This window comes from Colwellia sp. 6_MG-2023, from assembly GCF_030547765.1.
In the GTDB taxonomy this organism is placed as follows: Bacteria; Pseudomonadota; Gammaproteobacteria; order Enterobacterales; family Alteromonadaceae; genus Colwellia.
The window spans coordinates 1-57671 of the sequence record NZ_JAUOPP010000008.1 but is presented as its reverse complement, the minus strand read 5'-3'; the positions used below and the strand labels follow the sequence as shown (position 1 = coordinate 57671).

Annotated in this window: 51 protein-coding genes and 1 tRNA gene (1 of these 52 running past the window's edge); 31 read left to right on the top strand and 21 right to left on the bottom strand. The window is 37.0% G+C overall.

Annotated features, from left to right (window positions below; all coding sequences use genetic code 11):
* The 3 genes from Q4503_RS07080 to Q4503_RS07070 all read left to right on the top strand — a co-directional run.
* Window positions 1-175, top strand: the 3' end of a protein-coding gene (locus tag Q4503_RS07080; RefSeq protein WP_303601819.1) for an ABC transporter ATP-binding protein. 539 nt of this gene lie to the left of the window's left edge; only the last 175 of its 714 coding nucleotides appear in the window; the start codon falls outside the window, past its left edge; its stop codon occupies window positions 173-175.
* Window positions 165-2672: an ABC transporter permease gene (locus Q4503_RS07075; protein WP_303601818.1), complete on the top strand. Its 2508-nt coding sequence runs from the start codon at window positions 165-167 to the stop codon at window positions 2670-2672. Before Q4503_RS07080 ends, Q4503_RS07075 begins: the two co-directional genes overlap by 11 nt.
* A 90-nt stretch (window positions 2673-2762) precedes the next feature.
* Window positions 2763-3833 (top strand): AI-2E family transporter, encoded by a 1071-nt coding sequence (locus Q4503_RS07070; protein ID WP_215974533.1) that lies wholly within the window; start codon window positions 2763-2765, stop codon window positions 3831-3833.
* Window positions 3834-3945: 112 nt separating this feature from the next.
* Here the strand turns inward: Q4503_RS07070 and Q4503_RS07065 are convergent, their stop codons facing one another.
* From Q4503_RS07065 to ubiG, 7 genes are all read right to left on the bottom strand, one after another.
* On the bottom strand, window positions 3946-4350 hold the full coding sequence (locus tag Q4503_RS07065) for a lysozyme inhibitor LprI family protein (RefSeq protein ID WP_215974532.1): 405 nt from the start codon (window positions 4348-4350) through the stop codon (window positions 3946-3948).
* A 21-nt stretch (window positions 4351-4371) separates the two neighbouring features.
* Window positions 4372-4674 (bottom strand): YciI family protein, encoded by a 303-nt coding sequence (locus Q4503_RS07060; RefSeq protein WP_215974531.1) that lies wholly within the window; start codon window positions 4672-4674, stop codon window positions 4372-4374.
* Window positions 4675-4682: 8 nt separating this feature from the next.
* Complete coding sequence (locus tag Q4503_RS07055) at window positions 4683-5306, bottom strand: septation protein A (RefSeq protein ID WP_303601817.1); 624 nt, start codon at window positions 5304-5306, stop codon at window positions 4683-4685.
* A gap of 233 nt (window positions 5307-5539) precedes the next feature.
* The gene (yfaE, locus tag Q4503_RS07050; RefSeq protein WP_303601816.1) at window positions 5540-5830 is read right to left on the bottom strand and encodes a class I ribonucleotide reductase maintenance protein YfaE; all 291 of its coding nucleotides are present in this window, start codon (window positions 5828-5830) and stop codon (window positions 5540-5542) included.
* A gap of 20 nt (window positions 5831-5850) precedes the next feature.
* A complete protein-coding gene (gene nrdB, locus Q4503_RS07045) occupies window positions 5851-6981 on the bottom strand; it encodes a class Ia ribonucleoside-diphosphate reductase subunit beta (protein WP_215974528.1) in 1131 nt (376 codons plus the stop codon).
* Between the two features lie 151 nt (window positions 6982-7132).
* Window positions 7133-9403, bottom strand: a complete 2271-nt coding sequence (gene nrdA, locus Q4503_RS07040) for a class 1a ribonucleoside-diphosphate reductase subunit alpha (RefSeq protein WP_215974527.1) — start codon at window positions 9401-9403, stop codon at window positions 7133-7135.
* A gap of 465 nt (window positions 9404-9868) precedes the next feature.
* Window positions 9869-10597, bottom strand: a complete 729-nt coding sequence (gene ubiG, locus Q4503_RS07035; RefSeq protein ID WP_215974526.1) for a bifunctional 2-polyprenyl-6-hydroxyphenol methylase/3-demethylubiquinol 3-O-methyltransferase UbiG — start codon at window positions 10595-10597, stop codon at window positions 9869-9871.
* A 305-nt stretch (window positions 10598-10902) separates the two neighbouring features.
* On the opposite strand from ubiG, the gene gyrA reads away from it, so the two are divergent.
* From gyrA to pyrF, 9 genes are all read left to right on the top strand, one after another.
* Window positions 10903-13620, top strand: coding sequence for a DNA topoisomerase (ATP-hydrolyzing) subunit A (gene gyrA, locus Q4503_RS07030; RefSeq protein ID WP_215974525.1), 2718 nt, complete (start codon window positions 10903-10905; stop codon window positions 13618-13620).
* Between the two features lie 323 nt (window positions 13621-13943).
* Complete coding sequence (serC, locus tag Q4503_RS07025) at window positions 13944-15032, top strand: 3-phosphoserine/phosphohydroxythreonine transaminase (protein ID WP_215974524.1); 1089 nt, start codon at window positions 13944-13946, stop codon at window positions 15030-15032.
* Between the two features lies 1 nt (window position 15033).
* A complete protein-coding gene (gene aroA, locus Q4503_RS07020; RefSeq protein WP_215974523.1) occupies window positions 15034-16314 on the top strand; it encodes a 3-phosphoshikimate 1-carboxyvinyltransferase in 1281 nt (426 codons plus the stop codon).
* An 85-nt stretch (window positions 16315-16399) separates the two neighbouring features.
* Window positions 16400-17080: a (d)CMP kinase gene (cmk, locus tag Q4503_RS07015; RefSeq protein WP_303601815.1), complete on the top strand. Its 681-nt coding sequence runs from the start codon at window positions 16400-16402 to the stop codon at window positions 17078-17080.
* A gap of 144 nt (window positions 17081-17224) precedes the next feature.
* Complete coding sequence (gene rpsA / locus Q4503_RS07010; protein ID WP_215974521.1) at window positions 17225-18886, top strand: 30S ribosomal protein S1; 1662 nt, start codon at window positions 17225-17227, stop codon at window positions 18884-18886.
* A gap of 145 nt (window positions 18887-19031) precedes the next feature.
* Window positions 19032-19319 (top strand): integration host factor subunit beta, encoded by a 288-nt coding sequence (ihfB, locus tag Q4503_RS07005; RefSeq protein WP_215974520.1) that lies wholly within the window; start codon window positions 19032-19034, stop codon window positions 19317-19319.
* A gap of 153 nt (window positions 19320-19472) precedes the next feature.
* Window positions 19473-19718, top strand: a complete 246-nt coding sequence (locus Q4503_RS07000) for a lipopolysaccharide assembly protein LapA domain-containing protein (protein WP_215974519.1) — start codon at window positions 19473-19475, stop codon at window positions 19716-19718.
* Between the two features lie 14 nt (window positions 19719-19732).
* Entirely contained in the window at window positions 19733-20902 is a 1170-nt protein-coding gene (gene lapB, locus Q4503_RS06995) for a lipopolysaccharide assembly protein LapB (protein ID WP_215974518.1), read from the top strand.
* A 301-nt stretch (window positions 20903-21203) separates the two neighbouring features.
* Window positions 21204-21896: an orotidine-5'-phosphate decarboxylase gene (gene pyrF / locus Q4503_RS06990; RefSeq protein WP_215974517.1), complete on the top strand. Its 693-nt coding sequence runs from the start codon at window positions 21204-21206 to the stop codon at window positions 21894-21896.
* 253 nt (window positions 21897-22149) lie between these two features.
* Here the strand turns inward: pyrF and gap are convergent, their stop codons facing one another.
* On the bottom strand, window positions 22150-23154 hold the full coding sequence (gap, locus tag Q4503_RS06985) for a type I glyceraldehyde-3-phosphate dehydrogenase (protein ID WP_215974516.1): 1005 nt from the start codon (window positions 23152-23154) through the stop codon (window positions 22150-22152).
* A gap of 353 nt (window positions 23155-23507) precedes the next feature.
* Here gap and gndA point away from each other — a divergent pair, with 353 nt between their 5' ends.
* The 3 genes from gndA (at window position 23508) to Q4503_RS06970 (ending at window position 27455) form a co-directional block, all read left to right on the top strand.
* Window positions 23508-25037: an NADP-dependent phosphogluconate dehydrogenase gene (gene gndA, locus Q4503_RS06980; RefSeq protein ID WP_215974515.1), complete on the top strand. Its 1530-nt coding sequence runs from the start codon at window positions 23508-23510 to the stop codon at window positions 25035-25037.
* A 55-nt stretch (window positions 25038-25092) separates the two neighbouring features.
* On the top strand, window positions 25093-25464 hold the full coding sequence (msrB, locus tag Q4503_RS06975; protein WP_303601814.1) for a peptide-methionine (R)-S-oxide reductase MsrB: 372 nt from the start codon (window positions 25093-25095) through the stop codon (window positions 25462-25464).
* A 539-nt stretch (window positions 25465-26003) separates the two neighbouring features.
* Window positions 26004-27455 carry a glyceraldehyde-3-phosphate dehydrogenase gene (locus Q4503_RS06970; RefSeq protein WP_215974513.1) on the top strand — a complete coding sequence of 484 codons (1452 nt, stop codon included), beginning with the start codon at window positions 26004-26006 and terminating at the stop codon, window positions 27453-27455.
* A 146-nt stretch (window positions 27456-27601) separates the two neighbouring features.
* On the opposite strand, the gene Q4503_RS06965 is transcribed toward Q4503_RS06970, so the two are convergent.
* From Q4503_RS06965 to Q4503_RS06940, 6 genes are all read right to left on the bottom strand, one after another.
* On the bottom strand, window positions 27602-27934 hold the full coding sequence (locus Q4503_RS06965; RefSeq protein WP_303601813.1) for a TusE/DsrC/DsvC family sulfur relay protein: 333 nt from the start codon (window positions 27932-27934) through the stop codon (window positions 27602-27604).
* The gene (gene tusB / locus Q4503_RS06960; protein WP_303601812.1) at window positions 27925-28254 is read right to left on the bottom strand and encodes a sulfurtransferase complex subunit TusB; all 330 of its coding nucleotides are present in this window, start codon (window positions 28252-28254) and stop codon (window positions 27925-27927) included. Before tusB ends, Q4503_RS06965 begins: the two co-directional genes overlap by 10 nt.
* A 56-nt stretch (window positions 28255-28310) precedes the next feature.
* Window positions 28311-28682, bottom strand: coding sequence for a sulfurtransferase complex subunit TusC (tusC, locus tag Q4503_RS06955; protein ID WP_303601811.1), 372 nt, complete (start codon window positions 28680-28682; stop codon window positions 28311-28313).
* Window positions 28682-29080 (bottom strand): sulfurtransferase complex subunit TusD, encoded by a 399-nt coding sequence (tusD, locus tag Q4503_RS06950; RefSeq protein ID WP_252727695.1) that lies wholly within the window; start codon window positions 29078-29080, stop codon window positions 28682-28684. Before tusD ends, tusC begins: the two co-directional genes overlap by 1 nt.
* Before the next feature lie 124 nt (window positions 29081-29204).
* Window positions 29205-29873 carry a Bax inhibitor-1/YccA family protein gene (locus Q4503_RS06945; RefSeq protein ID WP_215974509.1) on the bottom strand — a complete coding sequence of 223 codons (669 nt, stop codon included), beginning with the start codon at window positions 29871-29873 and terminating at the stop codon, window positions 29205-29207.
* Window positions 29874-30025: 152 nt separating this feature from the next.
* Window positions 30026-30634 (bottom strand): DNA-3-methyladenine glycosylase I, encoded by a 609-nt coding sequence (locus Q4503_RS06940; protein ID WP_303601810.1) that lies wholly within the window; start codon window positions 30632-30634, stop codon window positions 30026-30028.
* A 544-nt stretch (window positions 30635-31178) separates the two neighbouring features.
* On the opposite strand from Q4503_RS06940, the gene Q4503_RS06935 reads away from it, so the two are divergent.
* The 12 genes from Q4503_RS06935 (at window position 31179) to Q4503_RS06880 (ending at window position 46706) form a co-directional block, all read left to right on the top strand.
* Window positions 31179-33644, top strand: coding sequence for a TonB-dependent receptor (locus tag Q4503_RS06935; protein WP_303601809.1), 2466 nt, complete (start codon window positions 31179-31181; stop codon window positions 33642-33644).
* Window positions 33645-34108: 464 nt separating this feature from the next.
* A complete protein-coding gene (locus Q4503_RS06930) occupies window positions 34109-34840 on the top strand; it encodes a histidine phosphatase family protein (protein WP_303601808.1) in 732 nt (243 codons plus the stop codon).
* A gap of 36 nt (window positions 34841-34876) precedes the next feature.
* Window positions 34877-35644, top strand: coding sequence for an SDR family oxidoreductase (locus Q4503_RS06925; protein ID WP_303601807.1), 768 nt, complete (start codon window positions 34877-34879; stop codon window positions 35642-35644).
* Window positions 35645-35790: 146 nt separating this feature from the next.
* On the top strand, window positions 35791-36906 hold the full coding sequence (locus Q4503_RS06920; protein ID WP_303601806.1) for an NADH:flavin oxidoreductase: 1116 nt from the start codon (window positions 35791-35793) through the stop codon (window positions 36904-36906).
* Window positions 36907-36970: 64 nt separating this feature from the next.
* Window positions 36971-38179, top strand: coding sequence for an acyl-CoA dehydrogenase family protein (locus tag Q4503_RS06915; protein WP_215974503.1), 1209 nt, complete (start codon window positions 36971-36973; stop codon window positions 38177-38179).
* A gap of 85 nt (window positions 38180-38264) precedes the next feature.
* Window positions 38265-39296: a phosphotransferase family protein gene (locus Q4503_RS06910; RefSeq protein ID WP_215974502.1), complete on the top strand. Its 1032-nt coding sequence runs from the start codon at window positions 38265-38267 to the stop codon at window positions 39294-39296.
* Between the two features lie 151 nt (window positions 39297-39447).
* Window positions 39448-40209, top strand: coding sequence for an SDR family NAD(P)-dependent oxidoreductase (locus Q4503_RS06905; RefSeq protein ID WP_303601805.1), 762 nt, complete (start codon window positions 39448-39450; stop codon window positions 40207-40209).
* Between the two features lie 101 nt (window positions 40210-40310).
* Window positions 40311-42116, top strand: coding sequence for an acyl-CoA dehydrogenase (locus Q4503_RS06900; RefSeq protein WP_303601804.1), 1806 nt, complete (start codon window positions 40311-40313; stop codon window positions 42114-42116).
* Between the two features lie 99 nt (window positions 42117-42215).
* Window positions 42216-42677 carry a MaoC family dehydratase gene (locus Q4503_RS06895; protein WP_303601803.1) on the top strand — a complete coding sequence of 154 codons (462 nt, stop codon included), beginning with the start codon at window positions 42216-42218 and terminating at the stop codon, window positions 42675-42677.
* A 37-nt stretch (window positions 42678-42714) separates the two neighbouring features.
* Entirely contained in the window at window positions 42715-43635 is a 921-nt protein-coding gene (locus tag Q4503_RS06890; protein WP_303601802.1) for an SDR family NAD(P)-dependent oxidoreductase, read from the top strand.
* Window positions 43636-43746: 111 nt separating this feature from the next.
* Window positions 43747-44928 (top strand): acetyl-CoA C-acyltransferase, encoded by a 1182-nt coding sequence (locus Q4503_RS06885; protein WP_303601801.1) that lies wholly within the window; start codon window positions 43747-43749, stop codon window positions 44926-44928.
* Window positions 44929-45047: 119 nt separating this feature from the next.
* Window positions 45048-46706 carry an AMP-binding protein gene (locus Q4503_RS06880; RefSeq protein WP_215974625.1) on the top strand — a complete coding sequence of 553 codons (1659 nt, stop codon included), beginning with the start codon at window positions 45048-45050 and terminating at the stop codon, window positions 46704-46706.
* On the opposite strand, the gene Q4503_RS06875 is transcribed toward Q4503_RS06880, so the two are convergent.
* On the bottom strand, window positions 46695-46880 hold the full coding sequence (locus Q4503_RS06875; protein ID WP_215974496.1) for a hypothetical protein: 186 nt from the start codon (window positions 46878-46880) through the stop codon (window positions 46695-46697). The genes Q4503_RS06880 and Q4503_RS06875 overlap by 12 nt on opposite strands.
* On the opposite strand from Q4503_RS06875, the gene Q4503_RS06870 reads away from it, so the two are divergent.
* Window positions 46879-47877: an NADP-dependent oxidoreductase gene (locus Q4503_RS06870; protein ID WP_303601800.1), complete on the top strand. Its 999-nt coding sequence runs from the start codon at window positions 46879-46881 to the stop codon at window positions 47875-47877. The genes Q4503_RS06875 and Q4503_RS06870 overlap by 2 nt on opposite strands.
* A 118-nt stretch (window positions 47878-47995) precedes the next feature.
* A complete protein-coding gene (locus Q4503_RS06865) occupies window positions 47996-48904 on the top strand; it encodes a haloalkane dehalogenase (RefSeq protein WP_303601799.1) in 909 nt (302 codons plus the stop codon).
* 98 nt (window positions 48905-49002) lie between these two features.
* Here the strand turns inward: Q4503_RS06865 and Q4503_RS06860 are convergent, their stop codons facing one another.
* From Q4503_RS06860 to Q4503_RS06835, 6 genes are all read right to left on the bottom strand, one after another.
* Window positions 49003-49695, bottom strand: a complete 693-nt coding sequence (locus tag Q4503_RS06860) for a crotonase/enoyl-CoA hydratase family protein (RefSeq protein WP_303601798.1) — start codon at window positions 49693-49695, stop codon at window positions 49003-49005.
* A gap of 29 nt (window positions 49696-49724) precedes the next feature.
* Window positions 49725-50333, bottom strand: a complete 609-nt coding sequence (locus Q4503_RS06855) for a glutathione S-transferase family protein (RefSeq protein WP_215974492.1) — start codon at window positions 50331-50333, stop codon at window positions 49725-49727.
* 126 nt (window positions 50334-50459) lie between these two features.
* Window positions 50460-51398, bottom strand: a complete 939-nt coding sequence (locus Q4503_RS06850) for a bile acid:sodium symporter family protein (RefSeq protein ID WP_303601797.1) — start codon at window positions 51396-51398, stop codon at window positions 50460-50462.
* Between the two features lie 50 nt (window positions 51399-51448).
* A complete protein-coding gene (locus Q4503_RS06845; protein WP_303601796.1) occupies window positions 51449-52576 on the bottom strand; it encodes a DUF2855 family protein in 1128 nt (375 codons plus the stop codon).
* A 106-nt stretch (window positions 52577-52682) separates the two neighbouring features.
* Complete coding sequence (locus Q4503_RS06840; RefSeq protein WP_303601795.1) at window positions 52683-53618, bottom strand: alpha/beta fold hydrolase; 936 nt, start codon at window positions 53616-53618, stop codon at window positions 52683-52685.
* 5 nt (window positions 53619-53623) lie between these two features.
* Window positions 53624-54286, bottom strand: a complete 663-nt coding sequence (locus Q4503_RS06835) for a nitroreductase (protein WP_303601794.1) — start codon at window positions 54284-54286, stop codon at window positions 53624-53626.
* Window positions 54287-54828: 542 nt separating this feature from the next.
* Here Q4503_RS06835 and Q4503_RS06830 point away from each other — a divergent pair.
* Together Q4503_RS06830 and Q4503_RS06825 are read left to right on the top strand one after the other, a co-directional pair.
* Entirely contained in the window at window positions 54829-56625 is a 1797-nt protein-coding gene (locus Q4503_RS06830) for an acyl-CoA dehydrogenase C-terminal domain-containing protein (protein WP_303601793.1), read from the top strand.
* Window positions 56626-57080: 455 nt separating this feature from the next.
* Window positions 57081-57171: transfer RNA gene (locus tag Q4503_RS06825), tRNA-Ser, on the top strand.
* Window positions 57172-57671 lie beyond the last annotated feature (500 nt).

The window sequence follows — 57671 nt, the reverse complement described above, 5'->3', positions numbered from 1 at the left end:
TAAAAATGGACATTTAATTGAAGATTTATTATTTGATCTGAACAAACAAAATGGCACTACCTTGGTATTGGTTACTCATGATGAACAATTAGCTAAACAATGTCAGCGAATTATTCATATTGAAGGCGGACAGCTTGAAAAAATTAGCGAAGGGGTGATTGCTAATGTGGGTTAAGTTAGCTGTTAAATTATTTACGCGTGAATTTCGTCGTGGTGAACTAACGATTATATTCGCCGCTATTGCATTGGCGGTGTTAACTGTTTTTAGTTTGTCGTCAATAACCGAACGTATTGGCTTAAACATAGAACAAAAAAGTAGTGACTTTATTGCAGCTGATAGGCGCCTTTCAAGTAATCATGCTTTTGATCCTGACATACTACACAAAGCCAAAGCGCAGGGACTTGAAACGGCACAACTCTTATTTTTTGACTCTATGTTGTTTGCTAATGATGAATTAGTGTTAGGGTCGGTTAAGGCTACCTCGCAATCTTATCCGCTAAAAGGAAAAATCACGATCAAGGATACGCTAGTTGGAGAGTCTTATGAGGTTGATACTGGCCCTAAAGTTGGTACTGTTTGGCTGAGTGAAGGTTTATTCTATCCGCTTAATGTGAACGTGGGTGATAAAGTTGAGTTAGGGGCAGGTATTTTTGTTATTACAAAAGTTTTGGTGAATGAGCCTGATGCTCCATTTTTTTCTTTATCCGGAAATAAAAGAGTATTACTGAATTATGAAGATATTCCCGCTACCAAAGCCGTACAAGCAGGAAGTCGAGTTTTTCATCGTTTATTGTTTGCGGGTGAAGAACAAGAGTTATCAGATTATTACGCTTGGTTAAAACCACAGCTTCAAAATAACCAAAGTTGGGAAGGGATCAAAGACCGACAAACGCCATTGGGTAATAATTTAGAGCGCGCTGAAAGTTTCTTATTGCTAGCTGGATTGTTCGGTATTATGTTGGCTGCGGTTGCTATGGCGGTTTCTGCTAAACGGTATTGTGAGCGACAATATGATCCTGTCGCTATGATGAAAACATTAGGAGGTAGCCGCACAACAATTCGTAATATATTTTTACTCCACCTAAGTTTAGTCACTATTTGTTCTATTATGGCGGGTTTAGCCATAGGTTTTATTTTGCAAAATATTGGGGCAAGTTATTTGGCTAATTTTATGGGGACAGAATTACCGCCATCAGGTTTTAGACCTTGGATTTTATCAACATTCATTGGTGTGGTATGTGCGTTAATGTTTTCACTTAAACCTTTATTAGACTTATTTGATATTCCACCTTTACGGGTGTTGCGTCGTAATTTAGGGGATACGTTAGCGTTAAGCCGTATTCATATTGCGCTGTCACTTATTACTATTTTTGCTTTAATGTGGTTGTTCAGTGGTGCACTTGTGACTACCTTAGTTTTATTTGCTTCAACCTTATTAATCATCGTTATTTTATTTGCCATATCGCGCTTGTTTTTTGCTGCAGGACGCAGTTTAGGTTTAAGACCTGGCTCTAGTTGGTCATTAGCTATTGCTACATTACAAAAACGAGCAAATGCTAATGCTATTCAATTAATTAGCTTTGCTTTGGCTATTCAATTAATGCTGTTTTTAGTTGTGCTAAAAAATGACATGATTGCGGATTGGCAAATGCAAGTGCCTGAAGATGCGCCAAATATGTTTATCATCAATATTGCAGAAAAAGAAATTGACCCTATAAAACAGTTCTTTAATGATAAAGGCATTACACATGAAGCTTTTTATCCTGTCTTTAAGGGGCGCGTTGATGCCGTTAATGGCGAAGAATTTGCGCGACGTGTTTCACAGCAAGAGGGTGAAGAGAAAGATGAAAATGCTAGAAATGGCTCAAGACGTGAGCCTAATTTAACTTGGTTAGATGAATTACCTGAAGGTAATGAGATAACCGAAGGTGAATGGTTTAGTACGGAAAATGGTGATGCGTTAGAAGTTTCAGTTTTTGAAGGTTGGAAAGATGATCTTGATATAGCGCTTGGTGACACCTTAACAATTTTAGTGAATGAACAAAAATTTGAGGTAAAAGTTACTAGTTTTAGAAGTGTTAATTGGGGAAATATAAAACCTAACTTCTTTATGATTTTAAGTCCTAATATGGTTGGAAAAGTACCCGTTACTTATTTTAGTGCAGCAAAACTAGAAGAGGGGCACACTAAAGATATCAGCCTTTTACTACAACGACACCCTACTATTAACATGATCGATGTTAAAACTCGCATGGAGCAAGCACAAGCAATTATTTCGCAAGTTACACTTGCCATAGGCTTTGTATTATCAATTGTGTTAATTAGCGGTGCATTAGTACTGATATCACAAGTACAAGCGAGCTTGTCTGAGCGTTTACAGGAAGTGGTTATATTACGGACTTTAGGTGCCAAAGGGCGCTTGATTAAATTGGCAACACTTTATGAGTTTTTATTACTTGGTGCTATTTCTGGTTTAGTTGCTGCTATGGTAAGTGATATTACCTTACTTGTAATTCAGCAACAATTGTTTGATCTTGAAGGACGACTTCACCCTTATGTATGGGTACTTGGGCCGGCAAGTGGTGCTTTGTTTGTTGGTAGCATCGGTTACATTATGGTTGCTCAAACAATGCGTCAAAATACCCAAGGTTTATTAAGAAAACTGAGTTAATCTAATATCAAAAGCAAGCAATTCATAAGCTAGTGCCAGAGACTAATTTCAGGTATATTAACTCTTATTAAAAAATAAGAGTTAATTTTCATGGTATTATCGACTAAAAACAGCTCAATGGTTAAAGGGTTTGTCACTGTTGCTGCTATCTTTATCATCTTTGCAGGAGTAAAAACAGCAGCAAATATATTAGTCCCCTTTTTATTATCTTTATTTATTGCCATCATTTGTAACCCTCTTGTTGTTAAGGCGAGTCAATTTAAGATACCTAAAGCCGTTTCGGTGATTATTGTTATTGCTATCTTTGTCACTATTGCTTTATCGTTAGCAGGCTTAGTGGGCAAGTCACTGAATGAATTGTCAGAACTTATTCCTCAATATCGACTACAATTCCAAGAGCAATTTACTTGGTTAACTGCTTTCTTATCTCGTTATAATATTCAAATATCGTCTTCTATTTTATTAGAATACTTTGATCCTGCCGCGGCTATGGGCATGGCGGCAAATATGCTGAGTGGTTTTGGCTCGGTAATGGCTAATTTACTGTTAATTGTGCTTACTGTTGTGTTTATGCTTTTTGAAGCATCTTCATTTCCTGTGAAATTGCATTTTGCACTTGACGATCCTGAGATGCGTATTAAGCAAATTGAACGTTTCTTAGCCTCGGTAAATCATTATATTGCTATTAAAACAATGGTTAGTATTGCTACCGGTATGGTTGTCTCGCTGATGCTTTGGGCCTTTGGGTTAGATTTCTATCTTTTATGGGGGGTATTTGCCTTCTTATTAAATTACATCCCAAATATTGGTTCAATTATTGCTGCTGTGCCTGCTGTAACCTTAGCAAGTTTACAGTTAGGTATTGGTGAAGCTGGTTTTATAGGATTGGGTTATGTTGCTATTAATATGGTGATGGGCAATATGATCGAGCCTAGATATTTAGGCAAGGGTTTAGGTTTATCAACATTAGTGGTTTTCTTGTCGTTAATCTTTTGGGGCTGGTTATTAGGAACTGTTGGTATGTTATTGAGTGTCCCATTAACCATGATTTTAAAAATAGGGTTAGAGAGTACGCCTGAAGGACGCTGGTTAGCTGTTTTACTCAGTGATGAAGATAGCGTTTTATTAGAAATAGAACAGATTCAAAAGAGTAAAGATTAATCGTTTAAATTGTTTGGAATAACTTGATGAATTTAATAAAAGTCAGCGATGTAAATAGCTGACTTTTTTATGGATATTATTAATACTAATATGTCGCTACTTTTAATATTGTTTACAGTGTCTTACTCAATTGATCTATACGATTTTGAGTAATTAATATGTAGCATCGTTTATATGTTAATGTTGCACTTTTTTCTGGTGGTGTCGCAAAATATTGCCACCGACATTCATGCTCTCGAAAAGCAACAAAGTCACTTTCTGAACGTCTGAAAAGTTTTAGTGCTGCAGGGCGCCAAGTAGCTGTTATTTTCTCTTCCAAGTTTAAAATATGGGTGTTTATCCATGTTTGCAATTCGCGTTCAACCACTTCTTTTAAATTATCAAGGCAGAGTGATTGGCTTTTAGCCGTTTGCTCTACCTCTAAGCATGCGTCTAACGGATCATGAGCGTAGACAGGAGCAGAAAGTAATTGATACGTAAATATTAATACGCTTGAGATAGTTCTCTTGTTAATCATATTTTAAATAGAAGAAAATTATTAATTAGGTAATACTTTTTTATAAGGCTTTACGGTGACTTTTTCATAAACACCGGCTGCAATATAGGGATCAGCATCAGCCCATTGTTGTGCTGCTGTTAGGTCATCAAACTCTGCAATAATTAATGAGCCCGTAAAGCCAGCTGCACCCGGATCATTACTATCTATAGCGGGGCATGGGCCTGCAACTAATAAGCGTCCTTCACTTTGTAGAGTACTTAAGCGAGCTAAGTGAAGCTCTCTTACTGATAAGCGTTTTTCTAAACTGTTGCTGACGTCTTCACTGTATATTAAATATAACATTTGTTTTCCTATATTTTGTCATTATCTTTGTTGTGTTGAGGTTTACTTATTACATTTGAATTTATTTCAATACTATCTTCAATTGCGTTAGTTATGTCTTCGCTGTCATCACGCATATATTTGTGTAAAGATAATATTGTGATAATTGAGAAGGCAAACATAAGCCCAGTTAAGCCAAATACTTTAAAATTTACCCAAGTTTCTAAGTCAAAGTTAAAAGCAACATACCAATTTAGTACACCACATAAGGCAAAGAAAAGTGCCCAAGCTAGGTTTAGTTTAGTCCAAATAGGATCGGGAAGGTTTATTGATTCAGATAAAAATTGTTTAATAATATTCTTTTTAAATAGGTAATAACTAACGAGTAGCGCAATAGCAAAAAATTCATTGATGATCGTTACTTTCCATTTAATAAAAGCTTCATCGTGTAAAAAGATAGTTAAGCCACCAAAAACCGCGATTAAACCAAAAAATATCCAATTACGTGTAGGGACTTTTTCTTTTTTAATAATGTAATAAAGAATTTGTAAGGCTGAACTAGCAATTAATGAAGCGGTAGCCCAATAAATATCGACAAATTTATTTACTACAAAAAAGATAACTAATGGAATGTATTCAAAAAGTGCATGCATATTATAATTATTACAAGGAAGATACTGATGAATTGAGTTTAACGAAACTTCCTATACTTTAAAAGTTAAAGCTCAGTATCTTGTAAAATAAACCTACTTTCTTTGTAAGTATTGTTTAAATAGCAACTATTGAGCTTAGTATTTGATTTTTTAAGTGTATTTAATATTTCTATATGTAAAATAATTAAAGGGTGGTGACAAAGACATCTCAAAAAATAGTTAAAATGTCTTTATTATTCATCAATTTTTAAACTAATATCAGTAACGGGAACACAGCAGCAAGGTAGGATCTCATTTTCGCCGATAAAGGCTAACGGCTCCCCTTCAGGGTAGCTTATCTCTCCTGAGGCTAGCGTGACTCGACAAGCTCCGCAAAATCCATCTCGACAGTGATAATGAACTTCGACACCTGCCTGCTCTAAACATTCCAATAAGCTTTGCTTTGATTGCTTATACGCTATGACCTTACCGTTGACACTAATTTGTGGCACTGGTTTTATCGAAGGTTTACTTGATGCAGGCATAGAAAGATATTTAAACGGTTTTACAAATCAAAATCATCAAAATCATCAGCATCAATAGTTGAATCTACTTGGCCAACTAAGTAACTTGATATCTCTGTTTCTTGAGGAGCTACTTGTACATTGTCACTAACTAAATAAGCATTCATCCAAGGGAGTGGGTTGCTTTTTATATCGAATGGCGCACCAAAACCAATGGCAGAAAGGCGTTGGTTGGAAATATATTCGATGTATTGATTCAATATTTCGGCATTCAATCCGATCATTGAACCATCTTTAAATAAGTATTGTGCCCATTCTTTTTCTTGTTCAACAACATCTAAGAATATTTGTAAACCAGCATCACGTAATTCAATGCTTATTTCTTGCATTTCAGGATCGTCTTTACCTGTCATCCAATTGTTTAAAATATGCTGAGTTCCCGTTAAATGAAGTGCTTCATCGCGAGCAATTAATTTAATAATTTTTGCATTGCCTTCAAGTAATTCACGTTCCGCAAAAGCAAATGAACAAGCAAAGCTAACGTAAAATCTGATTGCTTCTAAGGCGTTAACAGAGCATATAGCTAAATATAAACGTTCTTTAAGCTTACGTTTACTTACCTCGATAGTTTTCCCTTCAATGTCGTACGCGCCTTCACCAAGTGATTGTAACAATTGTGTGGTTAGAATAACGTCATCAAAATATTTTGAAATGCTACTTGCACGTTTTAAAATTGCCGGGTTGACAATAATGTCATCAAAAACTTCACCTGGATCGGTAAATAAATTACGTAAAATATGCGTGTAAGAGCGTGAGTGAATGGTTTCACTAAATGCCCAGGTTTCTACCCAAGTTTCAACTTCGGGTAATGATACTAGAGGTAATAAAACTGCATTAACTGAACGTGCAGCCATTGAATCAAGTAAAGTTTGATATTTTAAATTTGAAATGAAAATATGTTTTTCAGAGTCAGTTAAACCTTGCCAATCAGATCTATCTTTTGAAACATCAACTTCTTCTGGTCGCCAAAAAAATGAAAGCTGTTTTTCAATTAATTTTTCAAAAGCGACATATCGTTGCTGGTCATAACGAGAAACATTAACACTATTACCTAAGAACATTGGTTCAAGTAAAGCATTATTAGGCGTCTGATTAAACGTGGTGTACGTCATTATTTATTTATCCCTTAATATATTGCCATTGTTTTAAACGACAATAATGAATCGAGTAAAATTACCCGATTCATTTGATTTCATTTGTTGAATTGTGTTCGTTATATTATTTGATGATTGTTATATACCTGATTACGTAATCACTTAGGTATTATATTTTGCAAGCACCACCAGCGCAGCTATCATCTTCTACTTCCATATCATCATTCGCACCATCACGAGTGTTATGGTAATACATGGTTTTAACACCAAGCTTATAAGCAGTTAATATGTCTTTTAAAATTTGTTTAATTGGCACTTTGCCACCGTCAAACTTAGCCGGATCATAATTGGTATTTGCAGAAATAGTTTGGTCAACAAATTTTTGCATAATACCAACAAGCTCTAAATAACCTTCATTGCTTGGGATATTCCAAAGTAATTCGTAATTGTCTTTAAGTTTCTGATACTCAGGTACAACTTGTTTTAGTATGCCATCTTTACTGGCTTTAACACTGATCAAACCACGAGGTGGTTCAATGCCATTTGTTGCATTTGATATTTGAGATGAAGTTTCAGATGGCATCAAAGCCGATACAGTTGAATTACGTACACCATATTTTTGAATACTTGCGCGCAATGATTCCCAATCTAAATGTAACGGTTCACCGGTAATATCATCAATAGATTTTTTATAAGTATCAATTGGTAAAATACCTTGAGCAAGACGAGTTTCATCAAACTTAGGACAAGCACCTTTTTCTTTTGCTAAACCGTTAGTCGCTTTCAGTAAATAATACTGGATGGCTTCAAAGGTTTTATGGGTTAAATTATTGGCACTACCGTTTGAATAATATAAGCCATTTTTAGCTAAATAATAAGCATAATTGATTACACCTATGCCTAACGTACGGCGTGCTAAACTCGCACTACGGGCCGCAGGAATAGGGTAGTCTTGATAATCTAATAAGTTATCTAGCGCACGTACGGCTAAATCGGCCAACTCTTCTAGTTCATCAAGAGACTCAATTGCACCTAAGTTAAAAGCAGATAAGGTACAGAGTGCTATTTCACCATTTTCATCGTTGATATCAGTCATTGGCTTAGTTGGTAAGGCAATTTCTAAACACAAGTTACTTTGACGAATAGGGGCTTTGCTTGGGTCAAACGGACTATGAGTATTACAATGGTCAACGTTTTGTAAATATATACGGCCAGTACTCGCACGCTCTTGTGCGAATAACGTAAATAACTCTATTGCTTTAATGCGTTTTTTACGAATTGAATCATCGTTTTCATATTGTACATAAAGCGCTTCAAACTTGTCTTGATCTTCAAAGAATGCATCATAAAGTCCTGGAACATCACTAGGGCTAAACAGGGTAATATGGCCACCTTTAATCAGACGTTGATACATGACTTTGTTAAATTGAACGCCGTAATCTAAATGTCTAACACGGTTTTCTTCAACACCACGATTGTTTTTAAGTACCAGTAAGCTTTCAACTTCTAAATGCCAAAGTGGATAGAACAAGGTAGCGGCACCGCCACGAACACCACCTTGAGAACAACTTTTAACAGCTGTTTGGAAGTGTTTATAGAACGGAATACATCCGGTATGAAAGGCTTCACCATTACGAATAGTACTACCTAATGCACGAATACGTCCTGCATTAACGCCAATTCCAGCACGTTGAGAAACATATTTTACTATTGCGCTTGATGTTGCGTTAATCGAATCTAAAGAATCATCACATTCTATTAATACACATGATGAAAATTGACGAGTTGGTGTTCTAACACCCGCCATTATTGGGGTTGGTAACGATATCTTAAAGGTTGATATAGCGTTATAGAACCCCTTAATATAACTTAACCTAGTTTCTTTCGGATATTTAGCGAATAAACAGGCAGCAACTAAAATATATAAAAACTGTGCGCTTTCATAAATTTCACCATTAACACGGTTCTGTACTAAGTATTTACCTTCGAGTTGCTTAACTGCAGCATAGCTGAAGTTTAAATCACGACTATGATCTAAAAATAGCGACATATGTTCGAAATCGCTTTCATCGTAATCAACTAATAAATGTTGATCATATTTACCTGAGTCAACCAGCTTCACTATATGGTCATATAGTTTTGGTGGCTCAAATTGGCCATAAGCTTTCTTACGTAAATGAAAAACCGCTAGTCTGGCAGCTAAATATTGATAATCAGGTGTCTCTTCTGATATTAAATCTGCGGCTGCTTTAATAATCGTTTCATGAATATCAGCCGTTTTAATACCATCATAAAATTGAATATGAGATTTTAATTCAACTTGAGAAACAGAAACGTCATCAAGATCTTCAGCTGCCCAAGCAATAACGCGGTGAATTTTCTCTAAATCGATGGGTTCTTTTTCGCCATTACGCTTAGTAACAAAAAGTTTATTAGTCATGAAAGGCCTGTGGTGTAAATTGTTATTGTTTTCTTTAGTTTTAAAACGTTATTTATCACTAAAGAGTCCTGTGTTGTACCTGCTTTTCAAATAGCCTAATAAATAGACTGGTTAAAAAGTGCATGCACAACATCTAGGGTTTGTTTGTAAATATAGACACAAGATAATGAGGTTTGGTTATTATTGCAAGTGATAAAAAAGTGCTAATTTCACTTGATTTTTCGATTGATTGCATTAGGTTAGTAATGACTAACCTACTACCATTAAAAGCTTTAGTAATTTGCTAAAATCAATCTTTATTTTTAAATAAATAATTCGCTAAAAATATTTTAATTAATTTTAATATATTTTCACAACGATTAAATATGGAATTTGAGAGAAATAAAAATAATCCTTTAAATCAATTGCTTAGCTGTTTTGTTTGTAGTTTGAACAACTTGATTGAAAAAAAAACAAATGCGTAAATTATATTTTCTTACAGCACAAAATGTAGTTCACATCTAAGTTATTTGTTAATTTATGATTCTCAGAAATTGGATTGTAATGAATACCGCTAGCATCAATACAATTTAACCCACATTGTTCAGCCCAACTTATTAATTGCGAAGGCTTGATAAACTTATCATGCTCATGTGTACCATCAGGTACTAACTTAAATATTTTCTCTGCGGCTAAAATAGCAAGTAAATAAGATTTGACTGTTTTATTGAGTGTTGAGAAAAAGACTAAACCTCCAGGCTTTACTAAGTTTGCACAAGCATTTATTATAGAAGCAGGGTCGGGAACATGCTCTAGCATTTCCATACAAGTTACCATGTCAAAACTTTCGTGGTTTTGTTGTGCTTTTTCTTCAGCGGTTATTTTTTCGTAATTAATTGTTAAACCTGATTCGAGTGCGTGTAACTTAGCAACGTTAAGTGGTTCAGTTCCCATATCAATACCAGTAACATTAGCACCTAATTTAGCTAAAGATTCTGATAAAATACCACCACCACAGCCAACATCAATTACCTTTTTAGAAAAGAGTTCGCTTTGTTGTTCGCTAATATGCTGACATATAAATTGTACTCTTAGTGGGTTAACCTGATGTAATGGTTTAAAATCACCTGTTAAATCCCACCACTGATTTGCAATTTGCTCAAATTTAGCAATTTCAGCATCATTCACATTCAGCATTTTATTAGTTTCTGTCATGGTTATATCTAGTTAATTTTTGAATTATTCAATTCTAAACGAAACTTTTAACTAAGCAAAGCGCAAACGAAGCGCAAACAGCAGCTAAAGTAATAGAGTAGATCAATTTAACTGTGCATTTGTTGTTTTTATCATCACTTTTTTATTAGTACTCCATCTCCTTGTAAATGGGCAAATAAAGCTGTTTGGCATCACTCAAAATTGTGCTATTATGCCGCGTTGATTTATATATTTTTTATGAAAATATAATAATAAAAATATTGTGATTTTATAGTTACATTTTAAGTTAAGGGATACGTCTATATATGTCAGATCTGGCCAAAGAAATAGTTCCAGTAAATATTGAGGATGAGTTAAAAACATCCTACCTAGATTATGCCATGAGCGTAATCGTTGGGCGTGCATTGCCTGACGTTCGCGATGGATTAAAACCTGTACATCGTCGCGTATTATTCGCTATGGAAGTTTTAGGGAATGATTGGAACAAACCTTATAAAAAATCAGCCCGTGTGGTTGGTGACGTTATAGGTAAATATCACCCGCACGGTGATACTGCTGTTTACGATACTATCGTTCGTATGGCGCAATCATTTTCTTTACGTTATATGTTGGTTGATGGTCAAGGTAATTTCGGCTCTGTTGATGGTGATAGTGCAGCTGCAATGCGTTATACCGAAATTAGAATGTCTAAAATTGCGCATTCGATTCTTGCCGACTTAGATAAAGAAACTGTTGATTTTGTACCTAACTATGATGGTACAGAGTTTATTCCAGCAGTAATGCCTACCCGTATTCCTAACCTACTTGTTAATGGTGGTTCAGGTATTGCTGTTGGTATGGCTACTAATATTCCACCGCATAATTTAACAGAAGTTATTAACGGTTGTTTAGCGTTAATCGATAACAGTGACATTACGTTTGAAGAACTTTTAACGCATATCCCTGGTCCTGATTTTCCTACTGCCGCTATTATTAGTGGTAGAGCAGGTATAGAAGAAGCATACCGAACAGGTCGTGGTAAAATAAAGATTCGTGCACGTGCAGAAATTGAAGTTCACGAAACATCAGGTAAGGAAACAATCATTGTTCACGAATTACCTTACCAAGTTAACAAAGCACGCCTGATTGAAAAGATGGCTGAGCTTGTTAAAGAAAAACGTCTTGAGGGTATTTCAGCATTACGTGATGAGTCTGATAAAGACGGCATGCGTATGGTTATCGAGATTAAACGTGGCGACGTAGGTGAAGTTGTATTAAATAACTTATTTAAACTTACGCAAATGCAAGTATCTTTTGGTTTTAATATGGTGGCATTAGGTAATGGCCAACCGAAAATATTTAATCTAAAAGAAATGCTTGAAGAGTTTGTTCTTCATCGCCGTGAAGTTGTTACGCGTCGTACTATCTTCGAACTTAGAAAAGCCCGTGATCGAGCACATATCTTAGAAGGTTTATCGATAGCGCTTGCTAATATCGAACCTATCATTGAATTAGTTAAAACGTCTCCGTCTAGAAAAGAAGCGGAAGAGAAATTAGTAGCTCAAGGTTGGGAACTAGGTAATGTTAGCGCGATGTTGGAGCGTGCAGGTACTCATGCAGCTCGTCCTGAGTGGTTAGAACCACAATTTGGTATTCGTGATAACAAGTATTACTTAACACCGGTACAAGCTAAAGCAATTGTTGAACTACAATTGTATAAGTTAAGTGGTCTTGAACATGAAAAGATTCTAAATGAGTACAAAGAGTTATTAGATCTTATTGCTGAATTAATGCTTATTTTAGAAAGTCCTGAGCGTTTAATGGAAGTTATTCGCGAAGAACTAGAAGTTATTAGAGATGAATTTGGTGATGAACGCCGAACAGAAATTACTAATGCGTCTCATGATTTATCACTAGAAGATTTAATAACTGAGGAAGATGTTGTCGTAACACTTTCTCACGAAGGTTATGTTAAGTACCAAGTGTTAAGTGATTATGAAGCTCAACGTCGTGGTGGCAAAGGTAAAGCTGCAACTAAGATGAAAGAAGAAGATTTTATTGAACGCTTATTAGTCGCTAACACTCATGATACTATATTATGCTTCTCAGATCGCGGTAAGTTGTACTGGTTGAAAGTTTATCAGTTACCACTAGCAAGTAGAACGGCCCGTGGCCGTCCAATTGTTAATATTTTACCATTAGAGAATGATGAACGTATTACAGCAATTCTACCTGTACGTGAGTATGAGGAAGATAAATACATTATCATGGCGACAGCGTCTGGTACTGTTAAGAAAACAGCGTTAACTGCTTATAAAAATCAAAGAGCTAACGGTATTATTGCGTTAAATCTACGTGATGACGATACCTTAATTGGTGTTGATATTACAGATGGTAATAATGACATCATGTTGTTCTCCGATGCGGGTAAAGTTGTACGCTTCAACGAAAAAGTTCGTGATAGTGAAACAGGTGAAATTAAGCTTGATCCTGAAACAGGTGAACAACGTTGGGCGTTAAAACCTATTGGTAGAACCGGTACTGGTGTTCGTGGTATTAAACTTGAAGACGATCAAAAGGTAGTATCACTGATTGTTCCTAAGAATGACGGTCCTATTTTAACCATTACTGAAAATGGTTTTGGTAAACGTACTGACCTAAATGAGTATCCTGCGAAGAGTAGAGCAACGAAAGGTGTTGTTTCTATTAAAGTTAGTGAACGTAACGGTAAAGTTGTTGGCGCTGTTCAAGTTGAAGATCTTGACGAGATTATGGTTATCACTGATAACGGTACATTAGTACGAACGCGTGTTAATGAAGTGAGTGTTATTGGTCGTAATACCCAAGGTGTTCGTTTAATTCGTACAGTTGAAGGTGAACATGTTGTTGCACTTCAACGTATTGATGAGGTTATTGAGCCAGAATTACCCGAAGGAGAAGAAGGTGAGAATGTAGATGCTATTGAAGCAGAGCAAACATTATCCCCTGATACTTCTGAAAGTAATGAACAATTAGATAACGAAAGTACACCCGACGACCAATAATAGGCGTCACATATGAAATAAAGGCGGCTAATAACCGCCTTTTTTTATGTTCAGGATGAACGGTATTTCGCGGTGCCATGTCGTTACAAGGATGTGACTTATTAGGATAATGCAGGAGCAATTATCCTGATGGTAAAGAGCGTGTATGTTCAAGAGGAGCAGTATTTTGCGGTGCCATGTCGTTACAAGGAGGTAACTTATTAGGATTATGCAAGGAGCAATTATCCTGATGGCAAAGCACGTGTATGTTCAGGATGAACGGTATATCAAGTGTATATTTTAAGGCTTGATAAGTTAAAGTCACCTATTTTGAGAAAAAGATAATGTCAGAAATATTTAATTTTTGTGCGGGTCCAGCAATGTTACCTAAGCCGGTAATGGCAAAAGCACAAAAAGAGTTTATTCATTGGAATAATACAGGTAGCTCAGTAATGGAGCTAAGTCATCGTAGTAGTGTATATATGGCTATGGCTGCAAAAGCTGAAGCAGATTTACGTGAACTTATGGCTATCCCAAGCAATTATAAAGTATTATTTTGCCATGGTGGCGGACGAGGTCAATTCTCAGCGGTACCGCTAAACTTATTGCCACCAGGTAAATCTGCTGATTATATCGTGAATGGTTCATGGTCAAAAGCGGCAGCTATTGAAGCGCAAAACTTCGGTGAAATTAATGTGATTAATATTCGAGAAGAGCATTCTGATGGTGAAATAAGCTTAATGCCGAGTGAACAATGGCCACTCAATAGTGATGCTGCTTATGTTCATTACTGTCCGAATGAAACGGTTGATGGCATTGAAATTAATGATGTACCTGATACCAATGGCATTCCACTTGTTGCTGATATGTCATCAACTATCTTATCTCATGAAATAGATGTCACTAAATTTGGTGTGATTTATGCTGGAGCTCAGAAAAACATTGGACCTTCAGGGTTAACAATTGTCATTGTTCGTGAAGATTTACTTGGGAATGCACAAAAAGCAACACCTTGTATTATGAATTACGAAACTTCAGCCAATAATGATTCTATGTATAACACGCCACCAACGTATGCATGGTATTTAGCAGGATTAGTTTTTCAATGGCTTAAAGCACTAGGTGGAGTGAGCGCCATAGCTAAAGTCAATCAGGCTAAAGCTGAATTGTTGTACCAAACAATCGATGCCAGTGATTTTTATCAAAACACTGTTGAACACAAGTATCGTAGTAAAATGAATATCCCATTTTGGCTTAAAGATGAAAGCTTAAATGAAACGTTTTTAGCACAAGCTGAACAACAAGGCTTAATGGCTTTACAAGGTCATAGAATTGTCGGTGGTATGCGTGCAAGTATATACAATGCAATGCCAATTGAAGGTGTGCAAGCGTTGGTTGATTTTATGCAAGAATTTGAAAAGGGGAATAAGTAGTATGGAGCAGTTAACATTACAGCCAATTGGCAAGATTAACGGCGAGATTTTCTTACCAGGCTCAAAAAGCTTATCTAATCGTGCATTGCTAATTGCCGCATTGGCTAATGGCGTGACTAAAATTACTAACTTACTTGTTAGTGAAGATATTGAGCATATGCTTAACGCATTAACAACACTTGGTATTAAATACACGTTAAGTGATTGTGGTACAGAATGTACTGTTGTTGGCAATAATGGCTTTTTTAAAACAGATAAACCTTTAGACTTATATTTGGGTAATGCAGGTACTGCAATGCGTCCATTATGTGCTGCATTAGCTGCCAGTGAAGGGGAATTTGTTTTAACAGGTGAACCACGAATGAAAGAGCGACCTATTGGTCATTTGGTTGATGCACTTGCACAACTTGGTGCTGGTATAGAGTACCTTGAAAATAAAGATTACCCACCAGTAAAAATATCTGGTAAAGCGTTAACAGGTAAAACTGTTAGTATTGATGGTTCAATTTCAAGCCAGTTTTTAACAGCGATATTAATGGTTGCCCCTTTATTAGCAACAGACACCAATATCGAAATTGAAGGTGAATTAGTTTCTAAGCCATATATAGATATTACACTTAATATCATGAGTCGATTTGGCGTGGATGTGCAAAATAATAACTATCAATCCTTTATCGTTACAGGTAACCAATCATACCAAGCTGTTGAAAAGTACATGGTTGAAGGGGATGCCTCTTCAGCGTCATACTTTTTAGCTGCCGGTGCAATTAAAGGTGGAAAAGTTACAGTACATGGTGTTGGAACATTAAGTGTTCAAGGTGATAAACATTTTGCCGATGTGCTTGAAAAAATGGGTGCAGAAGTTACTTGGGCTGATGAATCAATCAGTGTTGTAGGTAAACCATTGACGGCAGTTGATATGGATATGAATCATATCCCTGACGCTGCAATGACTATTGCAACAGCGGCACTTTTTGCGAAAGGTACAACAACCATTCGTAATATTTATAATTGGCGAGTAAAAGAAACTGATAGATTAACTGCTATGGCAACAGAGCTTAGAAAGGTAGGGGCAGAAGTAATAGAGGGTGAAGATTTTATTACTATAACTCCGCCAGCTTCATTAAAGCATGCTGAAATTGATACTTATAATGATCATCGTGTCGCTATGTGTTTTTCGCTTGTGGCATTAAGTGATACACCTGTCACTATCAATGACCCTAAATGTACGGCGAAAACATTTCCTGACTACTTTGACAAATTAGCACAAGTTTCTTGTTAAACAGGTTACAAAATATTTTTTTTGGCGATTTTAATACATAAATCCAGTATAATTCTGCCGATTTTTGAGATAAGGAGAAATATGTATGCTGGAAAGCATTCCCGTCATTACTATTGATGGCCCAAGTGGTGCAGGCAAAGGAACTGTTGCCAGAATTGTTGCTGAACAGCTTGGTTGGCACCTACTCGATAGTGGTGCTATCTATCGTGTACTTGCTGTAGCAACCCAACATCATCATGTTAATCTTGATGATGAAGAACACTTGATTCCTATGGCAGCGCACCTTGATGTACAATTTGAAATAACGGGTGAAGGCGAAAGTAAAGTTATTTTAGAAGGTGAAGATGTTACTGACACCATTCGAACAGAGGAGATTGGTGCTTTAGCATCAAAAGTTGCTGCTTTTCCGCGTGTTCGTGAAGCTTTATTACGTAGACAGCGTGCATTTAGTGTTGCTCCTGGGTTAGTTGCTGATGGTCGCGATATGGGAACTGTTGTTTTCTCTAAAGCACCAGTGAAGGTTTTTTTGACGGCTAGTGCAGAAGAAAGAGCAGAACGCCGATTTAATCAGTTGAAAGAGAAGGGCTTTGATGTTAAAATCGGGCGCCTTTTGAATGACATACGTCAACGAGATGAAAGAGATAGCAACCGAGAAGTCGCTCCTCTTATTCCCGCAGAAGGTGCGTTAATTATTGATTCTACTGGCCTTTCTATACAAGAAGTGGTCAATAAAGTCCTTTCATTTGCGAATGGAAAGTTAACATAAACCCTTATTTTTTTTATTGATGTTGAAAAACTAAATAAAAATAAATTTAACTAAAGCCTACGTCATGGATGTACCGAGGCTAAATTAATAACCCCATGAAACAATGATGTTGACTGGATTAATAACTGAGTTAATAGACAAGTTATGATGGAAAATTTTGCAGAACTTTTTGAAGAAAGTTTAAAAGAAATCGAAACTCGCCCGGGTTCAATTATCCGTGGCACAATCGTTAAAGTAACCAAAGACAACGTAATTGTTGACGCTGGTCTTAAATCTGAGAGTGTAATCTCAATCGACCAATTCAAAAACGCTGCTGGCGAAGTTGAAGCGGTTGTTGGTGATGAAGTAGATGTATCGCTTAAAGCTACAGATGATGGTTTCGGTGAAACTATACTTTCACGTGACGATGCTAAACGTCACGAAGCATGGCAAGTACTTGAAAAAGCTTACGAAGAAAAAGAAACTATTATCGGTGTTATCAACGGTAAAGTTAAAGGTGGTTTCACGGTTGAAGTTAGCAATATTCGCGCTTTCTTACCGGGTTCATTAGTTGATGTACGTCCAGTACGTGACACAGCTCACCTTGAAGGTAAAGATTTAGAATTCAAAGTTATTAAGCTTGATCAAAAGCGTAATAACGTAGTTGTTTCACGTCGTGCTGTTATCGAAGCAGAAGGTAGTGCAGAACGTGATGAATTACTAGAGTCATTAGCGGAAGGCCAAGAAGTTAAAGGTATCGTTAAAAACCTTACTGATTACGGTGCATTCGTAGACTTAGGCGGCATTGACGGCCTACTTCACATCACAGATATGGCTTGGAAACGCGTTAAGCACCCAAGTGAAATCGTAAATGTTGGTGATGAAATTCAAGTTAAAGTATTGAAATTTGACCGTGAGCGCACTCGTGTATCTCTAGGTATGAAGCAGTTAGGCGAAGATCCATGGGTAGCAATTGCTAACCGTTATCCAGAAGGTTCTAAACTTTCTGGTCGTGTAACTAACTTAACTGACTACGGTTGTTTCGTTGAAATCCAAGAAGGCGTTGAAGGTTTAGTTCACGTTTCTGAAATGGATTGGACTAACAAAAACATCCACCCATCTAAAGTTGTTAACTTAGGTGACACTGTTGAAGTACTAGTATTAGAAATTGACGAAGAACGTCGTCGTATTTCTTTAGGTCTTAAACAATGTATCGCTAACCCTTGGGAAGAGTTTGCTAAAAACTTCAACAAAGGTGATAAAGTATCAGGTAAGATTAAGTCAATCACTGACTTCGGTATCTTCATTGGTCTTGATGGCGGCATAGATGGTTTAGTTCACTTATCTGATATTTCATGGGCTGGCGGTGAAGAAGCTGTTCGTGATTATAAGAAAGGCGATGAAATCACTGCTATCGTTCTTCAAGTTGACCCTGAGCGTGAGCGTATCTCTCTTGGTGTTAAACAAGCTGAAGATGACCCGTTCAACATGTACTTAACTGATAAGAAGAAAGGTACTATCGTTACTGGTAAAGTAACTGAAGTTGACGCTAAAGGCGCTACAATTGAGTTAGCTGAAAGTGTTGAAGGTTACTTACGTGTTAGCGACATTTCTGTAGAGCGTATCGAAGATGCATCTACAGTAATTAAAGTTGGTGATGACGTTGAAGCTAAGTTTATGGGTGTGGATCGTAAGAACCGTACTATCAGCTTATCTATCAAAGCAAAAGATCAAGCAGAAGAACGTGATGCAATGGAAAACCTAAACCAAGTTGAAGAAACTGGTTTAAGTGCTATGGCTGCTGCGTTTAAAAATGCTAAAAACTAATATCTTGTAACAAGATACTAATTTTATTTTTTGCACTTTTTATAGATTGTATTACACTATAAAAAGACTAGGGGAGGAGAATGTTATTATTCTCCTCTTATATTAACCTCATTAGCACGATGCTAGATGAATACTGGAGGGTCATATGACCAAATCAGAACTCATTGAAAAACTAGGTGATAAATTCAGCCATTTATCAGCTAGAGATGTAGAACAATCGATTAAAGAAATCTTAGAATTAATGGCGCAATCTTTATCTAAAGGAGAACGCATTGAAATTAGAGGGTTTGGTAGTTTTTCATTACATTATCGTGCTCCTAGAGTTGGTAGAAACCCAAAAACAGGTGAATCAGTTGAGTTAAGTGGTAAATACGTACCTCACTTTAAACCTGGTAAAGAGTTACGAGAAAGAGTTAATCTTTCAGCTGCTTAATCGCTGCATCATTGTAAGCTCATTGCAAAAGCAAGAAAAAAATTGGATAATAAACGGTATACTTTAGTATGCCGTTTTTTTTTGGTAATTATTTTTTATATTCGAAAGACGCTTACGTAATTTCACCAACAACTTCAAGCGAGACAGTCCAACGTGCGAATTTATTTTACTCTTTTATTAGTTCTAATTTTACTCGCCATTGCTTTTGTTTTTGGTAGCCAAAATGATCAAATAATTTCATTAAATTATTTGATCGCTAGAATTGAGCTTTCTATTGCAGCAGCTGTTAGCTTATTTACCGGGATTGGTTTTTTTCTTGGTTTGTTAGCAACCATTATTTGGCGATTGATCCGCAAGGGTAAAAAGTCTTTAGCCAAAAACCGCTCAACTGAAATATAGAAATAAGTAACCAAATGATAGAGCTCCTTTTCTTACTACTCCCAGTAGCTATGGCCTATGGCTGGTTTATGGGAAGAAATAGCATAAAGCAAAAAGATCAAACCATTAAACAAGACTTGTCTATCAAGTACTCCACCGGACTAAACTACTTACTTTCTAATCAAAAAGATAAAGCAATAGACTCACTGCTTGATGCATTAAAAGTTGAAGATGATAGTGTGGAAGCACATTTTGCCATGGCTAATCTCTTTCGTAAAAGAGGTGAATTGGATAGAGCATTAAAAGTACATGAACATTTAGTTCGTCATGGCAACCTACCTACAAAAGACAAACAACAAGCAGTCTACGAGTTAGGTAAAGATTTTTTAAGTGCAGGTCTATATGATCGTGCAGAAAAAATGTTTAATAAATTATTAAAATCTCCTGATTATGGACTGAAATCATTAACTTATTTGCTGCAAATATTTCAATCTACTAAAGATTGGCAACGTGGTATTAGTCATAAAAAATTAGCCATTAAATTTAATGATAAACGTTTATTACATACGTTAGCTAATTTTTATTGTGAACAAGCAACAACTGCTTTTGAGCAAGATAAATTTATTGAGGTAATTGAATTACTTGAACAAGCACTCAAGTTGGATCCTAATTCTTGCCGTGCTAATTGGTTGATGGCTAAGATTTATGAAAATCATAAGCAGTGCGAGTTAGCGGGAAAATGTTATCAAGATATCTATACACAGGATAAAGATTTCTTTCCTGACGTTATCGATCAAATGCATCAATGTTATCTTGACCTTGATGCTAGTGATGAATTTTTTAGTTTTATTAAAAAAGTTTATGATGAAACGGCAAGTTCCAGTGCGCTTATTTCTTATTTAAGTCATGTTGAAAAAAAACATGGCAATAAAAAAGCTAAAGAGTTTTTATTATCAGCACTTAAACGCAGACCCACTATTCGAGGCTTTAAACACCTAGTTAAAATGGAAATGAGCCAAAGTGACCAAATAGAGAACAAGGCTAGTTTAGATTTAATAAAAGATCTAATCAGTGAATATTTAAAACTTAAACACAGGTATAGTTGTCGTAGTTGTGGTTTTAATAGTTCGACCCATTATTGGTCTTGTCCATCATGTCACGAATGGGAACAGCTTAAGCCAGTTCGAGGCCTTGAAGGTGAATAATTTAATCTTTCTTTGTTCTAAAGCTCAATAACTGCATCGGAAGTACTCATTGACTGTCGTCAACTCCGTGCTTTCTCTTTGCTCTTGAACTATAGAACTTTGAAAGAAGTCATTATTAATAAAATGATCGTAATTTAGTTAAGCAGTTAAGTAAATAAAGTCGACTAATTTAACATTGTTATTATAAGTTTTAAATAACACGTCCTTCGGTTGTGTCTTAAGTCGGAATCTATAGCTATTAACATAAATTATACTGTAAGAGCGACATTGTCGCGTGAAAGAATTGAAAATAGGAACTCCCATGTTTGACCCAAAAGTTGTTGTCGCTTTAGACTTTGATAAAAAAAATGATGCTTTGTCGTTTGTAGACAGAATTTCTCCGACAGAGTGCAAACTTAAGGTAGGCAAAGAAATGTTTACCTACTTTGGTCCAGATTTTGTTAAAACGTTAACAGGGAAGGGCTTTGATGTCTTTCTTGATTTAAAGTTTCACGACATTCCTAATACCGTGGCAAAAGCGGTAACGGCTGCGGCTGACTTAGGTGTTTGGATGGTTAATGTACATGCTAGTGGTGGTAGTCAAATGATGACTAAAGCAAAACAAGCATTAGATAACTATGGCAACGATGCACCACTGTTAATTGCAGTTACGGTATTAACTAGTATGGCACAAGATGACTTAACAGGTTTAGGTATTAATAAAACACCAGCAGAGCAAGTTAACTTTTTAGCAAAATTAACTAAACAAAGTGGCCTTGATGGCGTCGTTTGTTCAGCATGGGAAGCAGAACAATTAAAGCATGATTTAGGTAAAGAGTTTAAATTGATCACGCCAGGAATAAGACCTGAAGGCTCAGCACAAGACGATCAACAACGTATTATGACCCCAAAACAAGCTATTGATGTTGGTGTCGATTATTTGGTGATCGGACGTCCTATTACTAAAGCGGCTGATCCACAATTAGTTTTACAACAAATTAACGCCTCAATTTAATTTTTAACTTATTTTCAGGTTTACTCCTGAAAATTAAGATAGTAAATTCTCCTTTATTGAAAGAGTTTAGTTATAAGATTTATCTTATGGTTAAACTCTTTGTTCGCATTGATATTCGCTATAGCAGTATGGGTTAATGCTAGTTGATAGAGATTCTTCTATTTGAAATAAAAGTCGTTATTTAATATTTTAAGCAAAAAAAACCAGGTAATTAAATTACCTGGTTTGATATTTTTCTTATGATAAATAAAAGTTATTTTTCGTATTGACTGATGAAAGCAACAAGATCTAATACCTTGTTTGAGTAACCAATTTCATTATCGTACCAAGATACAACTTTCACAAAAGTATCAGTTAAAGCAATACCTGCTTTAGCATCAAATACTGAAGTACATACTTCACCAACAAAGTCATTAGAAACAACAGCATCTTCTGTGTAATCTAAAATACCTTTTAATTCACCTTGAGAAGCCGATTTCATTGCTTCACAAATTTCAGCATAAGTAGCTGGTTTTTCAAGGTTAACTGTTAAATCAACTACAGAAACATCAGGAGTAGGTACACGGAATGCCATACCAGTTAACTTACCATTCAATGCTGGAATAACTTTACCTACAGCTTTTGCTGCACCTGTTGAAGATGGAATGATGTTTTGGCCAGCACCACGACCACCACGCCAATCTTTAGCAGAAGGGCTATCTACAGTTTTTTGAGTTGCTGTAGTCGCATGAACTGTTGTCATTAGGCCATCTTTAATGCCCCAGTTATCATTTAATACTTTTGCAATTGGCGCCAAGCAGTTAGTGGTACAAGAAGCATTAGATACCACATCTTGTCCTGCATATTCAGCTAAATTAACACCACAAACAAACATCGGCGTATCATCTTTAGAAGGTGCCGAAAGCACAACTTTTTTAGCGCCAGCTTCAATATGTTTACGTGCTGTTTCGTCTGTTAAGAACAAACCTGTTGATTCAACTACAACATCAACATCGATTTCATTCCATTTTAAATCAGCAGGATTACGCTCTGCCGTAACACGTACTACTTTATCGTTAACGATAAGTTGTCCGTCAACAACATCAACAGTACCATTAAAACGACCATGCGTTGAATCATATTTCAACATGTATGCCATGTAATCAATATCAATTAAATCATTAATACCAACTACTTCAATATCATCTCTTGCTGCAGCAGCACGAAATACGAAACGACCAATACGGCCAAAACCATTTATACCTATTTTAATTGTCATAGAACTCTCCCAGAAACTCAATATGTAGTAAAATTACATCATTTTAGGAAAAATTCAAGTTAAAGTTTGCATATATGACGTAAAATGTCATTTTAAGTTAATTATTTACATGTTTTTGCTAATAAATAGATATTTATTGTAGAATATTTCAGAATATGTAGCTTTATTCGCTATTTTCATGATTTAGCAATAGCTGCATGTTAGAATAATGTTATTCCGATGTACCTTTTATATTTTATCTTTGGGAAATAAAGATCAAAATCGTTACATCAGTATAAGCTTCATATAGTAAAATTTATCAATATCAAGTCAACACATTAGTGTAGAGCATTAATCTTTAGGAAAATAATTTTATGACACAGGATAAAATTTTGTGTGACATCGGTTTTATTGGCTTAGGCGTTATGGGTAAAAACCTTGTACTGAATCTTGCCGATAATGGCTACAATATAGCAGCTTTTGATTTATCAGCAGAAAAAGTTCAAAGCGTTATTGAGCAAGATAAAGAGGAAAACACAACGGGTTTACCTCGTGTTTATGGATGCTCATCCTACACTGAATTATTAGCTCAGTTAAAGGCACCTCACCTTATTGTGTTGAGTGTTCCTGCTGGCTCGCCTGTTGATCAAGTTTGTGAGAGTTTAATTGGTGCTGGAGTTCAGCCAGACGATATTGTTATTGATACAGGCAATAGCCTTTGGGTTGATACCGTTGCTCGTGAACAAAAATATAAAAATAATTTTTTATTATTTTCTTCAGCTGTTTCAGGAGGAGAAGTTGGAGCACGTTTTGGACCTTCATTAATGCCAAGTGGTTCACCTTATGCTTGGACTCGGGTTAAACCTATTTGGGAAGCCATTTCAGCTAAAGTTGATGCAAATACAGGCAAGCCTATTGAACGAACAAAACCAGGCCAAGTTGTTACTGAAGGTGAACCTTGTGCCACTTATATTGGGCCTGCTGGTGCAGGGCATTATGTTAAAATGGTGCATAATGGTATTGAATATGCGGACATGCAAATTATTTGTGAAGCCTATCATATTCTAAAATCCGGTTTGGGTTTATCTTCTGATGAAATAGCTGATATTTTTGAAAACTGGAATGGTGGTTTACTTGATAGTTATTTAATGGAAATTAGTGTGGAAGTGCTTCGCCATAAATCAGTTGATACAGGCACAACACTTATTGATCTTATCCTTGATAAAGCGGGACAAAAAGGTACGGGTCTGTGGACCGCGATGAGTAGTTTAGAGGTAGGTTGTCCAGCACCTACTATTGCTCAAGCCGTTTATGCTCGTTCAATTTCATCATTTAAAGATTTACGTGTTAAGGCATCCACAATATTAAGTGGACCAGCAGAGACAAGCTTATCAAGCCAAGAACAACATGATTATATCGAACAACTGCATGATGCTATTTACTGCGCTAAAATGTGTGCGTACGCACAAGGTTTTCAGCTAATGAAATTAGCTGCGAAAGAACATGGTTGGACGCTTGATTTTGCTAATATTGCAAAAATTTGGCGTGCTGGGTGTATTATTCGAGCGACATTTTTACAATCTATTGTTCAAGCCTATGCAAGAGATGAAAACCTAGATAACTTACTATTAGACAGTTTTTTTGCTGAGCAGTTGAACACACGTCAGCTTAATTGGCGTAAAGCTATCTGTGGTGCCACTATGTTTGGTATACCTAATGGTGCCCTTTCATCTGCATTATCATATTATGACTCTATACGTAGTGAAATGTTGCCAGCAAATTTATTGCAAGGGCAACGAGATTTTTTTGGTGCGCATACTTTTGAGCGTCTTGATAAAGCGGATGGCAAAAAATATCATGTTGAATGGTCTACTGCAGAGCGTAAAACGGTTGTTGTAGACTAGTTTTAGGTACCAAAATACATATTAATAAGGTTTATAGCCTTTAGGAGAAATATTGATGGACGATCATTATAAAGATAAACTAAGTGAAGACGCTTACAAAGTTTGCCGTTTAGCTGCAACAGAGCAGCCCTTTTCGGGTATTTATAATGATCATTGGCTATCAGGTACTTATTTGTGTGCTTGTTGCGATAAACCTTTATTTAATAGTGACAGTAAATTCAATGCTGGTTGTGGTTGGCCTAGCTTTTCTTCTTCTATCGCAGGCAATGTTGCCTACTTTGAAGATGAAACTCATAATATGAGCCGTACAGAAATACAATGTAAGGATTGTCAGTCACACCTTGGTCATGTATTTGACGACGGACCTATGCCAACCGGCAAAAGATATTGTGTGAATTCGCTCAGTTTAACTTTTAAAAACAATTAAGCATTACTATCTCTAAGCATATAATTATCTCTACCATTTTACTGTTAATGGCTGCGAACAAAATGACTCACATCTTGGTGAGTCATTTATACAATCACTTTGTGTCACAACCTTAAATTACCATTCCTTATAGCAAATAATTTAACGGTTTCCATCGCCTAAAGGAAATCGTTTACTACAATGCCTATCAAAGAAAACAACGTATAATATTATTTATAGAATAACGAAGATAAATGAATAAAATAACGCGTTGATAAAGATTGTCTATTCTAAGGGGTGACCTATAAATTTTAATTGTATATCAATAATATTGATCTATTACCTTAAAATCAGGCTAGGTAATAACGAATTAATAGCGTTGTAATAATTGTAGTTTTTCTCATTAAATTATTATGTAACCTATAGAGAAATATTACGTCTTGCATTACAATATGCCAAAATTAATTATCCACCTTAGTCTAGTTTTATATTTTTTTTAATTAGTCTAAGATTATTTTATTAAACTCTCGCTCAATCACTTGAAATATAAGGCTTAACTAATGACGTCTCATCTTGAGGAAGAATATCAGATCAGCTGGCAAGAACGCCAAACTTTCGCAGAAAATATGCAACCAATCATTGGTCAATTATTTAGAAATAAAGGAATTGAAATATCTGTTTATGGTAGACCGTTATTAAATGCTTCTCCTATTGATATCATTAAAGCGCATAAATCCGTTGCTTTACATGAAGAAAGCAAACTACGTTTACGTGAAAGTTTTCCATTTGTTGAAGCGTTAAGCAAAATGTCATTGGCTCCTGCACGTATTGATGTAGGTAAATTGGCATATCGTTACTTATTTAAAGAGCAGTCTAATGGCTTGTCTATTGAGCAATATTTAGAAAAAGAATTAGAAACAGTCAATACAACAAATAATGTAGATCAAGGGCAAGATGTTGTTTTATATGGTTTTGGACGTATTGGCAGACTACTTGCTCGTTTGTTAATTGAGCAAACAGGTCCTAATGCTAAATTAAATCTTCGTGCTATTGTATTACGTCCAAGTAAAGGCGGAGACGACCTAGAAAAACGTGCAAGTTTACTACGTAGAGACTCTGTGCATGGCGCATTCAATGGTAGCATTACTATTGATAAAGAAAATAATGTCATCAAAGCCAATGGCGCTTTTATTAAAGTTATTTATGCAAATTCACCTTCAGAAGTAAACTACATTGAGCATGACATTAACAATGCTCTTGTTGTTGATAATACTGGTATCTGGACTGATGAAGAGGGTTTAAGCCAACATTTACAATCTAAAGGTGTTGCTAAAGTTTTATTAACAGCCCCTGCTAAAGGTGATATCAAAAATATCGTTTATGGTGTTAATCAAAGTATGATTTTACCGGAAGATAAAATTGTTTCAGCTGCAAGTTGTACAACGAATGCGATTACTCCTGTTCTTAAAGCATTGAATGATGAATTTGGTATTCGTAATGGCCACGTTGAAACCATTCATTCTTATACAAATGATCAAAACTTAATTGATAATTATCATAAAGCGCCTCGTCGAGGTCGCAGTGCACCACTTAACATGGTTATCAGCACTACAGGTGCAGCAAAAGCGGTTGCAAAAGCGCTACCTGAACTGGCAGGTTTGTTAACGGGTAATGCTATTCGTGTTCCTACGCCAAATGTATCTATGGCTATTATGAACTTAAACCTGAAAAAAGAGACTGATAAAGATAGTTTAAACAACTATTTACGTGAGATGTCTTTAGAGTCTGATCTACAAAATCAAATTGATTATACTGCTTCAAACGAAATTGTTTCAACAGACTTAGTGGGCTCACGCTATGCGGGTGTTGTAGACTCACAAGCAACTATTGTTGATGGTGATCGTGCTGTTTTATACGTATGGTATGATAACGAGTTTGGTTATAGCTGTCAGGTAGTACGTGTTATGTTAGAAATGGCAGGTATTACAATTCCAACCTTACCAGTGAACTAGTAATAACATTAACTGAAAGTAACACATTGAAACGCCTTCATTAAATTGTAGGCGCTTTTTTATGCTTAACTTTTAGTTAATCGTTATGTAATGAAACACAATACGCTCGTTTAGCGTAGTCGGTTTATCTTGGTGGCTCTATAAAGCTATAAACAGCGTTTAGGTTTAGGTAAACCCGCATATTTAGTGGCTTGTTTAGCGGGTCCGTCAGGAAATAAACGAAAAAGATAACGGCTATTGGCTTTATCCTCACCAAACTCAGCTTTCATTGCTTTTGTTAGGGCTCTTATTGCTGGAGATGTGTTATAGGTTAAGTAAAACTGACGAACAAAATTGATTATTTCCCAGTGTTCAGTTGTCAGTGTAAAACCATCTTGATCTGCGATTATTTGTGCTAAATCGGATTGCCATTGAGTGTAATCTAATAGGTAACCTTGTTTGTCAGTATCAATTTGTATGCCTTTAAAGTCTATTGCCATGTTATCACTCTGTCATTTTCAAAAGTCAGTGAAACTAAATCTGTCATCTCAATTTTACTAAAAACTGCTTCATTGATCTTAATTGCCCGAGCATTAGCATGCTGCGCAATCACCTTTAATTTTATGTTAATTGCGCTTACATTGCTCTTAGATAAATTGTTATTTAAGTTATCGATTAAGTTGTTTGTTAAATGATGATGTAAGTTATAGCAGCCATCATCAATAAAAACGATGACATCGTTATCACCAAGTACTTGTAAGCATTGAGCATAATCATTGGTATTAAAAGCACTTTGACGAACAATATGTAGTGTAGTCATCAACGTAATTCCTTAGCGTTTATTCGTAAATTAGTATAATTATTAATAAATTAACACTAAAACCTGAAAATAGTATGGTGTGATGTTAATCGCTCTGCAAAGTCTCGTTGATTTAATACCTGTACTGCTTCAATATGAAAACTAGCAGGTAAATTCCGCTGTTCTAACGAGTTTTGGCATACGTAAATATCTTCAATATCGTAAAATTCAAAAGCTGAAAAGGTCTTAAGATAATCTTTCACGGCAATAGCCGAGCCATCTTGCCCTTGTACTAGCTGCCAAACACCATCCCCCTGAAAGAACAGTGATACAGGTTGTTCAAAAGAGCCAAAAACTAAGGCAATATCTACTGAATCCTTACCAGCGCTATCACTATAAGGGGCTTTACTATTCAGTATTGCGAGTGTTTTTAATGCGTGATCACTCATTACAGTTGCACCATCCTATCAGCCTTTGTCGTAAGTTCAACTAACTCTCCTAAACCTGAAACAGTAAAAATTGCGTGAATAGAGTCATTGTGTTCATCACTTATGCCGCGTTTTTCTGCTGCCGTAATACAAAGATGTAAGGGGAGGTTATAGGTGTGGTGTAATCGTTGCCAATGTTGTATTGCTTGAAATTCATCACTGGCTATTTGGATATTTTTACTCGCATGCATAACTCCGTCCTGATAAAAGAAAACCCCCACAAGCTCAATATTACTTTTTAGCGCAGTTTCAATATAGTCAAGTGCTGTAACACTTAGATTACTATAAGGGGAGGTGGTGACAAGAACGGCAAGTTTCTTCACGATTAAAATCTCTATTTGTCTATTAATAAACGTCATATATTATGCTAATGAAAAAATCATACTTTAGACATAAAAAAGCCCCGCAATAGCGAGGCTTGATATTATAACGTTTTTTTTTGAGACTAAAAGCTAATTAGCTTAAGCTGTTATACAGCTTCTATTAGTCATCGCCACCGAAAACACCTAAAAGGTGAAGCAAGTGAACAAAAATATTATAAATGTTTAAATACAATGAAACAGTTGCTCTAATATAGTTTCGTTCGCCACCGTTAATAATACGGCTAGTATCAAACAAAATTAAACCAGACATAATCATGATAACACCGGCACTAATCGCTAATGATAACGCTGGAATTTGGAAAAATATGTTAGCTATCATAGCAACAAATACAACAATTAAGCCTGTCATCAAAAAACCACCCATAAATGAGAAGTCTTTTTTACTTGTTAAAGCGTATCCAGATAAAGCGAAAAATATTAATGCTGTACCACCAAGTGCTTGCATAATCATTGCTGGACCACCAGGCATAGCTGCATAACCATTAAGCATTGGTCCTAATGATGCACCCATTAAACCAGTAAAAGCAAAAATCCAGTAAATACCACTAGCAGAATCAGCCTTTTTATTAACAACAAACATTAAACCAAAAGCAACTAACATCATCACAAGTGCTGCCATGTGAGACAGGTTGATTGCCATTGAAACGCCAGCAGTTACGGCACTAAATGCTAGTGTCATAGATAAAAGCATATAAGTATTTTTTAATACTTTGTTAATTTCAATCGCTGAGCTTTTACTCGCGGTTTGAAAATTCATATTAGTTTGCATAAAACTTCCTTTAAGGTTTAATTATAATAACTTTAAATCTTTTACATGTTATAACTAAGATAAGGGCGTTTACGTAAAGTTCAAGTATTTTTCTTAACATTGACTAACGACCTTCTGACATATTATGACATGGGGGTTTTTAAATAGCTAGTTTAGCACTGCTGATATTTATCAATAATTTGTTTCCGTTTGTAACATGACAAACTGTGATCATTAACCATGCCACATGCTTGCATATGAGCATAACAAATCGTTGAACCAACAAATTTAAAACCACGCTTTTTCAAATCTTTACTCCAAGCATCTGACTCTGGACTTGTGGCTGGGTAATCGCTCAATGTTTTATATTCTTTAACTATGGTTTTGTTATCGACAAAGCCCCACATATAGTTACTGAAGCTACCAAACTCTTGCTGAATTTTAATAAATAATTGTGCATTATTGATCGCGGCGTTAATTTTACCTCGATGACGAATAATGTCAGGGTTTAGCAATAACTGCTCAACTTTATCCTGATCATATTGTGCAACAATATTCACATCAAAGTTTGCAAATGCATCACGATAGCCATTTCTACGTTTTAATATAGTGTACCAACTCAAACCCGCTTGTGCAGATTCAAGGCATAAAAACTCAAACAATTTCTGATCATCATAAACGGGAACACCCCATTCTTCGTCATGATAAGCAACATAATCAGGCTTTGATGTATCTAGCCATGGACAGCGACATGCTAATAGCTCTTTTTGTTGATTTTCCACAGATACCTCTTTTATATTTAAATTAATTTCACTTACTTGTATCACCTAGTTATCTTGTTTTGCTTAATAAGGTTACAGGCTCTTTATATTTAATGATTTTCTGTATTTTGTCCGATGGTCGTTGATAATAAATTAACCATATAACTTTAAGTCTTGGATATTATCACTATAAAAAACAGCTCAACTCTTATCGAAAAACCTCGCTTTATCCAGCTAAAAACATGGAGTTTTCCATCATAATATCTTCTTTATTTTGAGGTATATCTATCACTATTCTCAATATGCATAGTTAGTTATTAGAACTATTCATTTGTTAAATCTAATAGCTAGACCTAGCATGATTAATAGTACAAAAATTGTGCTTGAGGAATCATTAATGTTGGACTGATAGTGACAACAGGTGGTGACAATAATAAGTACGGCTTAGTCAGTAATTACTGAAATGTACTTTATACAATAATTCATGTTCAAACAAAGTATTTGAATGGGATCATATTAGTGAATACGTGTTTTTTAGTATTTATAGCAAAATTGGGGATTCAAGATGAGAGATATACCAACAACAAGAACAACAAAATATTTTAAACGTACATTACTTGTTTCAGCAATATTAAGTGCAATCAACCTAGGCGCAGTAAGTGCTCAGGAAGTTAATCAAGCTGTTGAAGACGATGATAAAGATGTAGAAAGGATAATGGTCACTGCATCTAAGCGACTTAAAGGGCTACAAGAATCTCCTGTAGCCATAACCGTTGTAAGTGGCCTCGCTGTTGATCAAGCAAAAGTTTTAGATATGAATGATTTACAAACGCTGGTGCCAACCTTACGTGTCACCCCTTTACAGCGGTCTATAAATACTAATTTTGCTATACGAGGTTTTGGTAATGGTACAAATAATACCGGTATTGAACCATCGGTAGGTATTTTTATTGACGGTGTTTATCGTTCGAGAGCTGCCGCTCAAATTGGTGATTTACCACGATTACAACAAATAGAAGTGTTAAGTGGTCCTCAAAGTACGTTATTTGGAAAGAATGCATCTGCTGGTGTTATTAATGTTCGAACGATGGAGCCTGCTCACTCGCTTGAAGGAAGCATAGAATTTGGTGCTGGTAATTTTAATCAAAAACTTGTTAAAGGCTATATTACTAATGGTGTTACGGAAGAGTTGGCTTTCAGTTTATCAGGTGGTTTCAATAAACGTGATGGTTACACCGATAGTGTTGTTGGACTAAATAAAATTAATAATCGCGATCGCTGGAATATTCGTGGTCAGGCATTATATGAGCCTACTACAGATGTAACCTTACGTGTTATTGCTGATTATAGTGAGATAGATGAAGCCTGTTGTACTGCCGCCGATGTTATTAATGGTCCGACAACTGCAGCGGTACGTGCATTAGGTGGTGTTGTGTTAGAAGATAACGATCCATTCTCTTATCAATCATCACTTAATATTGACCCTGACAATACAGTGCAAGATGGTGGTGTTTCAGTTCAACTTGATATTGATTTTGATGGCTTTTCTTTTACCTCAATTAGTGCGCTGCGTAGTAATGATTCCGATTTTTTAAACGATGTAGACTATACCTCGTTAGATATTTTACGAGAAGGAGGTCACACCAAAATTGATACTCTTACTCAAGAATTTCGTTTGACTTCAACAGGAAAGCAAACTTTGGAATGGATGATAGGTGCGTATATTTTCCAAGAAGAAGTAATTACAGGCGATACGCTATATTACGGGGATGATATTCGTAGCTTTTTTGATGCGTTGATGACCGCTGGTGGTGCAGATGGTTTATTAGCGGGTGTTGAACAAGTTTACGGGCTTGAACAGGGGGCGTTTTTTTCTAATGAATCTTTTGTAAACTCTGAATTTACCCAAGATAATGACGCTTATTCATTATTCGCTAATTTTGATTATCATATAACGGAAGATTTTACGGCTATTTTCGGTGTTAGTTACACGAAAGATGAAAAAACGATAACAGCGGAACAGATCAATAAAGATGTATTGTCTGGCCTTGATATAGACACTGAATTAACAGCATTTGGTGTACCATTATCGCTTATTCCAACACTTGCACCAGCCATTCCTATTTTAAATAGCATTCAATTGTTACCACCCATGCCGAGTTTACCTAACGACGTTGAACAGAGTAAATCTGAGGATAGTAAAACAACTTGGTCAATGCGCTTAGCCTACGAGGTAAACGATAACTTTAATGTTTTTGCAGCGGCAGCGACTGGCTTTAAAGCATCATCATGGAATCTAGGACGAAATAGTAACCCTTTTATTGCAGATCAAGCAGCAATGGAAAGTGCAGGTGTTGCGCTTGCTAATCAAACCTACGGTGGTCGCTTTGCTTCACCTGAGGAAGCAAAAGTTTATGAGCTTGGCGTGAAAGCGAGATTTAAAAAAGGGGCATTTAACGTAACTTTATTTGACCAAACGATTGAAGGGTTTCAGTCATCTATCTTTATTGGTACTGGTTACGTATTGGCAAATGCCGGTAAACAAAGTACGCAAGGACTGGAATTTGATTCAGTTTACAACCCAACTGAAAACTGGTCATTTACGTTAGCAGGTACTTTTCTTGATCCTGTCTATGACTCATTTGTTGGAGCAACAGGGTTAGATGGTCCTGTTGATTTATCAGGTGAAAAACCAGCGGGTATTCATGAACGCAGCATAACGGCCGGCATTACTTACAGCTATGAATTAGAAAATGGTGCATATGGTTATGTAAGAACTGATTATATTTATGAGAGTGAAGTGTACCTCGCTGAAAATGTGCCGGAGTCGCTAACACGCGAAGTTGGCACCTTAAATGCGACAGCAGGATTAAACTTTGACAATGGACTTAATGTTCAACTTTGGGTACGTAATCTAAATAATGATGAATACCTACATTCTGCCTTCCCACCACCAATACAGGCAGGTAGTTATAATGCTTACCCAAGCCAGCCTCGTATGTATGGTGCTTCTATTTCTTATGAATTTTAAACAGAAGGATTAAACAAAAACGTAAGCACATTTAAGAAGCATATCAAACTCAAGTCGATTTTATGGTCGAGTTGAATTGATAGTGAGTGTCAATTAAACAGCCTTGTAATTTTTATTACAAGGCTGTTTCTTATTCTAGGGTTCTATACCCAGTAAATTTTTAATAAAATAATTATAAATCAGATGTTTAAATAGGTTTTTTGTTATTTTCTTATTACTAAGTATTGATCATTTTATTTACTACTATTAATTCGTATGGAGAATAGTAAGTTATAAGAACTATTCATTTGTTTAATCATTCGATTAGGCATAGCATGAGTTATTCACATTAATCCAGAGTGTTAAAGCTGTTTTTAATTATATCAATTAACTGTTTAACTATATTGGTGGTAATAAATAAGATGATAAAAATAATAAGCATTATCCCAGTGCAACACCCAACCTTGATAATAGCAGCGTAACTTATGTCTGCTATCTATCTTATTCGCCATGGGCAGGCTTCATTCGGCAAAGCTGATTATGATCAACTGTCTGATAAAGGTTGTCAGCAATCTGAATTACTTGGTCAATATTGGCAAACGCTTAAGACACAGAATAAACCAGGAAAGTTATTTTCAGGTGCATTGTTACGTCATGAACAAACACTTGAAAACTTTTTAAAAGGTTATCAGGGCGATAAACCATCTACAGTGTTGCACTCTGGTTTTGATGAATTTAATCATGTTGATTTGTTATCGCGTTATGATAGTCAATGGAAAAATTACGCCAAAATGGCTGCACTAATTAGTCAAAAACCAGAAGCAAATAAAGTGTTTCAAAAAGAATTTTCTTTGGCGCTTAATCGTTGGGTTAGCGGTAAATATGATGGAGATTATATGGAAAGTTGGTCGCAGTTTAAAAAGCGCTGTATCACTGCATTACAAGACGTAATTAACCAAGAACTCGATGCTAAAAAAGAGTTCAGTAACACAACTCCATCAAATAACATTTGTATTTTTACTTCTGGGGGTACCATCTCAGTGTTGATTCAACATATTTTAGGCCTATCTGATCAGAATACGTTATCAATCAATCAACAATTGCGAAATACCAGTGTTACAAAGCTACTCTTTACCAAAGGTAGCCTAAGCATTGATTATTTGAATAATTATGGTCACTTAACTCAAGCAGGTCATGACTGGGAAACCTTTAGATAAAGGTCGTTAACAAAAATTTTAAAGAGGAATTTAGATATGAGTACTAATTTGTTCGATTTAACAGGAAAAGTGGCTTTAGTTACCGGTGCAAGCCGAGGTATTGGCGAGCATATAGCAAAGTTACTCGCAGAAAATGGCGCTCATGTCATTGTATCGAGCCGTAAAATAGAGGGGTGCCAGGCGGTCGTTGACCAAATTATTGCCGCCGGTGGAAGTGCACAAGCAATTGCTTGTCATATTGGTGAAATGGAACAAATAGAAAGTATATTTGAACAAATATCAACTGAGCATGGAAAACTAGACATTTTAGTGAATAATGCGGCAGCAAATCCGTATTTTGGTCATGTATTAGATACAGACCTGTTAGCTTTTCAAAAAACGGTTGACGTTAATATCCGTGGCTACTTCTTTATGTCTACTATTGGCGCTAAATTAATGAAAGAAAATGGTGGTGGAGCCATTGTTAATGTTGCCTCAATCAATGGAATAATTCCTGGTGATTATCAAGGTATATATTCTATTACCAAGGCCGCGGTTATTTCTATGACAAAAACGTTTGCTAAGGAATGTGCACAATTCAATATTCGTGTTAATGCCTTATTACCTGGTGGTACGGATACTAAATTCGCTTCAACCTTAGTCAATAATCCAAAAATATTAGAACAACTAATGCATCACGTACCAATGAAACGTGTTGCCCAGCCAGAAGAAATGGCTGGTACGGTACTGTATTTAGTTTCTAATGCTTCTAGTTACACAACTGGCACGGCAATAAATGTTGATGGCGGCTACTTGATCGGATAAATCGCGACAGATAAAACAAAGTATTCGATTGAGTAGATAAATAAGCCGTAAGTTTTCTTTACTAGTGTACGGTGTAAATTTAAACAATATCAAGTTAGCAAGCATGTTAACGATAGATAATTAGCAAATGAATGTTAGGAAATAAAATGAGCAACAATAACGCAGCAAAACTATTTGAGTCATTCTCAGCAGGTAGCTTAAACTTAAAAAACCGCACCGTGATGGCACCCATGACACGTACGTTTTCACCTAACTATATTCCAACAGATGACGTAGCAAAATACTATCGCCGCAGAGCAGAGGGCAATGTTGGTTTAATTATTACCGAAGGGACATTTATTTCTCATAAAGCCGCAAACGGCTATGAACGTGTACCAGCAATTTTTGGTGATGAGGCTTTAGCGGGTTGGAAACACGTCGTTGACGAAGTTCATGCTGCAGGCGGAAAAATAGCGCCACAACTTTGGCATGTAGGCTCGGTACGTAAAGAAGGTATTGGTCCAGATAAAGAAGTTCCGGGCTATAGCCCATCAGGTTTATATAAACCGGGCGCACCAAACGGTGTTGCTATGAGTAAAGCAGATATCGATGATGTCGTCGCTTCATTTGCCCAAGCTGCTGCAGACGCGAAAGCTATTGGTTTCGATGCTATCGAAGTACATGGTGCACACGGTTACTTGGTTGACCAATTCTTTTGGGAGGGCACTAACCAACGTGATGATGAATATGGTGGATCATTAGAAAACAGAACCCGTTTTGGCGTTGAAATAGTCAAGGCTATTCGTGAAAAAGTAGGTAAAGATTTTCCAATTATCTTTCGATTTTCACAATGGAAGCAACAAGATTACAACACCAAACTTTGTCAAACGCCTGAAGAATTAGCAACCTTTTTAACCTTATTAAGTGATGCAGGCGTTGATATTTTCCATGCAAGTACTCGACGCTTTTGGTTACCTGAATTCGAAGGCTCTGATCTTAACCTTGCCGGTTGGACAAAAAAATTAATCAATAAACCTGTAATTACTGTTGGTAGTGTTGGTTTAGACAGCGACTTTACCGGTGAAGGTAGTGTTGATCTTGCTGGTACGTCTAACCCAACGGGAATCGAAGGATTATTAACGCGTTTAAATAATGATGAATTTGATTTAGTCGCTATTGGCCGTGCCTTATTGGTTGACCCTGAATGGGTAAATAAAATTGAACATAATAAAGAAGATGAAATAGCGCCGTTTAATAAAGAGGCGTTAATGAAATTAAGTTAGTCGCTTAATTAGGTATTAGTTAATCACTTACATAACTTTATAGTAAAAATAATAAGGATTTCCCATGGATTTTGAATACAGCGACAAAGTTAAAGAATTAATGGCACGTGTTAGCGCATTTATGGACGAGTACGTTTATCCTGCTGAAGCAGAAATGCATGAGCAAGTAGCACAAAATCAATGGACAACACCTGCTTTAATGGAAGAGCTGAAAGCGAAAGCGAAAGCACAGGGATTATGGAATTTATTTTTACCCGTTAGTTATGGCAAATACAGTGCAGGACTTACTAATTTAGAATATGCCCCTCTTGCTGAAATTATGGGCAAAGTATTTTGGGCGCCTGAAGTATTTAATTGTGCTGCGCCAGACACGGGCAATATGGAAGTATTAGCTAAATATGGTAATGAAGCACAAAAAAAACAGTGGTTAGAGCCGTTGCTTGAAGGAAAGATTCGTTCGGCTTTCGCGATGACGGAGCCAGAAGTTGCCTCTAGTGATGCAACTAATGTTGAATTAAGCATAGTGCGCGATGGTGATGAATACGTTATCAATGGTCGAAAATTTTACATCAGTGGCGCTTGTCGAAAACAGTGTGAAATTATGATTGTGATGGGTAAAACTGACCCAGATAACACTGACCGCTACATTCAACAATCTCAAGTACTTGTACCAATGAAAACGCCAGGGGTCACTATGGTACGTCCAATGAAAGTGTTCGGTTATAACGATGCACCAGAAGGACATGCAGAAATCACCTTTGACAATGTTCGCGTACCTGTTGAAAACATCATTATGGGTGAAGGTAAAGGTTTTGAAATTGCACAAGGGCGATTAGGCCCAGGTCGCATTCATCATTGCATGCGATCAATTGGTGTCGCACAACGCGCGCTAGATTTAATGTGTCAGCGTGTTAACGATCGCATTGTATTTGGTCGTCCAATGATCAAACAACAATCTATTCGAGAAGATATTGCTATTTCGGCTTGTCAAATTGAACAAGCCAGACTGATGACGTTAAAAGCGGCTCAAAAGATGGATCTAGAAGGCAATAAAGCGGCCAAAGATATTATCGCCATGATAAAAATTGTTGCTCCGAGTATGTCACTAGATGTACTCGACCGGGCTATTCAATGTCATGGTGCTGTAGGCGTTAGCCAAGATACCTTTTTAGCTCATGCGTTTGCCGGCCAAAGAACGTTACGTTTAGCTGATGGCCCTGATCAAGTACACATGATGCAACTTGGACGCGACTTAGTAAAAAAATCAACATAGTACTTAATTCGGCTAAAAACTAGCGGTAATTTTTGTTAGTGAAGAGTTAATCATTAGTACGTTAAATAAATGGAAGAGATAAAAAATGTCAGCAACCGTTTCTTTTGATATAGAAAAATTGACTCGCTATTTAGAGTCTAATGTTGAGGGGTTTGTTGGTCCTATCAGTTTAGAGAAGTTTCCTGGTGGTCAGTCAAATCCAACCTTTAAAGTGAATGCTAAGTCGGGGCTTTATGTACTACGAAGCCAACCGCAAGGAAATTTATTGAAATCTGCACACGCAGTAGATCGAGAGTTTCGGGTACTTAATGCCCTAAAAGATACCGATGTGCCTGTAGCTAAGGTTTATCACCTGTGTATCGATATCAGCATTATCGGCTCGATGTTTTATTTAATGGAATATTGTGATGGTACTGTTTATTGGAGTGCTTCATTACGTGAGGTATCAACTAACGCTTATCGAAGTCAACTATACGACACTATGAATAAGGCTTTAGTTGCATTACATAGTGTTGATCTTGATGCAGTTAATTTACGTGACTATGGCAAAGCAGGAAATTACTTCGAGCGTCAATTTTCGCGATGGACATCACAATATCGTGCTACTGAGTTGCAACAAATTGATGCGATGGATAACTTAATATCATGGCTTGAAACACACCTACCGCCTGATGATGGTCGAGTTTGTTTAGTTCATGGTGATTTTCGTTTAGACAATATCATGTTTAGAAAAGACAAAGCAGAAGTGATAGCGGTGCTCGATTGGGAATTATCGACACTCGGACATCCATTTTCTGATTTAGCTTATCAATGTATGCAGTTGCGTATGCCACAAGGCATGGGAACTATTGATGGATTACAAGGCGTAAACAGAGCAAGTTTAGGTATTCCTACAGAAGAAGAATATGTTGCGGCTTACTGTCAGCGTATGGGAATTGAACGTATTGAAAATTGGACATTTTACCTTGCTTTTAGCTTCTTTAAATTAGCGGCTATTGCACAAGGCGTTGCTAAACGAGCTTCTCAAGGCAATGCCACAAATGAACAAGCGAATAAAGTGGGCGCTTTTGTTGAACCATTGGCACAAATGGCCTTGAGTATTATTAGTGATGAATAAAATGTGATTAATGCTGTTTGATGAAGAATTACGGATAAAGAAAATAAAATAATTAGCAAAAAATAAAGTAATGCATAACAACTAAGAACAAAAGAAATTGTTATCTAAACAATAAATTATTAAACGATATTTGTAACGTAAGGAATTTACCATGGATCCACTATTAGATTTTACAGGAAAAGTTGCCGTTATAACTGGTGCAGCTCAAGGCTTTGGTCAGCTGCTTGCTGAAGAATTAGCGAAGCGCGGTGCAAAACTAGTGATTAGTGATATCAACGAAGCAGGTGTAATGAAAGTTGCTGACGGCATTAAAGCGACTGGTGCAGACGTTATTGCCATGGCGTGTAACGTTGCAAAAAATAATGATTGTAAAGCAATGGTAGATGCGGCAATTGAGCACTTTGGTCAAGTTGATATTGGCGTTAATAATGCCGGTATTGCCCACGAATTTATGCCATTACATGACATAGATGAAGCCATTATGGACTCTCAATTTGCGGTTAACGTTAAAGGCGTTCAATTTGGTATGCGTCATCAAATACAACAAATGCTTAAACAAGGCGAAGGCGCTATTTTAAATGTTAGCTCTATGGCCGGTTTAGGTGGCGCAGCAAGAGGCAGTGCTTATGCAATGGCTAAGCATGCGGTTATTGGTTTAACCAAAACCGGTGCCGTTGAATATGGTCGTAACAATATTCGTATTAATGCTATTTGTCCGTTTTTTACCTTGACGCCAATGGTGACAAACTTTGCTGATGATGAGCAGCAAAAACGCATGAGCAGAGGTGCACCTATGCACCGATTAGGTGAGCCTAAAGAGATTGTTGCCATGATGCTGATGATGTTATCACCAGCAAATAGCTATATGACAGGACAATGCATCGCAATAGATGGTGGTGTATCTGCACAGTAAGCGGTAAAGCAACACGCATTTATAGCGCAGTATATTAGCCATAAATCATTATTTTTTATGGCTAATAATATCGATAAGTAAAAAGATAAGAAGAGAATAGTATGACAGCCACATTAATGAATGAACGAGATCTTGAATTTATGCTCTATGAGCTTTTTGACAGTGAAGCGCTGATCAAACGCAATAGATATCAAGACCATGACCGTCAGACTTTTAATGAAGTCATTAATACTGCGAAGGCGATAGCAGAAAAATACTTCTTACCTATTCGGCAAAAACTTGATACTCATCAACCAACATTTGATGGCAAAAAAGTCACACTTATTCCTGAACTTAAGCCAGCTATTGAAGCGATTATTGACTCAGGTATCTCCTCTGCAACGGCTGATTACGAATTAAATGGTATGCAGTTACCACCGATAGTTGCCAGTGTGGCGAGCACCTATTTAACGGCTGCAGGTGGTGTTGGTTTAGGCTATAACATGTTGACCAATGCCAATGCTAACTTACTTGAAGCTCACGGCAGTGAAGCGTTAATTGAAAAGTGGGTTAAACCGATGCGTTCTGGACGTTTTATGGGCACCATGGCGATGACAGAACCCGGCAGTGGCTCAGGGCTAGGCGACCTAATCACGAAAGCCGTGAAATCCGACGATGGCACTTACCGTATTAGTGGTAATAAAATTTATATTTCTGGTGGCGATCATAATTTAAGTGAAAATATTGTTCATTTAGTTTTGGCTCGAATTCAAGGTGCGCCAAAGGGCGTTAAAGGTATCTCTTTGTTTGTGGTACCTAAATTTTTAGTAAATGACGATGGTACGTTAGGTGCTGATAATGAAGTTGCCCTTGCAGGCTTATTTCACAAAATGGGGGGCAGGGCACAAACCTCTACCGCGTTAAGTTTTGGAGAAAAAAAGGGCTCTATTGGCTACTTAGTTGGCGAAGAGAACCAAGGGCTTAAGTACATGTTTCATATGATGAACGAAGCTCGTATTATGGTTGGCACAAGTGGCGCTACACTTGCCGTTGCTGGTTATCAATATTCAGTCGACTACGCAAAAAACCGTCCTCAAGGTCGTTTACCTTCTTGTAAAGATCCACTTTCACCTATGGTGAATATTATCGAACATGCTGATGTTCGTCGTATGTTACTTGCACAAAAAGCTTATGCCGAAGGCGCGTTGTCATTAGTACTTTACGGCTCTCAACTGAGTGATGACGAAAAAACAGCACCGACAGAAGAAGCACGAGCACATGCGCATGTACTATTGAACTTTCTAACTCCTATTATCAAAACTTGGCCGTCTGAATATGGCACTAAAGCGAATGATCTGGCGATTCAAGTACTTGGAGGGCATGGTTATATTAACGAACATCCTGTTGAGTTGTTTTATCGTGACAATCGTTTAAATCCTATTCATGAAGGTACAACCGGTATTCAATCGCTAGATTTATTAACCCGTAAAGTACCGATGAATAAAATGGCGGGCTACTCAGCAACGTTGAGTGAAATTTATAAAACTATTGAACAAGCCAAGCAATATAGCAATTTAACTGCATTTTCAGCACAGCTTAGTGATGCACTTGAAACATTAAAGCAAACTACGGATGTGGTATTAACTGCAATGCAAACGACAAATATCGACCTTGCATTGGCGAATTCAGTGAAATATTTAGAACTATTTGGTCACGTTATCATTGCTTGGTTATGGTTAAAGCAAGGTGTCGTTGCTAGTGAAGCGTTGCGCAAGCAGCCGCACCAAGCAGATGAAGATTTTTATAATGGCAAACTACAAGCGTTACAGTATTTCTATCGTTTCGAATTGCCAGAAATAGCGTTGTGGTCAAATATTTTACGTACTAGTGACAGTACAACATACGATATGAAAGTAGCTTGGTTTTAAGCGTATAGCTATAGTTTTTAACTATGTTTAACACTATAGCTAAAAATAAATTTTAATAATAAATAACATAAAAAATGTTTAGCTAAATAAGGATTTACTATGCCAACAATTATAAAAAAAGATCAAATAGCCGAATACATTGGCTTTCAATCAGCGCCAACACCTTGGCACGTAATAAGCCAAGAGCAAATTAATCAATTTGCAGATTGTACGCTCGATCATCAATTTATCCATGTTGATGAAGAAAAAGCGAAAGCAACACCTTTTGGTTCAACCATCGCTCATGGCTTTTTATCTTTATCTCTATTGTCGCATTTTGCTGAAGATTTCAGTGTCATTATCGACGGCTTCTATATGGGCTTAAATGCAGGTTTCGATAAAGTCAGATTTTTACAACCCGTTAAAGTTAATAGTCGCGTAAGAGCACATGCTAAGACCTTGGTAATTGAAGAGAAAAAGCCTGGGCAATATCGTTTATGTACAGAAGTAACTGTTGAAATAGAAGGTTGTGACACTCCAGCACTTGTTGCTGAATGGGTTTCTGTACAAATGGTTAAATAATTGTCGTTATTATAAAAAGAATTCTTAAGGAAATATTATGTCAATCAGTTTTGAAGGTAAGGTCGCCATTGTTACTGGCGCAGGTAACGGTTTAGGTCGCTCACACGCATTAGCACTTGCAGCACGGGGTGCAAAAGTTGTTGTTAATGATTTAGGTGGTGCTCGCGACGGTAGCGGTGCCTCGTCAGAAGCTTCTCAAGAAGTAGTGCGTTTAATTGAAGCGTATGGCGGCGAAGCAATTAGCCATGGTGCTAATGTTGCCAACTTCGATGAAGTGCAAGATATGGTTAATCAGACCATGAAAAAATGGGGGCGTGTTGATATTCTTATCAACAATGCAGGCATTTTACGTGATAAGTCTTTTTCAAAAATGACGTTAGATGACTTTAAACTGGTAATGGATGTTCACGTGATGGGATCGGTTAATTGTACTAAAGCCGTTTGGGAAATTATGCGTGCACAAAATTATGGTCGTATTGTGATGACGACCTCATCAAGTGGTATGTACGGTAATTTTGGGCAATCAAATTACGGCGCAGCAAAAATGGCGGTACTAGGATTTATGAATACGTTAGTGCTAGAAGGTGCAAAGAACAATATTCGTGTGAATGCCTTAGCGCCAACTGCTGGCACAAGAATGACAGAAGACTTAATGCCTCCTGAAATTGTGCAAGCCTTTGCTCCTGAAGCAGTAACAGCGGGTATGTTAACCCTGTGTGACGAAGAAGCGCCAAATCGCTTTATTTTATGTGCAGGGGCAGGTGGCTACTCAAGTGCTGGTATGTTTGAAACCGAAGGATGTTTTATTCCAGAGCATAAACAAAGCCCTGAAACTGTACTTGAGCACTGGTCTGAATTAACCGACCAAACAGGGCAAGCAGCGTTAATATCAGGTGATAAACAAGGTGAAAAGTTTGTGTTAAAAGCGATGGCGTTTATGAAGTCACAACAAAAATAGTCATACAGCACTTTGTTCATTAAACATTTAAAAGCGTAGGTAGTAATTAATAGTAACTAATTCATTGAAGTAAGACATTGAACTAAGTCATAGAAGTAATGGGGAGTCATCATGAGAGAAGCAGTAATAGTATCAGTAGCACGTACGCCAATAGGTAAAGCATATCGCGGCGCATTTAATGATTTATCAGCACCAACATTGGCAGCGGTTGCGGTAAAAGCAGCAGTAGAGCGTGCGGGCATTGATGCTAATGAAATTGAAGACTGTATTTTTGGTGCAGCATTAACGCAAGGTAATCAAGGCATGAACTTTGGTCGTCAAGTTGCTATGGCTGCCGAGTTACCAGTATCAGTTGCTGGTATGACGATTGATCGTCAATGTTCATCAGGTTTAATGTCGATAGCAACGGCAGCAAATCATATTGTTTGTGATGGTGCTCAGGTTGTTGTTGCTGGTGGGTGTGACTCTATTAGTTTAGTACAAAATGATAAAATGAATATGCACCGTGCGGTTGACCCAAGTGTAAAAGCTTATCGTCCAGCGATATATATGCCAATGCTAGATACCGCAGAAGTTGTCGCTGAACGTTACAATATTTCAAGATCAGCACAAGACGCTTATGCCCTTAAATCTCAGCAACGTACAGCAGCAGCTCAAGCTGAAAACAAATTTGACGATGAAATTGTCCCTGTAACTGCAACCAAGTTAGTGATGGATAAAGCAACAGGTGATATCAGCAAAGAAGAAGTTACGCTAACTAAAGATGAAGGTAACCGTCCGTCGACTAACCTCGAAGGTTTATCAACATTAAAAACAGTAAAAGAAAACGGCACCATTACCGGCGGAAATGCGTCTCAGCTTTCTGACGGCGCAGCTGCGGTTGTGGTGATGGAACGCGGATTAGCCGAGCAACGTGGTTTAAAACCTTTAGGTGCCTATCGAGGTATGGCTGTTGCTGGTTGTGAACCCGATGAAATGGGCATAGGCCCTATTTATGCGATACCTAAATTATTAGCACGTAATAATTTAACGATGGATGACATCGGTTTGTGGGAAATTAATGAAGCTTTTGCTGTGCAAGTTTTATATTGTGCAGAAAAATTGGGCATTCCAGAAGATCGCTTAAATGTAAATGGTGGTGCGATTTCAATAGGGCACCCTTATGGCATGAGTGGTACACGTATGGTTATGCACGCATTAATTGAAGGCAAACGACGCGGTGTAAAGTATGTTGTCATTAGTATGTGTATTGGTGGTGGTCAAGGGGCAGCAGGCTTGTTCGAAGTACTATAATCGTAGGGTTAGTAAATAAATATCAGTAATCATGTATTAGTAAATAAGTTTTCATAAATAAGAGTGCTATGAACAATAATAACAATGGCACTAAAATTAGTGATTGGGGAGAGAAAATAATGGAAAAGATTTGGCTTGAGAAGAGTTATCCGGCAAATGTTGAATTTGAGATAAACCCAGATAAATATAGCTCTTTAGCGGAGTTGTTTTTTAAATACACTAAATTATATAAGGATAATGTAGCATTCATTAATATGGATACTAGCATTACTTATCAAGAGCTTGAGCAGCAAGCTACCGACTTCGCTGCCTATTTACAATGCGATTTAGGATTAGTGAAAGGTGATAAGTTCGCCATTATGATCCCTAATATTTTGCAATACCCTATTGCACTCTTTGGTGCTCTGATTGCTGGGTTAACGGTCGTAAACGTGAATCCACTGTATACACCGCGTGAATTACAACATCAATTAAAGGATTCTGGTGCCAAATCTATCCTAATCCTTGAAAATTTTGCCAATGTATTGGAAAGCGTTATTGATAACACTGATGTTGAGAAAGTCATAATTACTGGTGTTGGTGACCGATTAAGTAAAGTGAAAGGGGCAATTGTTAATTTCGTCTTAAAATACGTTAAAAAACAAGTACCAGCATATAACTTACCAAATGCAGTTAGGTTTAATCAAGCCATGGCAAAAGGTGCGAAGCTTAACTTTACCTCAGTGCCTGTTAATGGTGAAGATTTAGCTTTTCTACAATATACCGGTGGTACAACAGGACCTTCAAAAGGCGCAATGTTAACTCACCGTAATTTAATTGCAAATATTGAACAATCTAATGCATCGACTAAAAATGTTTACGAAATAGGTAAAGAAATAATGGTCACGGCTTTACCTTTGTATCATATCTTTGCATTAACCTCTAATTGCTTGTCTTTTATGCCTTTTGGGGGCGCAAATCTATTAATTACCAACCCAAGAGATTTAGATGGCTTTGTTAAAGAATTAGCTAAATATCCTTTCACTGCTATTACAGGGGTTAACACGTTATTTAATGGTTTATTGCATACGCCAGGCTTTGAGCAACTTGACTTTAGTCATTTAAAACTAGGTTTTGCTGGTGGTATGGCGGTACAGCGTCCAGTGGCCGAATTCTGGGAAAAAGTAACAGGAACACGTTTATTAGAAGGGTACGGCCTAACGGAATGTGCCCCATTAGTGACGATGAGCCCTTATAATCAAGAAAGCTACAATGGCTCTATTGGTGTACCAGCACCGTCAACCGATATACGTTTAATTGGTGATGACGGTAAAGAAGTTGCGTTAGGTGAGCCCGGTGAAATGTGGGTGAAAGGACCACAAGTAATGAAAGGTTATTATAACCGTCAAGATGCAACTGATGAAGTATTGCAAGACGGTTGGCTAGCAACGGGTGATATTGCCACCGTTGATGAAAACGGTTTTTTCAATATTGTTGACCGCAAAAAAGACATGATCATTGTTTCTGGGTTTAATGTTTTCCCAAATGAAATTGAAGAAGTGCTTGTTATGCATGAAGGGATCCTAGAAGCAGCTGCCATTGGTGTTAAAAACGAGGTTACCGGTGAAGCCGTAAAAGTATTTATTGTTAAGAAGGATCCTAACTTATCAGAAAAAGATATTTTCGATTTGTGTCATGAAATGCTGACTAACTATAAACGTCCTAAATTTATTGAATTTATGGATGACTTACCGAAAACAAATGTCGGAAAAGTCTTAAGAAAAGAATTACGAGAATAAGTCACAAGTAATAGCACTTTCATTAAGTTTATTAACATGACTATTTGCCAATATAGGCTTAATAGAAAGTAACAACAGCGTTATCTGATGTGTTGATTCATTAGATAACGCTGTATCACATTGCTGTACCTCAACGCCGCACATCAGGGCAGCACCAAAAAAGAGAAACATCATGACTACTTATACCGCAATTAATTTAATCGCTCGTCCAACTGGCGGACCAATAGGCCCAGAATTATTTGACGTTGTGCAACTTGATATGCCAACGGTTGGTGACGGACAATTTTTAGTAAAACAAAATCATATGTCGTTAGACCCAGCAATGTTTGGTTGGATGAGCCCTGATACCGAAAGCTATATTCCGCCCGTGGCATTAGGTGATGTTATGCGCAGCTCTGGTATTGGTGAAATAGTAGAAAGTAATCACCCTGATTTTCACGTAGGCGATCGTGTTATGGGTATGATGGGTTGGAAAGAATACCATTTAAGTGACGGCACAGGATTAAATAAAGTGTCTGCGCCACTCCCAGACGAAGCTATATTATCTGTTTTTGCTTTACCTGGTTTAACAGCTACCCAAGGCTTATATAGTATTGGTAAGCCAAAAAAAGGTGAAACCCTAGTCGTGTCTGGTGCCGCAGGCTCAGTTGGCTCTATTGTTGGGCAGCTAGCTAAAGCGGACGGTTTAACGGTTATAGGTGTCGTTGGTAGTGATGAGAAAGCCGATTGGATTATTAACGAATTAGGTTTTGATGGCGCGGTTAACTACAAATCAGCAAACTTGGCTGAAGAGTTAGCCAAACTAACGCCACGTGGTGTTGATGTTTACTTTGAGAATACTGGTGGGCCAATACAACATCACGTATTTGATCGCATGAACGCCCATGGCCGAATTGCTGTTTGTGGCTTGATTGCGGATTATCCAAAGCAAACACCAGATTTAGGTCCAAACTGGATACCTATCATTAAAAAGCGTTTAACGGTTCAAGGTTTTACCATGCCAGATCATTTCGGTGAGATTCCAGCGTTATTAGAAAAACTTACACCGTATGTCATGGCGGGAAAAATCAAACATCGTGCGCATGTTCTTGATGGTTTACCGTCAGCAATGACAGGGTTGAACTTATTTTTTACTGGCAAAAACAAAGGTAAGTTGATTGTTAAAATTTAAGTAAACTCATTTTGACTTATTTTAACTGACTTTAACTTAACTTAGCCTAATTGAACTTAGCTTAACTGAACTTAGTTTAATCACATAACACCAATAATTATAAAAAATAAGGACACATATGGACTTTTTAAGAACTGACGATAGTTGCTTTTCAACGTTAGAAGGTTATAAATTTTCACCCAATTATTTATCAGTTGATGATACTGAAGGTGGGCAGCTTAGAGTTCATTATGTTGATGAAGGCCCTAAAGATGCTCAGCCAATATTGTTATTACACGGTGAGCCATCATGGAGCTATTTATACCGTAAAATGATACCACCACTGGTTAGGGCAGGTTATCGCGTTATTGCACCTGACTTGGTTGGTTTCGGTCGCTCTGATAAACCAACAAAACGCACTGATTATACCTATCAACGTCATGTTGACTGGATGCACAGCGTGCTTAATCAGTTGGAATTAACAAGCATTACGTTATTTTGTCAAGATTGGGGTGGGTTAATCGGTTTACGTTTAGTCGCAGAGCAAAGTGATCGCTTCGCCCGAGTTGTTGCAGCAAATACTATGCTACCCACAGGAGAACATTCTCCGGGCGAAGCTTTCATGAAGTGGCAAAAAAACTCGCAAGAAATGCCAGTATTTCCTGCTGCCAGTGTTATTAATGGCGGTACAAATTCAGATTTAACGCCGGAAATCCTGGCTGGCTACAATGCTCCTTACCCGGAAGAAAGTTATAAAGAAGGTGCTCGTCAGTTTCCATTATTGGTGCCAACGAGCCTTGATGATCCCGCATCAAAAAGTAATATTGCTGCTTGGCAGGTGTTAACTCAGTGGAATAAGCCATTTTTAACGGCATTTAGTGATAACGATCCTATCACGTGCGGTGCAGATATAATATTACAAAAACTTATTCCTGGTACTAAAGGGCAGGCACATACAACCATTGAAAATGGCGGACATTTCTTACAAGAAGATCAAGGTGAGACAATAGCGCAAGTGATTATTGATTTTATCAAAGCCAATAACTAAGCTTTTAATACCAACCTCACGAACGATGAGATAATTTCTACTTGTTAAAATAAAAAAGAGGACTTAAACAGTCCTCTTTTTTTGTACAGTTGCTTGTGCTACAGCTTTAATACAATGGTTGAATCAAGTACGATAGCTGCATCTAAAGCCGCTAACATATCTTTTCTTTCTTTTAATTTAGTACCATGATGTGCTTTCATATTTAACGTTAGCATTTGTTTAGCGATACGCTTCGCCGTTACCATTAACTGCTCTGGCTCTACTACCGTATCTAAAAAACCTGCGGGAACGGCTGCTTCTGGAGAAAACAATTCTGCGTTAATGACCGAACGTGTTAAATAATTAATTGGAATGCGATTACGTGCGATTTCTATACCCGCTTGATGCATCGTCATACCAATGGCAACTTCATTTAAGCCTATTTTAAATTCGCCTGAACTGCCAACACGGTGATCGCAACTCAATAACAAAAAGGCACCTTTCGCGATGGCATGACCAGTACATACACCGATAATAGGGAATGGAAATGACAACATCCGACGTGATAATGTTGAACCTGCAGTGACTAATGCTACCGCTGACTCTGAACTTTCTTTCATGGTTTTTAAATCAAAACCGCCTGAGAATATCCCCGGCTGGCCAGTTAAAATAACGACAGCACCTGCCGATTCTGCTTGATCTAAAGCATCATTTATTTCCAAAATCACTTGAGGAGAAATAGCGTTAACCTTGCCATTTTTTAAGGTAATTGTTGCAATTTGTTCAGTAATATCTAAATCGATTAATTCCACGGTATTTCCTCGTGCTAAATAATTATAATCTAACCAAAACTTGCTGCTTTTTGATAGGCAGGTCTTTGCTTCATATTTACAAGATAAGCTTTGATATGTGTTCTGTTTTCTAACAAGCCAAGGTTATCAGCGATGTCTAACATAATTGTCATCATAATATCTGCTGCGCTAAAAGCACCGTCAGCAAAATAAGTGCGTTGGCTTAACGTATCGTCAATATATGAAAAGTCTAGCTGTAGTTCTTTCGCAATATAACCATCAAGCGGTTTGTTACCCTCACGGGTTTCCATCGACATTAATAAGCTACTGATTATTGGTAAACTTAATGACCCTTCAGCAAAATGAAGCCATTCTAGATATTGATAGTATTGAGCGCTATCAATCTTAGGTCTTAAAGTATCATTGCTTGCTTGGTTAAGAATATAGCCCATTATTGCGCCGGATTCACATAAGGTAACATCGTTATCAACAATAATAGGAGCCTTAGCTAATGGGTGAATTTTCTTCAAACTTTCAGGCGCTAAACCTGTTTGCGAGTCTCGTTCGTGATTAACTATGTTATAGGGCATATTCAGTTCTTCTAGTAACCAAATAACGCGAGTTGAACGTGACTTATTTAAATGGTGAATCGTTATCATAATAAGGTAATGCCTTAAATTTTTGTACAGCTTCAACACTAGAGTTGAAGCTGTACATGAAGTAATAGAATAACAGTATAACTTAAAAAACGGTTGATAAATTACTGTTACAATAAGAACGTAAAATTAGGCAAGTTCATCCATAATCTTACGTTGTTTTTTTATTTTTCGTTGTTGTTTTAGTGCTAACTCTAGGTTAACTTTCGAGCGAAAAAATCGCACTAGCATTCCTGCAGTAAACAGCATAATTAAAGTGTATATTGCTGGCGTAAATGACATTTGATAATTCGCTAATAAAGTGAGTGCCATAAACATTGATAAAGTACTGTTTTGCAGGCCAACTTCAATTGTAATAGAAGTGGTTTGTGCCGCATTCAAACCAAACCAACGACTCGAATAATAGCCTAATGCCATGGTAGAAATATTAAGAATAAGTGACACAGGGCCAGTTGCAATAATGGCAGACACAATAATGTCTTGCTGAATATAGGTTAAAAACATGACTAATAAAGTTAAGAACAACACGCCAAATCTTGATACATGTATTTGTGAGCTATCGGCAAATTTAGGGGCAAACGCTTTAATCAACATACCAATAATAATAGGTACTATCGTTAACTTCATTAAACTTATCATGGTTGCCATCATAGGTAATTGAAATTCATTGCCTTGCCTCATAAAATGCTGCAAAGAGAGGTTTAACACAACAGGAATAGTAAAAACGGTGATCAAACTTGCTACCGCTGTCATGGTAACTGACAGGGCAACATCGCCTTTCGCCAAATGGGTAAACATGTTTGAGGTGGTTCCGCCCGGACATAGCACGAGTAACATTACACCAACGGCATATTCAGGCTCTAATGGCATAATATTAGCTAATCCAAAACCAATTAAAGGTAAAAGTATTAGCTGATTGAGTAAACCTACGGACACTGCTTTTGGGTATTTTAATACGCGCTTAAAGTCGTCAGGAACAAGCGATAATCCCATCCCCATCATAATAAGAAATATGCAAATAGGAACGACTTTCGTATTGACCATTGTTATTAACTCTGTGCCTTCCATATTTATATCTCCAATTATTAAATAGTTTATGTATGGTGGGGTTAGTTAACTCATAAAGAGATTATTTGCCCCGTATTAGCATCTGACGTTCCTGATAACACGCGTTGATAAATAGTGTTGATTTTTTCACTGTCTGTTGTGTGCTCTATCGTGATGGTGCTTTGGCAAAATTGAATATAATTGAGTAATGACAAGCCGATTTTTTGCATTACTGTATTAGTACCCCAGTCATCTATCCGCTTTTTAAGTTGTGTAGGGGCAAAAAAGAAGGTTGGCGTAACGCCAGGTAAGGTTGATATTTTACTTAGTTCATCTGGTAATAAATCATCATGATGGGTTACGCCTATACGGCATGAATAACGTAATTGATCGCCAAAATGATAATGAATTTTTGACAAAATACTTTGGCTACCAGCCATATCAACCACAACTGATAATTGTCTAGCGTCTAAGGTGGCAATTTCGTCATAGCTAATGACTTCATCATAGCAACCTAAAGAGGCGACAAAATCACGATGAGTTGCAGAAGTAATACCAATACTCGGGACTGTTCCTCGTTGTTTAATCGCAAAGGCAAGGGCTATGCTGGTTTTACTTGATGCACTGGTAATTAAGTATTGCGAAGCACCAAAATACTGATTGTCATCGATAAAATCATCAACCAGCCAAGAGGTGGTAAATAAACCACGAACAAGTATGTCGAAATCTTCATTTTCTACTGAATAAAAAGGGTTAGCACTTACAAGTTCAAATACTGAATATAAAGGAGCAAGTCCTTTTCTATACGAGCTAACATCTGAAAAACCATTTTTATTAACGTTACCTGCTAGAATTTTTACGTGGCTTGCCATTGGCATGAAGCCCCAAACGCGTTGGCCTACGCTAATGTGCTCATTATTCGAGGCAACAACGTTAGCAAATCCCATCACTGGTAATCGACCCCATTGTTTTTCGCTTGCTGGTTCAGCTGGAAAAAATCGCCAATATCCTAGGCTATCACCCGCTACTCCATAACTGATGTTATTGGCGGTAAGAGCAAATTTATCGACTTTAAGCACAACTTCATTTTCGCCCAGTGGCATTGTGATTGTTGATGTTGTTAAGCGTGTTGTTTGTAAATTGGCTTTTTCAACTTCAAATGTTTGAACGTTAATATCCTGCATTTTAGTACCTTGCATTTTAATTTCCTTAACTTTGGCTTGTCCTATTTACCTATTTACCTATTTACTATGCTTGTCACCTTGGTAAGTTTTAGCTAGCAACAAGGGGATGTTTACGGCAATATTACTCGTTAATGAAGTGGGCAATTGCGCTGTTAATCTCGGTTGATTTTTCATGCGTAAGCCAGTGCGTAGCATCACAAAAACGTTCAATACGACAATCGGGTACGTATTCTTCAATACCACTAAGGTTCTCATTGACAAAAGCTTGATCATTTTCCCCCCAGAGAATAAGTGTTGGCAGATTGATTCTTATTTTTGGAATTCTCATTTTGCTTAGATCAGAGACTTGTGCGGGATTATCCTTACTTTCTTTTTCATGGTGCGAATTAGCATTAGCAGCAAGTTGTGGCATCGCACGATAATATTGCAGCATACCGTTAATGGCATCAGGTTGTTGCCATGCTTGCTGGTAATTGTTAATTTCTTCGTCGGTAAAAATAGCTGGAGTTGACGCTACTAATATCTTTTCACGTAAGAATTTATAATTATTATCAGCTAATAAATGTTCAGCTCCCGCGCTGATCAATTGATGAATGTAGGCACTTTTTTCTCGTTGAATTGGATTATTGATCATTTCACGGGTAAAAGTACTTGGATGCGCAGCATTTAAAATAATCAGTTTTTCAATATATTGGGGGTAGAAAGCGGCTAATGGCCAAGCTATTGCGCCGCCCCAATCATGAGCGACTAAGTAGACTTTTTTACTTGGACTGACAGCACGGATAAACTTGGCAAAAAATTCAATTAAATTAGGTATTTCGTAAAACGAAACATCTTCAGGTTTACCACTCAAGTTATAGCCCGGTAAATCAGGCGCAATAACATGATGATCAGTACAAAAGTAATCGAGTTGAGCTTGCCACGTTTGCCAATATTCAGGAAAACCATGTAAAAATAGTAAAGTAGAGCCTACTAAAGCTTTATTTTTAGTAGGACCCGCTGACACGTAATGAATGTTAACGTTGTCAATAAGCGCGTAATTACTTTGAAGTTCCATGGTAATTAATTAAAAAAAGAAACAGCGTTATTAAGCGATTCACGTTCGGTACGTGTGTTATTTACCGCAGCACTTTCGTCAGCGTAACCAAATGACATGCCAAATAAAATACCGCGTTGCTCAGGTAACTGTAGTGCTTTTTTAACCGGATCTGGAAATTGTCCTAAGGCACCTTGCATACAACATGATATTCCGTGTTCTTCAAGTAGTAAGGCTAATGTTTGGGCATAAATACCAAGGTCGACTGCGCCCATAATGTCTAAATATTTATCCATAGTAAAAAAAGCCGCATGGGGAGCATCAAAAAATTGCCAGTTGCGTAACATCGACATTTGTCGTCCTGTTTTATCTTCACGACTAACACCTATTGAACTGTATAGCGCATTAGCAGAGCCAAACTGACGTTCGCGATGAATGCCTTCATATTTAGCTACCCAATTAAAATCAGGGTTAGGTGCAACACCTTTCATCACTGCAGCAACTAAATCAGCTTTTAATTGCTCTTTTGTATTGCCAGAAACAACGCAGGTCTGCCAAGGCTGTACATTGCAATTTGAAGGTGCTTGTTGGGCTTGGCTAAAGATTGATTCTAATAAATCTTGTGGTACAGGTTTGTCTAAATAAGCGCGAACAGAATAGCGTTTTTTTAAAAGAGCATTTAATGACATAAGAAAACCTTAATAATGTGTAAATTAATAACTGTTACTTTTATATGTTAAAAATAGCATTAACAGTAACTTAAAGATAAATGTATGTAATTTAGTATCACTCATGCTAAAGCCGATATTTTTATAATGCCAATGAATAATTATCATTGTGATGTATTCATAAAACATATAGTTATCAAAATAAGCGGGATGAAAAAATAAATATCCCTTGTAGTAACGGAATAACAAGGAAGTTACCGAGAATTAGTCAAAATAATAGCGATGCTTAATTTTCTTGAGTATACGAATAATTAATAGTTTCTTATAAGTAATATTCATTTGTTTTATATATGTAGGGTGAATTAGCATGGTTAGTAGAGTAAATGTAACCGTGAACGTTCAGTAATCACCTTGCTACTTAAGTACATTAACTCAGTTTGCCTGCATCGCTAGCTTAAGTAGGTAGGCTAAATAGCGAGTTAACTAATGACTGAGCATTTGAATTGGTATTGAAAATAACACTTATAAAATTTTTTGATTAAAAAATAATACGGAGAGAAAAAATGCCTGAGTACAAAGCCCCAATTAGAGATATTAAATTTGTAATGAACGAGTTGTTAGATTGCGACACACACTATCAACAACTCGGTTACACTGATGCCACAGAAGATATGGTGGATGCTATTCTTACTGAAGCGGCCAAATTTACTGAACAGGTTATTGCTCCGATAAACCAAATTGGTGATCAACAAGGCTGTACGTGGAAAGAGGGGGTAGTAACAACACCTGATGGCTTTAAAGATGCTTATAAACAATATGTTGACGGCGGTTGGCCGACATTATCACAAAGTGTAGAGTTTGGTGGGCAAGGGTTGCCACATTCACTTAATAGTGCCATTAGCGAAATGATGTCTTCTGCTAATCATAGTTTTGCGATGTATCCCGGTTTAAGTCATGGTGCACTTGCAACCATTGAAGCGCACGGTACTGAGACACAAAAACAACAGTTTATGCCTAAGCTTGTTGAAGGCAGCTGGACTGGCACAATGTGTTTAACCGAGCCTCATTGTGGCACTGACTTAGGCATGTTGCGCACAAAAGCAGAATTAAATGACGACGGCAGTTATTCATTAACGGGTACAAAAATATTTATTTCAGCAGGTGAACATGACTTGTCTGACAATATTGTACATATTGTTATTGCACGTATTCCAGGCTCGCCTGAAGGCAGTAAAGGTATCTCTCTTTTTATCGTACCAAAATTTAATGTAAATGATGATGGCACTATTGCCGATAGAAATGGCGTTAATTGTGGCTCAATCGAACACAAAATGGGGATCAATGCTAATGCTACCTGTGTTATTAATTTTGATGGCGCAAAAGGTTATCTTATTGGTGAAGTAAACCGTGGCTTAAACTGTATGTTTACCTTTATGAATGCGGCACGTTTAGGTGTTTCACTTGAAGGTACGGCAGCAACAGAAGCATCTTTTCAAGGTGCATTAGCCTATGCCAAAGACCGTTTGCAAATGCGATCTATTAGTGGCGTTAAAAATCCGAACGGGCCTGCTGATCCCATTATTGTTCACCCTGATGTTCGTCGTATGCTGTTAACCCAGAAGTCTATTGCTGAAGGTGGTAGAGCGCTTGTTGGTTATTTATCACAATTAGTTGATATAACGCATGCAGGAAAGGATAAAGCTAAAATAGCTGAAGCAGATACAACGCTTGCTTTATTAACACCTATAGCAAAAGCGCTATTAAGTGAATTGGGGTTTGAATGTACAAGTCACGGTGTACAAATTTTTGGTGGCCATGGCTTTATAAAAGAGTGGGGCATGGAACAACTAATGCGCGATACTAAAATTAGTTGTTTATATGAAGGTACTACCGGTATTCAAGCCTTAGACTTACTTGCACGTAAAGTATTAGGCAGTAAAGGTGCGATTCTAGAACCATTTATGGTTGATATTGGCGCATTTTGTCAGGCAAATGCTGGTAATCCTGCAATGGCGCAACATATACAAGCATTAGGTGCTTACTGTAAACAATGGCAAGAAATCACAACTGACGTAGGTAAAAAAGCAATGAGCAATGCTGATGAAATTGGTGGCGCATCGGTAGATTACTTAATGTTTGCTGGTTATGTAACCTTAGCTTATTTCTGGGCGAAAATGGCAGCAGTAGCTCACAGTAAATTAGAAAGTGCTGGTGAAGATAAAGCTTTTTATGAAACAAAACTTCAAACTGCAGACTTTTACTTTAAACGTATATTGCCACGCGCTCAAGGACACGCAGCTTGTATTGCAGGTGGTGTTGATTCAATGATGGCAATATCAAGTGAAAACTTCGCTTTTTAATTTTTATTAACGCTACTTTAGCGTCAGTAATATTTTAATGGTTAAATTTCATAAGCACAGCCATATAAAACAGCAATACAAAATAGTAACGAATGTTTGGGTGTAGCGTTGGTTACTATTTTTGTTTTTTATAAACAATGTAATTTAGTTTAATTAGCCTGAACTCAGGCTAATTATTGCCAATAAAAAGGCAATAGTGAAAAATAACAACCTAATAATAAAGCCAGAATATTAATGAAACTAATAAAAGGGGGCATAAGCGAAAATATAAACATAAATAAAAATGCCTGAAATATGAACAAAGTACATAATAATCATTAATTTCTGATGATTAATTCAGCACTTAATCAAAATAAAGTAAAAAAATGCAAAATAAGCGAAATTAGCACTTTACAAGAGCGTAACGAAACTTTAATATTCGCCTCGTTCTGAAGCAGTAATGCTTTTTAACTTCAGGTGAGATGGCTGAGTGGTCGAAAGCACCGGTCTTGAAAACCGGCAAGGGTTTGTAGCCCTTCTAGAGTTCAAATCTCTATCTCACCGCCACTTTTAGAGAAACCCGTTAATCGAAAGATTAACGGTTTTTTTGCTTTCTAGGTCTTGTTAAATCGGTATTGGGGTTTGTAGCGCTGCACCTTCGAGTAGAGTTCAAATTTTTATCTCACCGCCACATTCTAAGAGACCGCAACTTTAACGAGTTGCGGTTTTTTTTCGTCTGGAGTTTGTTAAATACAACTCCGTGGTTTGTAGCGTTACATCTTTGAGTAGAGTTCAAATCTCTATTTTCACCGCCACATTCTAAGAAACCGCTATATTAATTTATAGCGTTTTTTTCGTCTGGAGATTGTTAAATATAAACCCGAGGTTTGTAGCGCTGTATCTTCGAGTAGAGTACAAATTTTTTCTGTTTGTTATCTATAATGTTTAACTCGAATTACATCTTGAAGCGACTGTAAAAAAGAGATTTGATAATTAACCTCAGATCGGGTTAAGCCCTAACCATAGCATTCTTCTCTACGTCATTAATATTAAGGGTTGGCTTATTT

Excerpts from the sequence above, each read along its gene's own strand:
- gap (WP_215974516.1), bottom strand. The coding sequence starts at position 23,154 with ATGACAATTAAAATAGGTATAAATGGTTTTGGCCGTATTGGTCGTTTC.
- Q4503_RS06875 (WP_215974496.1), bottom strand. The coding sequence starts at position 46,880 with ATGATGTTTCTCTTTTTTGGTGCTGCCCTGATGTGCGGCGTTGAGGTA.
- Q4503_RS06945 (WP_215974509.1), bottom strand. The coding sequence starts at position 29,873 with ATGCAAACTAATATGAATTTTCAAACCGCGAGTAAAAGCTCAGCGATT.
- yfaE (WP_303601816.1), bottom strand. The coding sequence starts at position 5,830 with ATGCCTGCATCAAGTAAACCTTCGATAAAACCAGTGCCACAAATTAGT.
- Q4503_RS06850 (WP_303601797.1), bottom strand. The coding sequence starts at position 51,398 with ATGGAAGGCACAGAGTTAATAACAATGGTCAATACGAAAGTCGTTCCT.
- serC (WP_215974524.1), top strand. The coding sequence starts at position 13,944 with ATGTCAGAAATATTTAATTTTTGTGCGGGTCCAGCAATGTTACCTAAG.
- Q4503_RS06930 (WP_303601808.1), top strand. The coding sequence starts at position 34,109 with ATGTCTGCTATCTATCTTATTCGCCATGGGCAGGCTTCATTCGGCAAA.
- nrdB (WP_215974528.1), bottom strand. The coding sequence starts at position 6,981 with ATGACGTACACCACGTTTAATCAGACGCCTAATAATGCTTTACTTGAA.
- Q4503_RS06845 (WP_303601796.1), bottom strand. The coding sequence starts at position 52,576 with ATGCAAGGTACTAAAATGCAGGATATTAACGTTCAAACATTTGAAGTT.
- msrB (WP_303601814.1), top strand. The coding sequence starts at position 25,093 with ATGGACGATCATTATAAAGATAAACTAAGTGAAGACGCTTACAAAGTT.
- Q4503_RS06880 (WP_215974625.1), top strand. The coding sequence starts at position 45,048 with ATGGAAAAGATTTGGCTTGAGAAGAGTTATCCGGCAAATGTTGAATTT.
- Q4503_RS07075 (WP_303601818.1), top strand. The coding sequence starts at position 165 with ATGTGGGTTAAGTTAGCTGTTAAATTATTTACGCGTGAATTTCGTCGT.
- Q4503_RS07055 (WP_303601817.1), bottom strand. The coding sequence starts at position 5,306 with ATGCATGCACTTTTTGAATACATTCCATTAGTTATCTTTTTTGTAGTA.
- Q4503_RS06835 (WP_303601794.1), bottom strand. The coding sequence starts at position 54,286 with ATGTCATTAAATGCTCTTTTAAAAAAACGCTATTCTGTTCGCGCTTAT.
- Q4503_RS06855 (WP_215974492.1), bottom strand. The coding sequence starts at position 50,333 with ATGATAACGATTCACCATTTAAATAAGTCACGTTCAACTCGCGTTATT.
- gyrA (WP_215974525.1), top strand. The coding sequence starts at position 10,903 with ATGTCAGATCTGGCCAAAGAAATAGTTCCAGTAAATATTGAGGATGAG.
- Q4503_RS06895 (WP_303601803.1), top strand. The coding sequence starts at position 42,216 with ATGCCAACAATTATAAAAAAAGATCAAATAGCCGAATACATTGGCTTT.
- Q4503_RS06900 (WP_303601804.1), top strand. The coding sequence starts at position 40,311 with ATGACAGCCACATTAATGAATGAACGAGATCTTGAATTTATGCTCTAT.
- Q4503_RS06830 (WP_303601793.1), top strand. The coding sequence starts at position 54,829 with ATGCCTGAGTACAAAGCCCCAATTAGAGATATTAAATTTGTAATGAAC.
- Q4503_RS06935 (WP_303601809.1), top strand. The coding sequence starts at position 31,179 with ATGAGAGATATACCAACAACAAGAACAACAAAATATTTTAAACGTACA.
- tusD (WP_252727695.1), bottom strand. The coding sequence starts at position 29,080 with ATGACGTTTATTAATAGACAAATAGAGATTTTAATCGTGAAGAAACTT.
- Q4503_RS06865 (WP_303601799.1), top strand. The coding sequence starts at position 47,996 with ATGGACTTTTTAAGAACTGACGATAGTTGCTTTTCAACGTTAGAAGGT.
- nrdA (WP_215974527.1), bottom strand. The coding sequence starts at position 9,403 with ATGACTAATAAACTTTTTGTTACTAAGCGTAATGGCGAAAAAGAACCC.
- ihfB (WP_215974520.1), top strand. The coding sequence starts at position 19,032 with ATGACCAAATCAGAACTCATTGAAAAACTAGGTGATAAATTCAGCCAT.
- gndA (WP_215974515.1), top strand. The coding sequence starts at position 23,508 with ATGACACAGGATAAAATTTTGTGTGACATCGGTTTTATTGGCTTAGGC.
- Q4503_RS06840 (WP_303601795.1), bottom strand. The coding sequence starts at position 53,618 with ATGGAACTTCAAAGTAATTACGCGCTTATTGACAACGTTAACATTCAT.
- Q4503_RS06905 (WP_303601805.1), top strand. The coding sequence starts at position 39,448 with ATGGATCCACTATTAGATTTTACAGGAAAAGTTGCCGTTATAACTGGT.
- cmk (WP_303601815.1), top strand. The coding sequence starts at position 16,400 with ATGCTGGAAAGCATTCCCGTCATTACTATTGATGGCCCAAGTGGTGCA.
- rpsA (WP_215974521.1), top strand. The coding sequence starts at position 17,225 with ATGATGGAAAATTTTGCAGAACTTTTTGAAGAAAGTTTAAAAGAAATC.
- tusB (WP_303601812.1), bottom strand. The coding sequence starts at position 28,254 with ATGACTACACTACATATTGTTCGTCAAAGTGCTTTTAATACCAATGAT.
- Q4503_RS07065 (WP_215974532.1), bottom strand. The coding sequence starts at position 4,350 with ATGATTAACAAGAGAACTATCTCAAGCGTATTAATATTTACGTATCAA.
- Q4503_RS06890 (WP_303601802.1), top strand. The coding sequence starts at position 42,715 with ATGTCAATCAGTTTTGAAGGTAAGGTCGCCATTGTTACTGGCGCAGGT.
- Q4503_RS06910 (WP_215974502.1), top strand. The coding sequence starts at position 38,265 with ATGTCAGCAACCGTTTCTTTTGATATAGAAAAATTGACTCGCTATTTA.
- lapB (WP_215974518.1), top strand. The coding sequence starts at position 19,733 with ATGATAGAGCTCCTTTTCTTACTACTCCCAGTAGCTATGGCCTATGGC.
- aroA (WP_215974523.1), top strand. The coding sequence starts at position 15,034 with ATGGAGCAGTTAACATTACAGCCAATTGGCAAGATTAACGGCGAGATT.
- tusC (WP_303601811.1), bottom strand. The coding sequence starts at position 28,682 with ATGAGTGATCACGCATTAAAAACACTCGCAATACTGAATAGTAAAGCC.
- ubiG (WP_215974526.1), bottom strand. The coding sequence starts at position 10,597 with ATGACAGAAACTAATAAAATGCTGAATGTGAATGATGCTGAAATTGCT.
- Q4503_RS06925 (WP_303601807.1), top strand. The coding sequence starts at position 34,877 with ATGAGTACTAATTTGTTCGATTTAACAGGAAAAGTGGCTTTAGTTACC.
- Q4503_RS06870 (WP_303601800.1), top strand. The coding sequence starts at position 46,879 with ATGACTACTTATACCGCAATTAATTTAATCGCTCGTCCAACTGGCGGA.
- Q4503_RS07070 (WP_215974533.1), top strand. The coding sequence starts at position 2,763 with ATGGTATTATCGACTAAAAACAGCTCAATGGTTAAAGGGTTTGTCACT.
- Q4503_RS06970 (WP_215974513.1), top strand. The coding sequence starts at position 26,004 with ATGACGTCTCATCTTGAGGAAGAATATCAGATCAGCTGGCAAGAACGC.
- Q4503_RS06885 (WP_303601801.1), top strand. The coding sequence starts at position 43,747 with ATGAGAGAAGCAGTAATAGTATCAGTAGCACGTACGCCAATAGGTAAA.
- Q4503_RS07060 (WP_215974531.1), bottom strand. The coding sequence starts at position 4,674 with ATGTTATATTTAATATACAGTGAAGACGTCAGCAACAGTTTAGAAAAA.
- Q4503_RS06920 (WP_303601806.1), top strand. The coding sequence starts at position 35,791 with ATGAGCAACAATAACGCAGCAAAACTATTTGAGTCATTCTCAGCAGGT.
- Q4503_RS06915 (WP_215974503.1), top strand. The coding sequence starts at position 36,971 with ATGGATTTTGAATACAGCGACAAAGTTAAAGAATTAATGGCACGTGTT.
- Q4503_RS06965 (WP_303601813.1), bottom strand. The coding sequence starts at position 27,934 with ATGGCAATAGACTTTAAAGGCATACAAATTGATACTGACAAACAAGGT.
- pyrF (WP_215974517.1), top strand. The coding sequence starts at position 21,204 with ATGTTTGACCCAAAAGTTGTTGTCGCTTTAGACTTTGATAAAAAAAAT.